Source organism: Sphingomonas sp. TREG-RG-20F-R18-01, from assembly GCF_022662475.1.
GTDB lineage: Bacteria > Pseudomonadota > Alphaproteobacteria > Sphingomonadales > Sphingomonadaceae > Sphingomonas.
This window is the reverse complement of sequence record NZ_JAKNQQ010000003.1, coordinates 114,283-171,953: the sequence shown is the minus strand read 5'-3', so window position 1 is coordinate 171,953 and position 57,671 is coordinate 114,283. Positions and strand designations below refer to the sequence as shown.

Annotated in this window: 41 protein-coding genes (2 of these 41 only partly in view); 19 read left to right on the top strand and 22 right to left on the bottom strand. The window is 64.7% G+C overall.

The genetic code is table 11. The features are described from left to right. Positions 1–1,331: the 5' portion of a pyruvate dehydrogenase complex dihydrolipoamide acetyltransferase gene (locus L8K25_RS10685; RefSeq protein WP_242138899.1), read on the bottom strand. 37 nt of this gene lie to the left of the window's left edge; 1,331 of the gene's 1,368 nt are visible here — the first part of the coding sequence; it begins with the start codon at positions 1,329–1,331; the stop codon falls past the left edge of the window. 128 nt (positions 1,332–1,459) lie between these two features. Here L8K25_RS10685 and L8K25_RS10680 point away from each other — a divergent pair, with 128 nt between their 5' ends. Both L8K25_RS10680 and L8K25_RS10675 read left to right on the top strand, forming a co-directional pair. Then, entirely contained in the window at positions 1,460–1,915 is a 456-nt protein-coding gene (locus L8K25_RS10680) for a universal stress protein (RefSeq protein WP_242138898.1), read from the top strand. A 759-nt stretch (positions 1,916–2,674) separates the two neighbouring features. Beyond that, the gene (locus tag L8K25_RS10675) at positions 2,675–3,310 is read left to right on the top strand and encodes a LuxR family transcriptional regulator (RefSeq protein ID WP_242138897.1); all 636 of its coding nucleotides are present in this window, start codon (positions 2,675–2,677) and stop codon (positions 3,308–3,310) included. Between the two features lie 9 nt (positions 3,311–3,319). Here the strand turns inward: L8K25_RS10675 and L8K25_RS10670 are convergent, their stop codons facing one another. The 4 genes from L8K25_RS10670 to L8K25_RS10655 form a co-directional block, all read right to left on the bottom strand. Beyond that, the gene (locus L8K25_RS10670) at positions 3,320–4,627 is read right to left on the bottom strand and encodes an HlyD family type I secretion periplasmic adaptor subunit (protein ID WP_242138896.1); all 1,308 of its coding nucleotides are present in this window, start codon (positions 4,625–4,627) and stop codon (positions 3,320–3,322) included. 11 nt (positions 4,628–4,638) lie between these two features. Next, on the bottom strand, positions 4,639–6,357 hold the full coding sequence (locus tag L8K25_RS10665; RefSeq protein ID WP_242138895.1) for a type I secretion system permease/ATPase: 1,719 nt from the start codon (positions 6,355–6,357) through the stop codon (positions 4,639–4,641). A gap of 2 nt (positions 6,358–6,359) precedes the next feature. Next, positions 6,360–7,793, bottom strand: coding sequence for a TolC family protein (locus L8K25_RS10660; RefSeq protein WP_242138894.1), 1,434 nt, complete (start codon positions 7,791–7,793; stop codon positions 6,360–6,362). A 96-nt stretch (positions 7,794–7,889) separates the two neighbouring features. Next, on the bottom strand, positions 7,890–15,989 hold the full coding sequence (locus tag L8K25_RS10655; RefSeq protein ID WP_242138893.1) for a peroxidase family protein: 8,100 nt from the start codon (positions 15,987–15,989) through the stop codon (positions 7,890–7,892). A 276-nt stretch (positions 15,990–16,265) separates the two neighbouring features. Between L8K25_RS10655 and L8K25_RS10650 the strand changes: the two genes are divergently transcribed. Beyond that, positions 16,266–17,009, top strand: a complete 744-nt coding sequence (locus L8K25_RS10650) for a hypothetical protein (RefSeq protein WP_242138892.1) — start codon at positions 16,266–16,268, stop codon at positions 17,007–17,009. An 89-nt stretch (positions 17,010–17,098) separates the two neighbouring features. Here L8K25_RS10650 and L8K25_RS10645 read toward each other — a convergent pair whose 3' ends face one another. Then, a complete protein-coding gene (locus tag L8K25_RS10645) occupies positions 17,099–17,878 on the bottom strand; it encodes an SDR family oxidoreductase (protein WP_242138891.1) in 780 nt (259 codons plus the stop codon). A gap of 265 nt (positions 17,879–18,143) precedes the next feature. Between L8K25_RS10645 and L8K25_RS10640 the strand changes: the two genes are divergently transcribed. The 10 genes from L8K25_RS10640 to arsH all read left to right on the top strand — a co-directional run bounded on the left by L8K25_RS10640 (position 18,144) and on the right by arsH (position 27,379). Further along, positions 18,144–19,847, top strand: a complete 1,704-nt coding sequence (locus L8K25_RS10640; protein ID WP_242138890.1) for a beta-xylosidase — start codon at positions 18,144–18,146, stop codon at positions 19,845–19,847. Between the two features lie 102 nt (positions 19,848–19,949). Beyond that, positions 19,950–21,110 carry an IS30 family transposase gene (locus L8K25_RS10635; protein WP_242138889.1) on the top strand — a complete coding sequence of 387 codons (1,161 nt, stop codon included), beginning with the start codon at positions 19,950–19,952 and terminating at the stop codon, positions 21,108–21,110. Positions 21,111–21,325: 215 nt separating this feature from the next. Beyond that, positions 21,326–21,601 (top strand): HU family DNA-binding protein, encoded by a 276-nt coding sequence (locus tag L8K25_RS10630; protein ID WP_242138888.1) that lies wholly within the window; start codon positions 21,326–21,328, stop codon positions 21,599–21,601. Between the two features lie 298 nt (positions 21,602–21,899). Next, positions 21,900–22,778, top strand: a complete 879-nt coding sequence (locus L8K25_RS10625; protein WP_242138887.1) for an aldose 1-epimerase family protein — start codon at positions 21,900–21,902, stop codon at positions 22,776–22,778. A 29-nt stretch (positions 22,779–22,807) separates the two neighbouring features. Beyond that, positions 22,808–23,575, top strand: a complete 768-nt coding sequence (locus L8K25_RS10620) for an SDR family oxidoreductase (RefSeq protein WP_242138886.1) — start codon at positions 22,808–22,810, stop codon at positions 23,573–23,575. A gap of 1 nt (position 23,576) precedes the next feature. Further along, positions 23,577–24,470 (top strand): glycosidase, encoded by an 894-nt coding sequence (locus L8K25_RS10615; protein ID WP_242138885.1) that lies wholly within the window; start codon positions 23,577–23,579, stop codon positions 24,468–24,470. Positions 24,471–24,567: 97 nt separating this feature from the next. Beyond that, complete coding sequence (locus L8K25_RS10610; RefSeq protein WP_242138884.1) at positions 24,568–24,897, top strand: metalloregulator ArsR/SmtB family transcription factor; 330 nt, start codon at positions 24,568–24,570, stop codon at positions 24,895–24,897. A 13-nt stretch (positions 24,898–24,910) separates the two neighbouring features. After that, on the top strand, positions 24,911–25,336 hold the full coding sequence (gene arsC / locus L8K25_RS10605) for an arsenate reductase (glutaredoxin) (protein ID WP_242138883.1): 426 nt from the start codon (positions 24,911–24,913) through the stop codon (positions 25,334–25,336). Further along, positions 25,336–26,622: an arsenic transporter gene (locus tag L8K25_RS10600; RefSeq protein ID WP_242138882.1), complete on the top strand. Its 1,287-nt coding sequence runs from the start codon at positions 25,336–25,338 to the stop codon at positions 26,620–26,622. The genes arsC and L8K25_RS10600 overlap by 1 nt, the downstream gene beginning before the upstream one ends. Before the next feature lie 10 nt (positions 26,623–26,632). Beyond that, positions 26,633–27,379, top strand: coding sequence for an arsenical resistance protein ArsH (gene arsH / locus L8K25_RS10595; protein ID WP_242138881.1), 747 nt, complete (start codon positions 26,633–26,635; stop codon positions 27,377–27,379). 64 nt (positions 27,380–27,443) lie between these two features. On the opposite strand, the gene L8K25_RS10590 is transcribed toward arsH, so the two are convergent. Then, positions 27,444–28,199, bottom strand: a complete 756-nt coding sequence (locus L8K25_RS10590; RefSeq protein WP_242138880.1) for a hypothetical protein — start codon at positions 28,197–28,199, stop codon at positions 27,444–27,446. A gap of 429 nt (positions 28,200–28,628) precedes the next feature. Continuing rightward, positions 28,629–29,909, bottom strand: a complete 1,281-nt coding sequence (locus L8K25_RS10585) for a divalent metal cation transporter (RefSeq protein WP_242138879.1) — start codon at positions 29,907–29,909, stop codon at positions 28,629–28,631. A gap of 455 nt (positions 29,910–30,364) precedes the next feature. Here L8K25_RS10585 and L8K25_RS10580 point away from each other — a divergent pair, with 455 nt between their 5' ends. Further along, entirely contained in the window at positions 30,365–31,672 is a 1,308-nt protein-coding gene (locus tag L8K25_RS10580; protein ID WP_242138878.1) for a hypothetical protein, read from the top strand. Between the two features lie 85 nt (positions 31,673–31,757). Here the strand turns inward: L8K25_RS10580 and L8K25_RS10575 are convergent, their stop codons facing one another. From L8K25_RS10575 to L8K25_RS10545, 7 genes are all read right to left on the bottom strand, one after another. Next, positions 31,758–32,597 carry an RMD1 family protein gene (locus L8K25_RS10575; protein WP_242138877.1) on the bottom strand — a complete coding sequence of 280 codons (840 nt, stop codon included), beginning with the start codon at positions 32,595–32,597 and terminating at the stop codon, positions 31,758–31,760. Positions 32,598–32,641: 44 nt separating this feature from the next. Further along, positions 32,642–32,788 (bottom strand): hypothetical protein, encoded by a 147-nt coding sequence (locus tag L8K25_RS10570; protein WP_242138876.1) that lies wholly within the window; start codon positions 32,786–32,788, stop codon positions 32,642–32,644. 158 nt (positions 32,789–32,946) lie between these two features. After that, complete coding sequence (locus L8K25_RS10565; protein ID WP_242138875.1) at positions 32,947–33,519, bottom strand: YkgJ family cysteine cluster protein; 573 nt, start codon at positions 33,517–33,519, stop codon at positions 32,947–32,949. A gap of 52 nt (positions 33,520–33,571) precedes the next feature. Continuing rightward, positions 33,572–33,892, bottom strand: a complete 321-nt coding sequence (locus L8K25_RS10560) for a hypothetical protein (RefSeq protein ID WP_242139261.1) — start codon at positions 33,890–33,892, stop codon at positions 33,572–33,574. Positions 33,893–34,335: 443 nt separating this feature from the next. Continuing rightward, positions 34,336–36,678 carry a xanthine dehydrogenase family protein molybdopterin-binding subunit gene (locus tag L8K25_RS10555; RefSeq protein WP_242138874.1) on the bottom strand — a complete coding sequence of 781 codons (2,343 nt, stop codon included), beginning with the start codon at positions 36,676–36,678 and terminating at the stop codon, positions 34,336–34,338. Further along, the gene (locus L8K25_RS10550) at positions 36,675–37,673 is read right to left on the bottom strand and encodes a xanthine dehydrogenase family protein subunit M (protein WP_242138873.1); all 999 of its coding nucleotides are present in this window, start codon (positions 37,671–37,673) and stop codon (positions 36,675–36,677) included. Before L8K25_RS10550 ends, L8K25_RS10555 begins: the two co-directional genes overlap by 4 nt. Further along, entirely contained in the window at positions 37,670–38,176 is a 507-nt protein-coding gene (locus tag L8K25_RS10545; protein WP_242139260.1) for a 2Fe-2S iron-sulfur cluster-binding protein, read from the bottom strand. Before L8K25_RS10545 ends, L8K25_RS10550 begins: the two co-directional genes overlap by 4 nt. Positions 38,177–38,614: 438 nt before the next feature. On the opposite strand from L8K25_RS10545, the gene L8K25_RS10540 reads away from it, so the two are divergent. Beyond that, positions 38,615–39,415 carry an SGNH/GDSL hydrolase family protein gene (locus L8K25_RS10540; protein ID WP_242138872.1) on the top strand — a complete coding sequence of 267 codons (801 nt, stop codon included), beginning with the start codon at positions 38,615–38,617 and terminating at the stop codon, positions 39,413–39,415. Continuing rightward, positions 39,412–41,040, top strand: a complete 1,629-nt coding sequence (locus tag L8K25_RS10535; protein WP_242138871.1) for an alpha-L-fucosidase — start codon at positions 39,412–39,414, stop codon at positions 41,038–41,040. Before L8K25_RS10540 ends, L8K25_RS10535 begins: the two co-directional genes overlap by 4 nt. A gap of 293 nt (positions 41,041–41,333) precedes the next feature. Here L8K25_RS10535 and L8K25_RS10530 read toward each other — a convergent pair whose 3' ends face one another. Beyond that, a complete protein-coding gene (locus L8K25_RS10530; RefSeq protein ID WP_242138870.1) occupies positions 41,334–44,150 on the bottom strand; it encodes a TonB-dependent receptor in 2,817 nt (938 codons plus the stop codon). Between the two features lie 521 nt (positions 44,151–44,671). Here L8K25_RS10530 and L8K25_RS10525 point away from each other — a divergent pair. Continuing rightward, complete coding sequence (locus tag L8K25_RS10525; RefSeq protein WP_242138869.1) at positions 44,672–46,612, top strand: energy transducer TonB; 1,941 nt, start codon at positions 44,672–44,674, stop codon at positions 46,610–46,612. Here the strand turns inward: L8K25_RS10525 and L8K25_RS10520 are convergent. Beyond that, a complete protein-coding gene (locus L8K25_RS10520; protein WP_242138868.1) occupies positions 46,584–47,084 on the bottom strand; it encodes a TlpA disulfide reductase family protein in 501 nt (166 codons plus the stop codon). The genes L8K25_RS10525 and L8K25_RS10520 overlap by 29 nt on opposite strands. Before the next feature lie 111 nt (positions 47,085–47,195). On the opposite strand from L8K25_RS10520, the gene L8K25_RS10515 reads away from it, so the two are divergent. Together L8K25_RS10515 and L8K25_RS10510 are read left to right on the top strand one after the other, a co-directional pair. Next, on the top strand, positions 47,196–47,516 hold the full coding sequence (locus tag L8K25_RS10515) for an HNH endonuclease (protein WP_242139259.1): 321 nt from the start codon (positions 47,196–47,198) through the stop codon (positions 47,514–47,516). A 143-nt stretch (positions 47,517–47,659) separates the two neighbouring features. Further along, on the top strand, positions 47,660–48,535 hold the full coding sequence (locus L8K25_RS10510) for an SDR family oxidoreductase (protein ID WP_242138867.1): 876 nt from the start codon (positions 47,660–47,662) through the stop codon (positions 48,533–48,535). A 419-nt stretch (positions 48,536–48,954) separates the two neighbouring features. Here the strand turns inward: L8K25_RS10510 and L8K25_RS10505 are convergent, their stop codons facing one another. The 5 genes from L8K25_RS10505 to L8K25_RS10485 form a co-directional block, all read right to left on the bottom strand. Next, positions 48,955–49,488: a GNAT family N-acetyltransferase gene (locus tag L8K25_RS10505; protein ID WP_242138866.1), complete on the bottom strand. Its 534-nt coding sequence runs from the start codon at positions 49,486–49,488 to the stop codon at positions 48,955–48,957. Further along, positions 49,485–50,057 carry a 4'-phosphopantetheinyl transferase superfamily protein gene (locus L8K25_RS10500; protein ID WP_242138865.1) on the bottom strand — a complete coding sequence of 191 codons (573 nt, stop codon included), beginning with the start codon at positions 50,055–50,057 and terminating at the stop codon, positions 49,485–49,487. Before L8K25_RS10500 ends, L8K25_RS10505 begins: the two co-directional genes overlap by 4 nt. After that, positions 50,054–54,061: a Pls/PosA family non-ribosomal peptide synthetase gene (locus tag L8K25_RS10495; protein WP_242138864.1), complete on the bottom strand. Its 4,008-nt coding sequence runs from the start codon at positions 54,059–54,061 to the stop codon at positions 50,054–50,056. The genes L8K25_RS10500 and L8K25_RS10495 overlap by 4 nt, the downstream gene beginning before the upstream one ends. A gap of 237 nt (positions 54,062–54,298) precedes the next feature. Further along, entirely contained in the window at positions 54,299–56,854 is a 2,556-nt protein-coding gene (locus tag L8K25_RS10490; RefSeq protein WP_242138863.1) for a TonB-dependent receptor, read from the bottom strand. Positions 56,855–57,184: 330 nt separating this feature from the next. Further along, positions 57,185–57,671, bottom strand: the final stretch of a protein-coding gene (locus L8K25_RS10485; protein ID WP_242138862.1) for a YncE family protein. The gene runs 518 nt beyond the window's last position; 487 of the gene's 1,005 nt are visible here — the last part of the coding sequence; its start codon lies beyond the right edge, outside the window; it ends in the stop codon at positions 57,185–57,187.

Sequence of the window (57,671 nt, the reverse complement as noted above, 5' to 3'; positions counted from 1 at the left end):
TTGAACGCCTGCATCAACTGTGCGCCATCCGCGCCGTCGATCGCGCGGTGATCGAAGCTGCCGGTCGCCGACATCACCGTCGCAACGCCGAGCGTATCGTCGATTATGTAGGGACGCTTCTCGCCCGCGCCGATCGCCATGATCATGCCCTGCGGCGGGTTAATGACCGCCTCGAACTGCTTGATCCCGTACATGCCCATGTTGCTGAGCGATGCCGTACCGCCCTGATATTCCTCGGGCTTCAGCTTGTTGTCGCGGGCGCGCGAAGCGAGATCCTTCATCTGGGTCGAGATCGCGGCGACGCCCTTGGTGTCGGCGTGCGAGACGATCGGCGTGATCAGCCCCGACGGGGTCGAGACCGCGACCGAAATATCCGCGCGCTCGAAACTGATCAGCTGGTCGGGCGTGAACATCACGTTGCACTTGGGCACCTGCATCAGGCTGGCGGCGAGCGCCTTGATCAGCAGGTCGTTGACCGACAGCTTGACGCCACGGCCCGCGAGCCCCTTGTTCATGTCCGCGCGCAGCTTGAGGAGTGCGTCGAGCCGGATATCCACCGTCAGGTAGATGTGCGGAACGGTCTGCTTGGACTCGGTCAGGCGGCGCGCGATCGTCTTGCGCACGTTGCTGAGCTTCTCCGCGGTGTGCGGGATGTCCGGGATCGCGGCGGGCTTGGGTGCCGCGGCCGGCGCAGCAGCGGTCGGTGCCGATGCGGCAGCGGCGGCACTCGCCTGTGCGGCTGGAGCGTGACCGGTCTTCGCGCCTTCGAGATCGGCGCGGACGATCCGGCCGTTCGGGCCAGAACCCTGCAACGCCGCGAGGTCGATGCTCTTCTCGGCAGCAATGCGGCGCGCGAGCGGGCTCGCCTTGACGCGCTCGCCATCCTGGCGCGCAGCGGGTGCGGGCGTCGGCGCGGGCGCAGCCGACTTCGGCGCAGCGCCGCCCTCGGGGTTGCCATGATCCTCGGCCTGCTCGGCCGTGCGCTCGACGGGCTTGGCTTCGCTGCCGGTCTTGTTGGGGTCGGCGGGCGACGGCTTGGGCTCGGATTCCTTCGCGGCGGGTTCGGGCGTCGTCGCGCCGGCGCTCTCGCCGTCCGCGAGCAGCGTGGCGATGACGGTACCGACCTTCACATTGTCCGTGCCCTCGGCGACCAGGATCTTGCCGATCGTGCCTTCGTCGACGGCTTCGAATTCCATCGTCGCCTTGTCGGTCTCGATTTCGGCCATCAGGTCACCCGATTTGACGACATCGCCCTCCTTGACCAACCACTTGGCCAGCGTACCCTCCTCCATCGTCGGGGAAAGTGCAGGCATTTTGATCTCGACCGGCATCGACACGTCCTTGTTTTGACCGAATCCTATGGCCGCCGTCCTTCGCGCCCGATCAAGGTGCGGTCAAGACCGACGCTTGCGTCATGCGGCAGTTAGCCCCACTTATCCGCAGGGGAGAGCCGGTACAAATGCGCATCTATCTGGTCGTCATCGATGAAACGCCCGAAAGCAGCATCGCGCTGAGATTCGCCGCGCGCCGTGCGGTCAAGACGGGCGGCGGGGTCGAGATCCTTGCCTTGGTCCCGCCGACCGAATTCACGCCCTTCGGTGGCGTGCAGGCGACGATCGAGGATGAAGCACGCGAACACGCCGAGGCGCTGGTAACGGGCGCAGCTGGAACGCTCATCCAGGAATCGGGGTTGCGACCGTCGATCACCGTTCGTCAGGGCGAAGGCCCCAAGGTCATCCGCGAGATGATCGCCGCCAATTCCGACATCGCGGCGCTGGTGCTGGCAACCGCCGCGGCCGGCGCGCCCGGGCCGCTGGTCACCCATTTTGCCGGGCTCGATGCAGGCGCACTGCCGATCCCGTTGATGATCATCCCGGGATCGCTGGACCGCGAAGCCATCGATCGGCTGAGCTAGCGGGCGCGATACGCGTCTCGGAGCCGCCCCGTGCCATCTTGCCTGGTAGCGAAGCGATCGAGCGTTTTCCGATCGTGATAGCATCTCGTCCAATCCCGTTGCAGCTTGGCCCGGCCATCCGGCCTGCCCTCTTCCGCCAACAGGCGCGCCGTCGGAGCGTTGCGGCGGGCGAAACGCTCCCGGCAAGGGCTTCTCGCTGCGGCAGGAACAGCCAGGGCGCTACTCTTCTCCCTCACTATCGCCCCACGCTCCGCAGTCGGTGCGGCGTAGACCGCGGCTCGCGCTGCGATCCCGAAGAAAGATGGCGCCACTACAACCTTTGTCTGGATACCATCATCGACTGGCCGCGCGTATTGATAGTCGGCGAGCCAAAGGCCGCATCGAGCCAAAGACCTGAACCGCACTGCGTAGCATCTGCCAATGTCACGTGGTGCGGTTTTTGCGACGCGTGCCACATCGCGCTTCGATGCGGGCGATCGTCGAGCCCTGACTGCTCGGTGCGATCGTCCGTCGCGATCATCCGTTACAGGAGCACGATCCATGTTCTACACGGTGCACCCCACGTCTGCCCCCAGATCATACCCCGTAGTAATGCTATATTGTTCATGCCAGCGCGACGCTGTTCCATGACGTGGGGCGAGACAAACGGGGAGGGCCAGCAGCACTCGCGACAGGCCCGCGTTAACCGTTCTTGGCGCTTCAGGGTGTTTTGGCGTCAGGCCATCCCGTCTGACGCCATGATCGAGTAGAAAGCGTATCATGGCAGAAGCGGGCGCTATCGCACGTCCTCGTTTTGGCTCCGAGCCGGAAGCGGACAAACACCGGAACGGTGGTCGCCAGGCAGGATCGATCCACGTCCATTTCGATGCGCACCGCGCCCTCATCGCGCGCAGGCATTCTGACACCGTGTTCTTTCCCGAGGTGTTCACGATCCACGATGGCATCGTCCAGTTCCGAAGCAGCACGACGCATGATCTGGTGGAACGCGCACTGAGAAGTGCCCTGGCCCAGGCACCGGCGAATGCCTGCCTTCGCGCGGTTTTTGCGCAACCGCGCTTTGCCGGCTTACCGCTCATTCTTCGATTGTTCGTACAACGCGTTGAAAACGGGCGTCTGGTCGCACGTCTGACCATCCTCGATCTCGACACGTCGTATCACCTGTCCGAAACGCTGTTGTGCACGACCTTTGCGCTTACCAAGGCCGAGGCGGCCCTCGCGGCCGCCTTGGCCGATGGGGAAACGCTGCAGGACGTTGCCGTGCGGACTGGGGTCCGCGTTTCGACCCTGCGGACTCAGTTATCCAACATATTGGACAAGACCGGAACGGGTCGACAGGCACAGCTCGTCCGCCTGCTCAGCAAGATGCTGGTGATCGAAGCGGACGACGCGTCCTGACGCTTCCCCTCATTTCTCGCGGAACGCATTGTCGGACAGCTTGCTGAACGGCGTCAGCAGATAGCTCAGGATCGTGCGCTTGTGCCCCAGCAAGTCGATCTGCGCGGTCATCCCGGCACCGATCGGCAAGGCGCTGCCGTCCGGCGCCTTGAGGGACGCGTCGTGGGTGCGAACGCGGATCGTGAAGTGGCTTTCGCCGCTCCGTTCATTGACCGTCGCGTCGGGCGAAATGCCTTCGACCTTCGCGTCGAGGCCGCCATAGACGTAATAGTCATAAGCGGTGAGCTTTACCGTCGCGCGTTGGCCCGGATGCATGAACGCGATATCCGCTGGCTTGACGTCCGCCTCGACGACCAGCGTATCGTCCTTCGGCACGATCTCGATCAACGGTTCACCCGGGCGTACGGTGCCTCCCACCGTCGCAACCAGGACGCGGTTGACCGTGCCCGATATCGGCGCGCGGAGCACGGTGCGGCGCACCCGGTCCTGCAACGCCGGCAGTGCCTCGCTCTGGTTGGCCAGTTCCGCGCTGCTCTGCGTCAACTGTTCGACCGCCTGCGCGCGCTGTTTGTTGCGGACGCTGCGCAGGCCCGATTGCGCCTCGGCAACTGCCGACCTTGCCCGGCGGATCGCGAGGACGGCTCCGTTCGCGCCACCGCGCGCCTGGGATTGTGCCGTTTTCGCTCGCAGGAGCTCGATCTGGGGTTCGATGCCCTTGTCGACCAACGGTGCAATCATCGTGACTTCGCGGTCCGCCAGCGCCGCTCCCTCCGCGCGCATCGCCGAGTCGACCTCGGCCTGACCCAATGCACGTTGGGCCTGGTCCAGCTTGGCCTGCTCGACCGAGCTCGCCGCGGCGAGCTCGGCCAATTGCGCCGAATAAAGCGATCGCTCGGTAGCGACGAGCTGGGGCGCGGCGGCGACCAGCGCCGGCGGAAAGACCGGCTCCGTGCCGCTGACTTCGCCCTTCAACCGAGCGACCCGTGCCACGAGCGCATTGTATGTTTCCGAGGTCTTCCCGAACTCAGACGCAAATTGCGTGCTGTCGAGTTCGAGCAGTGGTTGCCCGGCGGTCACCGTGACACCCGCCTTGACCAGGATCGTCTTGACCACCCCCCCTTCGAGATTGGAAACGATCTGCAACTGGCGCGACGGGATTACGCGGCCGGTTGCCGTCGCGGTTTCATCGACCTTGGCGATCGCGGCCCAAGCCAGCAACGCACTCGTGAAGGCAGCGATGGCCCAGAACAGATATTGCGACGCCTGGCTGGGCCTGGCGGTCGGGCTGGCGAGGGTCGCGACGGCGGCAGACGACATGGCGGCTTCCTTCAGTTGACGGCGACGGATTTGAGCACGTCGTCGCGCGGGCCGGCGGCGACGATCTTTCCGTGGTCCATGATGATGACACGGTCCGCCAACCGCAGCATGGATTGGCGGTGCGTGACGAGGACGACGGTCTTGCGCTGCAGCTCGGTTTCGAGCCGCGCAATCAGCGCGTTCTCGGACTGGATATCCATCGCGCTGGTCGGTTCGTCGAACAACAGGATCGGATGATCACTGGCCAGCGCCCGCGCCATCGCAATCGACTGCCGCTGACCGCCCGACAACCCTTCGCCGCGATCCGCAAGCTTGAGATCATAACCGTTGGGCATCTGGCCGATGAAATCATGCGTTCCCGACACGCGGGCCGCGCGGAGCACCGCGGCGTCGTCGACCGCGCTGTTCCCCAGAGCGATGTTCTCGCGGACCGAGCCGGTCAGGAGGAAGACGTCCTGCAGCACCGCACCGATATTGCGTCGGAGATCCTCCGGATGAAGCTGGCGGACGTCGGCATCGTCCACGAGCACGGCGCCCTCGCTTGGCTCGTAGAGCCCCAGGATCAGGCGCGCGATCGTCGATTTGCCCGACCCGACCCGGCCGACGATCGCCACGTGTTCGCCGGGCTCGATCAGGAAACTCACGTCGTCGAGCGCGCGGACCGTGCTGCCGGGATACCGGAAGATGACGTTGCGGAACTCGATCGTGCCGTCGAGTTTGGGTCGACGCAGGTAACGGGTATCGTCCCGCGCCTCGCCGCCGCTTTGCATCAACTGGTCGATATGGGCGTAGGCCGAGCGCGTGTGGCTGATGCGGGTCAGCAAGCTTGCGATCTGCCCCAGCGGGGCGACGCAGCGGCTGCCGAGGATCGATGCGGCGATGAGGCCGCCCATCGTCAACTGGTGATCGGCCACGAGATAGACGCCGAGGATGACGACCCCGATGTAGCAGACCTGTTGCGCGGACTGCGCGACGTTGATGGTGACCGCGGCGACCAGGCGCTGCTTCAGCGACGATGCCGCATGATCCTCGACCGCCTGCGCCCAGCGGCGCGCCATCAAAGGACCGGCCGACGACGATTTGATCGTCTCCAGCCCCGAAATGGTTTCGACCAGCACGCCCTGCTTCGACATGCCCTGCGTCAGCCCCTTGCCCGCCAGTTCGCCAAGCGACGGCTGCGAGAACAGCCCTACCCCGATCACCGCCGGAACGAGCGCGAGCGGGACGATGACGACCCACCCGCCGATCGCCCAGATGACGGTCAGGAACAACAGGATGAACGGGACATCCACGATCGCGACGAGCGTCGCGGAGGCGAAGAAATCCCGCAGCGATTCGAATTCGCGGAGCAACCCAGCAAAGGCGCCGTTCGATCCTTTGCGGCTTTCCATGCGCATCGACAGCATACGGTCGAAAATCGCGGTACCGACCGTGGCATCGATCCGCCGCCCCGCGATATCGACGAAGTAGCCCCGCAGCGAGCGCAGGACGAAATCGAACACCAGCACGATGCCCATCCCGACCGACAGTGCAATCAGGGAGTCGGTCGCGTTGTTCGGGACGATCCGATTGTACACCGTCATCGAGAACAGGCTGGTCGCCAGGCTGAACAGGTTGACGAGCGTGGCGGCCAGCGCGACCTGCAGATACAGGCCGCGGCTCGCGCGGATCGGGTCCATCAGCCAGGCCGCCAAGCGCGGCTTGTGCAGGACGATCGGGTGTTCGGTCATCGTCATCGGCTCCCTGAAGACTCGTTGGAGACAAATTGAAGCCCAGCAAGCGGCAGAATTTCGCCCGTCCGCGTCAGCAGCGTGTACCGCGCGACGTCGACATCGATCGTCGCTTGCAGGTAGCTGGTGGCGGCGACGAAATAGTCCTGTTCCGCGCGCAGCAACTCGATCAGCGTGCCGCGCGAGACGCGAAATTGCTCGGCATAGGCATCGCGGACACGGCGATTGGCGATATAGGCCGCCTCCAGCCGCGCCGATGTGCGACCGAGCGCCTCGAGGTCGGTGAAGGCGACCCCGGCGTCGCGATCGGCCTCGCCCTCGACCCGGTCCGCGATGAAGTCGGCGGAGCGTGCCTGCGCGCTGGCCTGATCGATCAGCCCGCGCTGATGGCCGCCTGCAAACAGGCTCTGCCGCAGGACGATGGTGCCCCGAACTTCATAATCGCTGCTGGTGAAAACGTCGTAACGCGCGCCGTTCACGCCCGCCGACAGGCGCGGCAGACGGTCGTCCCGCACCGCGCGATAGTCCCGCCGCGCCGCTTCCGCGCGATGCCGCGCGACCTGAACGCTGGGCGATTTGCTGGCGAGCGCCTCGGCGGCATCCCGGCTGCGGGCAAGGCTGCTGCTCGGAAGCGGTCGATCGAGACGGTTTGGCGGTTCGTCCTGAAAGACTTCCCGGTAGCGATTGCGCGATTGCGCGAGTTGCCGGTCGAAGCGCGTCCCCTGCGCCTGCGCGTCGGCAAGCATCGCCTCGGCGCGCGCAATATCGCTGATCGGCCCGACACCTTGCGCGGCCCGCAACCGAACGTCGGCCAGTATTTCGGTCTGCCGGGTCACCATTGCGGAACTGAGGTCGCACAGGGATTGATAGGCCAACACGTCGTACCAGGCGGCAATCGCCCGCAAGGCGGTTTCGGCGGCGACGCGTTCGACCTCGGCACTTGCCGCCTTGATCCGGTCGTTGGCAGCGGCGATCCGGTTGCCCGTCGCGCCGAAATCGAACAGGAGCTGGTCGCCCGTGACGGTCAGGTCGGTCCTGATCCGTGGCTGCAGGCTTTCGACGATCGCGGTACGACCGGCGAAATCGCGGGAGAGGACGCGATTGTAGAGCAGTTGCGTGTCGAGCTTGGGAAACAGACCCGAGCGAACCTGGGTTCGCACTGCCTTGGTCGCCTGCTGGTTGGTGATTGCCGACTCGACCGACGGATGGTGTTCGACCGCTGTTCCCAATGCCTGCAGGAACGGTCGCTCCGGCGCCGCCGTATGCGCGAAACGCAACAGCGGGTCCTTGGTGAAGTCGATGTCGAGCGGCGCTCCGCTGGGGGGTGGAAGGAGAATGGGATCAGGCGTCGTTGCGCCTGCCCCCGATACGATCACCAGCGAAGTAAGAAGGAATGCTGCAACCCCGATGTGCCAATAGTGGCATCCACGCTTCATTATTGCTTCCCCATTTGACGAACGCCGCGCCCCGTCGCGGCAAAGCCGACACCGCCGCGATCCCCGCCGCCCGAAGCGGGGACCGCGACGGTGGCGTCAGACGATGAAGTCGACCGCGAGCGGCCCGGTCAGATTGGTGGGCAGATGGCTGACCTCGAACACCCAGTCCTGGCCGGCCTGGTAGCCCGCGATGCCATTGCCATCGATGACCAGGAACGTGTGCCCCGCCAGTGTTCCCGCGGTCGGCGTGAAGAATTCCGCCGAATTGGGTTGCAACGCACCGTTGAAGATCGCCGCCAGATTGGCGTTGAAGGTAGCGGTGCTGAGCGTCCCGCTAGTGATGGTGGGCCGATACGTGTTCCACACATCCACGGCGCTGGGCAGGACGATCTTGTCCTTGGCGAAGTCGAAGTCTGCGAGGAAATCGTAGTTCGTACCGGTGTTCGTACCGGTCGACTCCGAGACCGCGTTGTAGACGAAGCGGTTGCTGCCGCCACCGCCGCGAAGCGTGTCGGCACCGGCGCCGCCGACGATCGTGTCGTTCCCCGCGGAGCCCGTGATGATGTCGTTCCCCGCGCCACCGTTGATCGAACCGATGCCGGTCAGGGTGATGCCCGTGAAATCATAGGTATCGGCGTTACCGGTGCCGTTGATCACGACGTTCGCGAATGCCCCCGCCGAAATCGTTTCCACACCATTGGTGGCCAAGTTGAAACTCGTCCCCAGACCAATGACGACATTGTTCTGCGAGGCGACGATGGTGTCGTTGCCGATCCCACCGAAGATCGCATCGACCCCGCTATTGGCACCGATCAGGAAGGTGTCGTTGCCGACGCCACCGTATAGCGTGTCGTCGCCGGAGCCGCCGTCGATCGTGTCGTTGCCGGCCGACCCGGTAATGGTGTCGCTGCCCCCGCCGCCGCTGATGACGTTAATTCCGGTGAGCGTCGTGCCACTGAAATCATAGACGTCCGTTCCGTTCGTGCCGGCGATCGTTACCCCTGTGAAGGCCCCGGCGGAAATCGCCTCGATACTGTTGGCTGCCAGCGAGAAACTGGTCCCCAGCCCGATCGTCGCCCCATTCGCCGTGGCAAGGATCGTATCCGCACCAGCGCCGCCGTAAAGCGCGTCGACGCCGCTGTTCAGGCCGATCAGGAACGTGTCGTTCCCTCCCCCGCCGTAGAGCGTGTCGTTACCAGCGCCACCGTCGATCACGTCGGCGCCGGCCGAGCCGGTGATGGTGTCGGCGCCCCCGCCGCCATTGATCGAGGTGATGCCGGTCAGCGTGACCGTCGAAAAGTCGAGCGTATCGGCGCCGTTGGTTCCGGCGATGGTAACCCCGGCGTGGCCGTCCGCCGTGATCGCCTCGACATTGGCGATCGACGACAGTGCGATCACGGTATTGTCGGCAATCGCCTTGATCGTGTCGCTGCCCGCCCCGCCGTTGACCGCGACCGCGGCCGTGGTGCCACTGAAGACGAAGACATCGTCGCCCCCGCCGCCGCCCAGCGTGTCCGCACCTCCGAGACCGAAGACCAGGTCGTTCCCGGCGGTTCCGATGGTGGTGTTGGCACCTGCCGTCCCGATATAGGCGGTCTCGGTCGAGGCTACCGTGTGCTGCCCGAATGGATCGGTATAGGTTACCTGGAGCCGGACAAACTGGTTCGCCTGCGCCGCCGTGGTGGTCAGGGAGGCTGTGGTCCGCCCCGCGATATTGGTCCATGCGGTGCCGTTGGCCGACGACTGCCATTGATAGCTGAGCGTCAGCGCGCCGATCACGTCCGGGTCAGCAAGCGTGCTGGTCGCGTTGAGCGTGACGGCCGCCCCGTTGATCGAATAGCTCGACAGGTTGAGGGTGCCCGTCACGGCTTCGTCGACGTTGACGACGCTAACCTTGATATCCTGCATCGTTGCGCCGGCGGCATCGCTCGCCTGCACCACGACGTCGTAGATATTGCCGCCGCCCGCGGCGAGCGGTGCCTCGAAATTGGGTGCTGTGCGGAACGAAAGGGCGCCCGTCGTCGCGTTGATGGTGAACAGCGCCGCGTCGGCGCCGGCGCCGGCGCCGGTAACGATCCAATAGCTGATCGGAAGCGTCGCTACCGCCGCCACCGTTCCAGCGAGCGTCGTGTTCTCGTTGAGCGAGAAGGTCGCCGGGGACTGGAACACCGGCGTCGACAGGTTGAAGACCGTGCCGGTCCCGGTGGTCTCGTTGAAATTGAACTCGAGCGCCTGGATCCCGACCAGCAGGTCGGTGCCATCGCCTGGCGTGATACCATCCGCCAGCAGGCCGGTTGGCCCGACCGGACGATGATCGTGAACCAGCAAGGCCGAAATGACATGGCCGCTCGCATCCGTGACGGTCACGCTCTTGATGTCGTAATCGGTGAAGGCCCCGGTATAGGCCGCGATATTCGCTGTCCCGTCAGTCCCGTTGTCGCCGAGCACATAGTCCTTGTAGGCGCGCGATTGCAGCAGCGTCGTCAGGTGCTTCTCGAAGCTGACCCCGGCGAACCCGTCCGCGACGACGGCGGCGTTCGCCGCGTCGAGCAGGCCGTTATGCTGCAGCGTCGCATCGTCATAGATGCGGTGGCTCGCCCCTTCGGCATTGGTCGAGAAGTCGTTGGCCGCCTGATAGGCGTCCGTCGGGTGCGAGGGGCTGGCGTAGGTGCCGATCAGGCTGTCGAGCCGGATCGATCCGCCGATGATCACATCGTTGCCACCGCGGCCCATGATCACGTCGTTGCCCGATCCGCCGACGAGCCAGTTGTCGCCATGGCTGACCGGTGTCGCGCTCGGATCGGCCGGGCTGTCGCCGTAGAGATGATCGGCGTTCTTGGTGCCGATGATCCCTTCCATCTCGAACCAGACATCGCCCGTCGTCGTTGCAGCGGTAATCCCCGGAGGCAACGGCGTCTTGTCCCTGGGCAGCTGGCTGACCGCTGCCTGGTTGGCGAGATCGCCGACGAGGCCGTTGGTGCCGGTCTGCTGGCTATAGTCCGCAAAATCGAACCCGTCGTCGGTGCTGGTGCCATTGGCGTTGGTCGCGGAGTCGCCCCCGATCAGCACGTCGCCGCCGCCGCCGTTGCCCGCGACATCGGCGATATCGCCGGGGCGCAGGATGTCGTCGCCGCTGCCGCCGAACAATTGGTCGACGCCTGGACCGCCGTCGAGGATATCATCGCCATTGTCGCCGTTGAGCGTGTCGACCCCGGTACCGCCGTTGATATAGTCGTTCCCGTCGCCACCGAAGACGGTCGGGTCGGTATCCTGACCACCATAGATATAGTCGTCGCCGACGCCGCCGAAGATCTTGTCGATGCCGATGCCGCCGAAGATATGATCGTTGCCCGCGCCACCGATCAGCTGATCGAGACCGTTGACACTCGAACCCGAGGATTCGCCGAAGACCCAGTCGTCGCCGGTGCCGCCATCGATCAGGTCGGGCGCGTCGCCGCCGACCAGATAGTCGTTGCCGTCACCACCGTAGATCGAGTTGTGCCCCGCATTGGCGTTGCCGCCGTAGATGATATCGTTGCCGCCATCACCGTAAGCGGTGTCGTCGCCAATCCCCATCTGGATAAAGTCGTCGAACTTGGTGCCGACGATCACTTCAGCAGAATTGGCGCCGCCATCGATGCTGCCGTCCTTGTTGACCGTCGTGGCATCGGGGCGCGCATCATAGATGTAATTCTCGCCGAAGCTGATCACCGGCGAACCCGGGGTGGTGTCGTCGCCAAATGCCAGCGTGACATTGTGCCGCCCGATGTTGCCGTTGAGCGCAGTGGTCGCCGCATCCTCGGAATAGATGCCGACGCCGTGCCCGCCGACGCTGTTCAACCCATTGTCGCTGGTCAGGCCGTTCGTGTCCGCCGCATGCGCATCGATGATCGCACCATATTTGTGCTGGTCCGCGCCGAGATAGACGAACGACGTCGGCGTGGCGCTGGCGACGCCGTTGGCGTCGGTGTTGGCGTCATAATAGAGCGGCTTGCTGCCATCGGCCAACGCCGCGTTGGTCCAGGCCATCGTCGTCCGGTCGAAGACCTTGACGTGGTTGGCGTCGAACAGGTCGGTGACCTGTTGCCCCCAGAGGTCGTAGATCGCCCCGGTCTTGACGACCGTGGAATTGAAGACGCCCGGCGTCGACCCGGACCACAGATGCGTTGCCGCGTCGAACACCTTGACCCAGCTGCCGTCGGATTTGGACCCGGCGTACAGATCGCCCGCCTTGGTCGGATCGCTCAGATCGCCGGTCGCGACTTTCGCGGCGCGACCCTGGTCGTAATATTCGTCCGCATAGGCAAAGATGTTGCCGTTGAGATGTTGCGTCCCGGTATTGCGCTCGACGATGTCCTTGAACTGTTCGTTCTGGATTTCATTGCCGAAGGACGTGTTGACCAACCGCTGGAGATAATAGAAGCGGTCGCCGTCCATCAAATTCTCGATCTGGTTGACGAAGATCGCGTCGAACGTTTCGCCGAGCAGGCCGCCGGCGACATGGACTTCGGCAAGGCCGCCGATCCAGAGGTCGATATGATTGACCCCGTCGGCAGGATCGCCGACGCCGATGTTGTTCATGAAATTGTGCGCGTAGAGCTGATCCCAGCCGTTGGTCGCGGCGATCGCCGCCTCGCTGTCGGACAGCGTCTGCCCCGCCTGCAAATTCGCGAGATCGACGATCGTCGAAGCCTTGGCCAGATCGCCATCGAAAGAATAGGCCGCGACGAAATCGGCGATCCGCTCAGGGTGGACCATATTCTGCTGGAACGCCGCCCAGCTCGTATAGACCTGCCCGATCCCCGCTGCCGCCTTGAATGCGTTAAGCGTGGGCAGACCGATATCACGACCGCGCGCGATGTTGATCGCGCCTAGATCGAGCGGTTGCGCGAGCAGCCCTTCGTTGAGGCTTGGCGTCACGATCTGGTCGACTTCGTTCATCAGCTGGCGCGCCGCACCCTGGACGACCGCGCCCGCACCCACGGTTGCGAACTTGCCGGGGTTGAGGAAGGCTTCCTCCAGCGCGTAGCTCATGATCTTGCCCGTGACGCCTCCCGCCGGATCCATCGTGTCGAGCGTCTCGCGCAGCGTCGAATGGCCGAAGCGATACGCCGCCTGCCCGAATTCGAGCGAGATCGCGGCGTTGCGCGCGGTGCTGACGCCGGCGAACTCCTGGATGTTGGGCGACACGGCGCGGGAGAATTGATCGACCGCGACATGCTGATACTCCATCTCGACGGTCACCTTGGCGCCGTTGAAGACGGTATCCTGGTTCCACGAGAGCAACCCGTTCGCATCGGTGTAATTGCCTGCCGCGGAGATGCCGTTGGTCACCACGCCGCCCTGGATCGTCGCGGACACCGTATTGTCGACCATGACATAGCCGGCAAAGTGATGCTGAGTGTCTGCCTGCGCCGTCGCGAGGGTGGTGCTGGCAGCGTAGAAGTTCCCGTCGGTATCGCGTGCCAGGACGCCGCCGGTCGCCTCGAAGTGGTTACCTGTCCCCTTCGCGTCTTTGACGCTCGAGACGAAGCTGTCGGTGATCGTCTGGTTGGTTACGGCAACCGCGGTTTCCCAATTGTGCACGGTCGTGTGATTGGGGTTGAGGCTGGTGCCGTTCAGATGACCCGACGCGGTCGCCTGCGCGTCGAGGCTGGCGATCGTCGCCTCGAGGTTCTGCACCTGGAAGCCATGCTCCTCGTGCCAGACTTGATGAATCGCGGTCAGGCCAAAATTCTCGTTCGCGCGCCCGTCGCCGGCGACATAATGGTCGCCGACCGAATCCAGCAGCACTTCACCGACCGCCGCATGCACCGCGTCGCTGATCGGCGCGCCGGGCGCGTTGAAGAGTGTCTTGGTGATGCTGAAATCGGTGAAGTTGACCCAGGGCGACAGGGCCGCAACGCCGGTATAGGTTCCCGCACCGGGCAAGCCCGCCGCGACGGTGAGCGTCACGACGCCATTGACGATCGCAAGGCTGCCGACTCCCGCAAGGCTCGCGTTGAGCGTGGCGATCGCATCGAGCGCAAGCGCCGACGTGAGGTGTGCGCCGTCCACGTGCGGGTTGATGTCGATCAGAAGCGGTTCGGCGCTGGAATGTGTGATCAACCCGGTCAGGTCGACTGGTCCAGCCTTGGTCGGGTCGACCCAGTGCAATTGTCCGCCGATCACCGTCGTTCCGTTGACGGTCTGGCCGTCGAGGTACGCGACCTCGGTCCCCGTGCTGTCATAATAGCCGACATGGCCTTGCGCATCGCGATGCCGGAGCGCGTCCGTCACGTCGTCCCACGTCAGCGCGGTGCGTCCGGTCGCCGTGATCGCCGCGCGAAGTTCGTTCAGCGTCGGCAGCATGGCGGTCGTCGCTGCGCCGAATGCGTTGGTGTACGATACGGTCTGGTGCCCATCCAGCAACTTGGCGCCCGCGACATACTGCCCCGGGTGGTTCGGATCGGCCACCCATTCGCGCAGGATCTGCGTGACGTCGCTCGCCGAGCCGTACGTCTGGCTCTGGTCGATATAGGGCGAGGAGTGGTTGATGTAGGTCGGGTTCTGCAACGCGAGAACCGCGCCGACCGTGGAGTTCTGCGTCGCCCCGCCGAGCGAAGCTATGTCATCCGCGGTTCCCCAGACGCCATCCGCGCCCGCGCGCGACAAGGCTAGACCATTGGCATCCTTCACCGCGACCCCGTTGGCATCGACCACCGAATGCGCCAGGTCGTGTCCATCGAGGACGTTCCCCGCGGTATCCTTCAGCCAGGTATTGTCGACGGTCGCGCGCGTGATGGTGATCGACGTCGTCGGCCGTCCGTCGTTGCCGATCACGCCGTAGAGCGGATCGTTGACCGCGAGCGGGATCGTGATGTTGACGCTATGTCCCTGCCCGTCGACCGCCGCCTTGCCGATGAAGTCGAGGCCATGATCGAAGAACTGTCCGAACAGCGCGAGAAACTGGTTGTTCGGCGCGTTGCCGCCGATCGAGGCGATATTGCCGTAGAAATATTCGTGATTGCCGAACCCGGTGATATTGTTCGCATCGGTATTCTGCTTGTCGTGCTGCCCGACGGTCGCGAGCGTCCCATACCCCGCGCCGCTGTACAGGTTGGCATCGCCGTTGGGCGTGACGCCTCCCGACCCATCGGGCTGCCCCGGCTGCAGCGGAACCGACGTATCGACGATCGCCGCGCCGACGACCAGTCCGCGGGTATCGATCGTCTTGCTCGCATCATATTGGAACGCCTGGAGCTGCGCCGAGGTCTGTCCCGAATAATAGACCACATGTCCCTTGGCATCGTGCATCAGGACGACGCCGTCGCCGCTGAGATAGTGCCCCTTGGCGTCATAGGTCACATGGCCGCCGGTGGTGACGGTCTCGCTGATCATTCGCGGGGTGTAGTCGACGACGCTCTTGCCCGGATTGTAGCTCGCCATGTCGAGCCCGGTGGTCGTGCCGACGGTCTGCGCCGCGGTGATCTTGGCGGCCAGGCCGGGGTGATACGTCGGATCGAGCTCGCCGCCCGAAAGATAGCTCGATGGCGCCAGTGGCGTCGTGACCGGTGCGCCCGCAGCATGGGTCCCGGACGCGTCCGAAATCATCGTCTGGACCGTCAGCGTCTGGCTCAACGTATTGGTCGACACGACGAGATGATGTCCGTCCGTCGTCGTCGTCGTCGTCGCCACGACACTGTGATCCAACGTATTGTACGTGACCGTCACCGTGCCGTTGCCGACCGGAACCGTGGTGGTGTGGCTCGTCAGCGGGCCATCACTGGCGACGGCGCTCTGGCTGGTGGAGGTCGAGACTGCGCCCAGCACCTGTTTCAGGTAATGATTAAAATCCGCCGCCGACTGCCGCGTGAACGGTTGATTGGCCGCGCCCCAGAATTGCTGGCCAGGCAATAGGTTATTGTAATTTCCTGTTACGTAGCGCAGCCCCGCGATGTCGACATACCCGCTGTACGATGCGCCATACAGCGCGAGATTGGCGCTGATTTCCGTCGGCGTCGGGACATGCTGCCCGCCATTGGTCGGATCTACGATCAGCGTACCGTTTGCGTCGTAAACCGCACTATCGCCGGTCCAGTTGATGACCACAACCAAGACGCCGTTCGCATTCTTGGTGAATAGCGGGCGAAAGTTGATCTGCGCCAACAGAAGTTCAATGTCGGAAAGATTGAAGGAGAATGTCCTCAGCGTCATCGAACTGATCCCTCTATAGAGCTAACACATGGTCGATCGTTGGCCGAACGGCGTCTCTTGCCGCTCGACCTATCCACTACACACTCTCTATTGACGGCCCCTCTGCCCCGAAGCACGTTCTTGTGAGTTTATGCCCGATTCGGGGGTAGTGCCGCATCCGTTAAACAGATGATGCCGGAAATGATTTTCCGCCGCGCCGAAGGAGCATGGATCCCAGCGTTGATCGCGCACACGCTTGGTTTCGCGCGCGGCTCGGTCGAGAAAGAGGTCATTGGTATGTTTACGCGCACTCGGTCCCGCACTGCCCCCGCCGAGATCGGCTGGGCACTCATGCCGACTGCGGCAAGCCTGATCTGGGACGCGCCATCTGCGTTCGACCGCAAGGTGGCCAAACCGCAGTCGGCCAAATCCGTGCAGTTATGCCCCGCCGCAATTGATTTCGACGCACGCAACATCGTCGTATCCTGTCCGGTCGACCTGCACCTGCGCTTCGATTTCGATCCCAAGGGCCAGCCGCATCTGGTCAATATCGATGGACCGCAAAGCACCGTGCGTTCGACGGCGCTCAACCAGATGCTCACCGTCGTGGCCCGCAATGAATGGCGACATCCGGATCGACCAATCATCCAGATCGTCACGCCCTATGTGTTTCTCTCTGACACGCCGGCCTGGTTGAACCAGTTTCCACCGTTCCTGGATTATGGGTCACTCGCCATGCCGGGCTTGATGATCGGCGGGCGGTTCCCGGTCCATATCTGGCCGCGCCAGCTGATGTGGGCGTTCGAGTGGCATGATGTGACTCAGCCGTTGAAGCTGCGACGCGGCCAGCCGTGGTTTTATCTCCGCTTCGATACCCCCGACCCGGATCGTATTCCACGCCTCGTCGAGGCGGTCCTCGTTCCCGACGTGAAGGCATATATCGACAGCCTCAGCGGCGTGGCCAATTACGTCAATCGCACGTTCGCGCTGTTCTCTCGCGCGCAGCACCGACGGCCCGAGCGGATGCTCGTGAAGGCGTGAGCGGTCCGCGTCCTCCGGCGTTCCGCGGATGGGGTCGTCGCTTTCTTCGTCAGCCAGGGTCCGGCCATGCGCCGCGTTCCCCCGGTGGCTCACATCAAGGTATCGATCACGCCCCCGTCGACGCGAAGAGCAGCCCCCGTCGTGGCCGACGCCAAGGGCGACGCGAGATAGACGACCATATTCGCCACTTCTTCGACCGTCGCCGCGCGCTGGATGATCGAGCTGGACCGGTGCTTCTGCACGAACGCCGCGGCGACGTCCGCGATCGGCTTGCCGGATCGGGCACGCTCCGTCTCCAGCATCGCCTCGACGCCCTCGGACAGTGTCGGGCCGGGCAGCACCGAGTTCACGGTCACGCCGGTGCCGGCCATCCGCTTCGCAAGCCCCCGCGCGAGAGCAACGTCGGCGGTCTTGCTGACCCCGTAATGGATCATCTCGACTGGAATGTTGAATGCCGATTCCGACGCCAGCAGGAGGAAGCGCCCCCAGCCTTTTTCTTCCATCCCCGGCAGATATGCTCGCGCCAGTCGTACGCCAGCCATCACGTTGATCTGCCAGTGCCGGTCCCAGGTGGCGTCGTCGGTCTCGAAGAAGTCGGCAGGCTGGAAGATGCCAAGATTGCTGACGACGATGTCCGCCTGCGGCACCGCAGCGAACAGGAGATCATGGCCCTCGACGCTGCCGAGATCGGCGGCTACGCCGCGCGCACTGCCGCCGATCCGCGCGACCGCGGCGTCGACCTTTTCCGGCGTTCGGCCGTTGAGCACCACCGCCGCACCCGCCTTTGCAAGCCTCTGCGCGATACCGAAGCCGATGCCTTCGGTCGAACCCGTGACGAGAGCGGTCTTGCCTTGGAGATCGATGTTCATGGGTACGTCCTTTGATCGCTGGAGCTGAAAGCGCGCGCCAGCGAGATGGTGTGGCTTGCTCCGATCTTGTAGCCCCGATCGCATGAGCGAAGCCGCGGCCGGCAACGCCCTTTCGGGCTGCCCAGGTGCGCCGCATCCCAGGAACGGGCGGCAGGCCGCCTGCCCTGGCGCGTTGCGCCTTTCCGTCCAAGCGCTTGCACATCAGTCCCGTCGTCCGCATCCTCCACGGGCATGGGCAGGTGGTGACACAATGAAACGGCTTGGAATGATGACAGCCGCGGCGATGGTCGTCTGCGCACCCGCCTGCGCCCGTTCCGATCCTGGCACCCCAAGTTTTCCGGTCACCATCGCGATCGATGCAGGCAGTCCGGGAAAGCCCGTCGACCCGGTCTGGCGTTTCTTTGGTGCGGACGAACCCAATTACGCAACGATGAAGGACGGCCGCAGCACGTTGGCGACATTGGGTTCCCTCGCCCATGATCGCGTATACTTCCGAACCCATAATCTGCTGACGTCGGGCGACGGCACGCCTGCCTTCAAATGGGGGTCCACCGGCATCTATTCCGAAACTCCGGACGGGCGGGCGATCTACAACTGGAGCGTTGTCGACCGGATCTTCGACACGTACCGCGCCCGTGGGGTCAAACCCTATGTCGAACTCGGCTTCATGCCGCAGGCCCTGTCGACCAAGCCCCTCCCCTATCAACACGACTGGCGACCGGGCAGCGGCACGTTGCGGACCGGTTGGGCCTATCCGCCGCGCGATTACGGTCGTTGGGAGGCGCTGATCCACGCGTGGGTGCTGCACTGCATCGCACGCTATGGCCGCCAAGACGTGGCAAGCTGGTATTTCGAGACCTGGAACGAAGCCAATTTGCCGCAATATTATTGGGGTGGCACACGCGAAGAGTTCTTTCGCCTGCACGACGCTGCCGTCCGTGGCGTGCGGCGGGCCTTGCCGGAGGCGCGGGTCGGCGGACCGGACAGCGCGGGCGCCGGTGACGATTTCCTCGCGGCGTTCATGGCGCACGAGCAAGCGGCCGGGATGCCCCTCGACTTCCTCTCCTTCCACGCCAAGGGCCAGCCCGAAGTCATCGCGGACGCGAACGGCCGTCATGTTCGCATGGGCTTGAACGCGCAGCTGAAGGCGGCCGATCACGAGTTCGCCGCGATCGCCGCGAACCCTGCCTTCCGGAACACGCCCATCATCATCGGTGAAGCGGACCCGGAAGGCTGTGCGGCCTGTCAGGGTCCGGCCAACGCCTACCGCAACGGCACCCTGTACTCGAGCTATACGGCCGCCGCGTTCCCGCGCCTGTTGGCGCTCGCGGGGCGGCGTGGCCTGCATCTCGAGGGTATCCTGTCCTGGGCATTCGAATTCGAGGATCAGGCGCCGTTCGCCGGTTTCCGGCAACTGACCTCGAATGGCATCGATTTGCCGATCATGAACCTCTTCAAGATGTTCGCCAAAATGACGGGGCGGTATCTCCCGGCCACGTCCGACCATCAGGTCGCGTTGGACACGGTACTGCGTGACGGCGTGCGCGACACCGCGGACGTCGGCAGCGTCGCCAGTCTCGACGGAGACGCCGTTTCAGTTCTGGTCTGGCACTATCACGACGACGATCAACCCGGACCAAAGGCCGAGATACACCTCCAACTGCGCCGCTTGCCGCGTGCGTTCGCGCGGGGCGTTGCGCTGACGCAGTATCGGATCGACGCGGACCACTCGAACAGCTTTGCCACCTGGCGCGCGATGGGATCGCCGCTGGCCCCCACGAACGAACAGCGGGCGGCGTTGCTGAAGGCCGCTGAACTTGCGACGATGGACCCGGATCCGGAACAACTTCGCGTCCATGGCGGTATCGCCAGCCTGGCGTTTGCCCTGCCGCGACAGGGTGTCTCGCTGCTGGTCATGAGCCCGGTGCCGCGCGCGGCAGCACATCGATCGGTCGCTGTCGACCACTAGCGAAACGGCGCGAACGCTGGGGCTTCGACAGCACCATGGTCGAAGGGTGGGTTCAACCGGTCAGCGCAACGCATCATTCTCGAGGTGAGAGGGGTGCAAGCGATGAAGCAGCGGAAGCGGATCTACTACTCGGCCGAGCAGCGTTCGGAGATTTGGGACCGATGGCGACGCGGCGAGTCGATGAGTTCGATCGGACGACGGTTTGATCGGGAGTCCTCATCAGTGTTTTCGGTGCTGTCGCCGTCAGGTGGCATCCGACCTCCCGAGCGCAGGCGAGCGGCACGGGCCCTGAGCCTGACCGAGCGCGAGGAGGTCTCCAGAGGCTTGGTCGCGGGGCGCTCGCTACGGGCGATTGCGGCGCAGCTTGGCCGGTCGCCATCGACGATCAGCCGGGAGGTAGGGCGTAACGGAGGGCGGGACCGCTACCGCGCGACGGTGTCTGATCAGGCGGCCTGGGAGCGTGCGCTGCGCCCCAAGCCCTGCAAGCTGGCTTGCTATCTGGCCTTGCGCCGAACAGTGTCGGCGAAGCTGCGCCGCAAATGGTCGCCCGAGCAGATTGCGGGCTGGCTGGGGCGCCGCTTCGCCGACCAAGAGCAGCACCGCGTGTCACACGAGACGATCTACAAAAGCCTTTATATCCAGGCACGTGGCGTGCTGAAGAAGGAGCTGCTCGAGCATCTGCGGGCCAAGCGTACGATCCGGCGCTCGCGCCATGCCAGCCTGAAGCGCGACGGGCTCGGCCAGATCAGGGACGCGGTCCCGATCAGCGAACGGCCGCCGTGCGTCGAGGACCGCGCCGTGCCCGGGCACTGGGAGGGCGACCTCATCTCGGGCGCGCGCGGCAGCCATGTCGTGACGCTGGTCGAGCGGCAGTCGCGCTACGTGATCCTGGCCAAGGTCGCGAACAAGCAGACCGCGACCGTCGTCTCAGCGCTGATCGGGCAGGCGCGCAAGCTCCCCGGAGACCTCTGCCGGTCGCTGACCTGGGACCGCGGCAAAGAACTTGCTGACCACCGACGCTTCACCCTCGCGACCGATGTCGAAGTCTACTTTTGCGATCCGCATAGCCCCTGGCAGCGCGGCACCAACGAAAACACCAACCGGCTCCTGCGCCAATACCTGCCCCACGGCATCGATCTCTCCACCTTCAGCCAAGCCCAGCTCAGCAACATCGCCCGGCAGCTTAACGAACGACCCCGAAAAACCTTGAACTACGAAACGCCCGCTGAGATGTTCGCCAAAGCCGTTGCGTTCACCGGTTGAACCCACCCGCGATTGCGGACGTTCGGAACCCGGCCGCCCATTTCCGCATCCGGACTTCAGTGAGCGGGGCGCATGCGGTCACGGGTTGACCGATCCCGTCTGTGCGCTTCCAGCACCACCCACCGCAAGATCGTGCCTGGCGGCGAAGAGCGACTGGTCACGACGCGCTCGGCCCGCTAGGGGGCCGGCTCCCTATCACAGACAGGACATGTCCCATGAACAATGCCGAGCTGAACGAGAAGATCGCGACCGCCAACGACATCTCCAAGGCAGACGCCAAGGCGATCGTCGACAGCGTCTTCGCAGCGATTGCCGAAGCGGCGCAGGCCGGGGAAGAAATCGCACTTGCCGGGTTCGGCAAGTTCAAGGTCAAGGACAGCCCCGCGCGCGAAGGCCGCAACCCGTCGAACGGCGAGACCATCCAGATCGCGGCATCCAAGAAGCTCGGCTTCGCGCCCGCCAAGGCGCTCAAGGATCGTCTGAACGGCTGATCGGTCGTCGAGCATCGGGATCCCGAGCGATCCCGATGCTCGATCGCCCTTGCCGACACCGCGCGCAATTTGATCCTACGACCGGGCACGCCGCCACCGCGGCTGAGATCCGCGGTCGGCATCCACGGACAGGCGTGAGCCCCATCGGTTCACGAGACCGGGACGCGATCCCTCCGGCGCGCGCGCGGCACCATGAACAATAATTCATTCGTGTTTTCGGAACGTTGCTGGCTTTGTCGGGGCCGCCCGTCATCCGGCCCGCTCGCGCGGTCGATGACATCTGACCCACGGGAGCAGCATGTCGGTGGAAGTGCCAACCATCTCGTCCGGGGGGATCTCTGCGGGCATCTCGCAGCTTGGTGCGGAACTCCAGTTTCTGCGCGACGGGCATGGCCGCGACTTGCTGTGGGATGGTGATCCCGCGGTCTGGCATGGGCGCGCGCCGATTCTGTTTCCGGTGATCGGCTTGCTCGAAGGCGGATGCTATCGGCTCGACGGCCAGCGCTATGCCATGCCAAAACACGGTTTCGCACGCCATTCGACGTTCGATATCATAGACCAGGCAGCGGACGCGGTGACCTTCCGGCTGTCGGCATCCGAGCAGACTCGCGCCGTCTATCCGTTCGCGTTCCAGCTGGACATCCAGTTTTGCGTGTCGGCAACGCAGCTGCGCGTCACGGCGGACATCGCCAATTTCGGCGACGTCCCGATGCCGGCAAGCTTTGGGTTCCATCCGGCGCTACGGTGGCCGCTCCCGTTCGATCAGCCGCGTGCGATGCACACGATCCGGTTTGCGCAGGACGAACCTGCGCCGATCCGCCGGATCAACGCAGACGGTTTTCTCCTGCCCGATCCGCAGCCGACGCCCGTTTCCGGCGATACGCTGGTACTGCGCGATGACCTGTTCGTCGCCGATGCGGTCATATTCGATCGCCTGAACAGCCGCAGCGCAAGCTATGGTCCCCCGGTCGGTCCCCGGCTGGCGATCGACTTCGCCGACTTCCCGACGCTGGGGGTGTGGACGAAGCCGGGCGCCGACTTCCTATGCATCGAACCATGGCAGGGCTTCGCCGATCCGGTGGGCTACGCCGGCGACCTTCGTGACAAACCCGGCATCCTCGAGATTGCGGCGGGATCGAGCAAGCGGCTCGCCATGTCCCTGACCCTCACGACCTGATGACATCCCCGCACAAAGGAGCAAAGACGATGTTCGATACCAGCGTGGCAATCGTGACGGGTGGGGAATCGGGCATCGGCGCCGCTTGCGCAAAAGCGCTTGGCGATGCCGGGGCGCGGGTCGTGATCACCTATTTCAAGGATGCGGCCGCGGCGCAGCGGGTATGCGAATCAATCGGCGGCGAGACGCGCGCGATCGCCGTTCAGGCCGACGTCGGCGACGAATCCGCGGTTGCACGACTGTTCGACATGGCGGAAAAGACGTTCGGCACCGTCAGCTTGCTGGTCAATTCCGCAGGCCTGAACATGAGCGGCGTGTTGCTGGCGGACATGGAACTGGCACAGTTCGACCGCGTGATCCGATCGGATCTCTACGGCCCCTTCTTGACGTGCCGCGCGATGGTGCGGCGGCTCGAAGCGAAAGCGATGAAGGGGCGGATCGTCAACATTTCCTCGATCCACGAACGCGCGCCGCGCCCGGGCGGGGTGGATTACGATTCCGCCAAGGGTGGGCTGTCGCAGCTGACGGCGACGCTTGCCCTCGAACTCGCGCCGAAGGGCATCGCGGTCAATGGCGTCGCGCCCGGGATGATCCTGACGCCGATGAACCAGAGCGCGCTCGACAACGCCGCCGAGCTTGCCGCCAAGGAAGCCGCGATTCCCTGGCGACGCGCCGGGCGGCCCGACGAGGTTGCGACACTGGTCGTGTTTCTCCTGTCGCCCGCCGCCGACTATATCACCGGCACCACGGTGACGATCGACGGCGCATTGTCGCTCACCGTCGCGCAGGGGGCCTGACATGGCGGTGGACTTCAACGTCGAGCAGATCGACCCGCTCGGGATGGTCGGCAACGAGGCGGTCTCGCGCCGCGACCTGATGAGCCCTTACGTCTGGGGTCTGGATGACGGCAGCTACGCCATGCTGGTCCGTGCCGTACCGCGTCCTGGCGAGACGGGCGACACCGGCACGATCTGGTATGCGACGAGCAGCGACGGGCTGCGCTTCACCGCCAGCGATACGCCCGTGCTTGCCCCTGGCCCGGGCTTGGACGACATCGGCGGCTGCGAGGACCCTACCCCGGTGTTCCGAACGGATGGCAGCGTGGTGATCTATTATACGGGCGTCGACGCTACGCACTCGCATGGCGAAATGCTGTACGCCACCGGTCCCTCGATCGACTGTCTGACGAAACAGGGGGTCGCGATGCAGAACACCCCGAGCCAGGGCAACATCAAGGAGGCGACGGTCGATCGCACCAAAGGCGGCGGCTGGCGCATGTTCTACGAGTTCGCGCGGGACGAAGCATCACTCGTCGGTCTGGCGATCAGCGATGGCATCGCGGGACCGTGGACCGATGAGCGCGATCCGTTCGCGCCGCGGACGGACAGTTGGGATAGCTGGCATCTTTCGACTGGTCCGCTGCTGACGACGGACAAGGACCGCCCGGTGATGTTCTATAATGGCGCCACCCATGACGCGCGCTGGCGGATCGGGTGGGTCGCGTTCGATGCCGAATATACCACGGTCGTCGGGCGCTGCATCGAACCGCTCATCACGCCGCCGCCCGCACTGGAACGGACGGCGACCGACATCGCATTCGCAGCCTCGGTGGTCGTCGTGGGCGAGCAGATCTGGCTCTATTACTCCCTGGCCGACACACATCTGTACCGCGCGATCCTCCGCCGGAGCTGAACCCCGACGAAATCGTACGATCAAGTTTGTAGGGCAATCGTCCCATCGGCTTTCCCCGATGGTTGACGGTCGGAATTCCATCGTATAATCCCGATGGATGCCGCCCGACGATGCCCTCGCCATTCTCGCCGCGTTGTCCCACCCGACGCGACTGGGCGCGTTTCGGCTGCTCGTTCGACAGGAACCCGACGGCCTTTCCACCGGCCAGCTGGTGGACCATGCGGGTCTCACGCAAAGCACTTTCTCGACGCATCTCGCGGTGTTGGCGAAGGCGGGGCTGATCACCTCCGAGAAACGCGGGCGCCAGGTCATTCAGCGCGCGAACATCGATGCGCTTCGCGACCTCATGCTGTTCCTGGCGAAGGATTGTTGCGAGGGCCGTCCGGAACTGTGCGAGCCGCTGCTTGCCGAACTTACCTGTTGCTGACCGGAAGAGCGCCATGACCGACATCGTCATCTACCACAATCCTGCCTGCGGCACGTCCCGCAACACCCTTGCGTTGATCCGCAACTCGGGTGTCGAGCCGCATGTGGTGGAATATCTGAAGACCCCGCCAGCGCGCGCGTTGCTCGTTCAGTTGATCGCACGCGCGGGGCTGCAACCCCGCGATCTGCTGCGGGAGAAAGGGACGCCCTACGCCGAGCTCGGGCTGGGCGACGGTACGCTTTCGGACGCGGTACTGGTGGACGCGATGATCGAGCACCCGATCCTGATCAATCGGCCGCTGGTCGTCACGCCGCTGGGCGTCAAACTCTGTCGTCCATCCGAAGCGGTCCTGGATATCCTGCCCGACGCGCAGCTTGGCGCGTTCGCCAAGGAAGACGGCGAACCAGTCGTCGATGCCACGGGTCAGCGCATCGCCTGATGCTTGCGGCCCTGCTGATCTTCGTCGTCACCATTGTTTTCGTGATCTGGCAGCCGAAAGGGCTGGGCATTGGCTGGAGCGCGATGGCGGGTGCCGGCGTGGCGTTGCTGGCAGGTGTCATCGGGTGGGGCGACGTGCCGGTGGTCTGGCACATCGTCTGGAACGCGACCGCCACGTTCGTCGCGATCATCATCATCAGCCTGTTGCTGGATGAAGCCGGACTGTTCGAATGGACGGCGCTTCACGTCGCGCGCTGGGCCGGCGGCAAGGGTCATCGACTGTTCGCGCTCGTGGTGCTGCTGGGCGCTGCCGTGTCTGCTTTGTTCGCCAATGACGGCGCGGCCCTGATCCTGACGCCGATCGTGCTCGCGATGCTGCGCGCCCTCGGCTACGGGCCGAAGGCCACGCTGGCATTCGTAATGGCGGCTGGCTTCATCGCTGACACCGCCAGCCTGCCGCTGGTGGTCTCCAACCTCGTCAATATCGTCTCCGCGGACATCTTCCGGCTTGGTTTTGGGGCCTATGCGCTGGTGATGCTGCCGGTCGATCTCGCGGCGGTCGGCTCGACGTTGCTTGTGCTCTGGCTATATTTCCGGCGCGACATTCCAGCCGGCTACGACGTGGGCAAGCTCCGTTTGCCCGGCGCTGCGATCCGCGATGCTGCCACGTTCCGCACGGGTTGGGCCATGCTGCTCCTGCTGCTCATCGGCTTTTTCGTCCTTGACCCGCTCGGCGTTCCGATCAGCGCGATCGCTGCATCGGGGGCGGCGGTGTTGCTGGCGGTCGCCGCGCGCGGTCATGTCATCGCCACCCGCAAGGTGCTCCTCGGTGCCCCGTGGCAGGTCGTGATCTTCTCGCTCGGCATGTATCTCGTCGTTTACGGTTTACGCAACCAGGGGCTCACCGACTATGTCGCTGTCCTGCTGAACCGAGCCGCAGCGGGCGGGGTATGGGGGGCGGCGTTTGGCACCGGGATCCTTACGGCGGTGCTTTCGTCTTTCATGAACAACATGCCAACGGTCCTGATCGGGGCGCTATCGATCGAGGCGAGCCACGCGACTGGCGCGGTCCGCGAAGCGATGATCTACGCCAATGTGATCGGCTGCGACCTCGGACCCAAGCTGACGCCGATCGGCTCGCTCGCGACGCTCTTGTGGTTGCACGTGCTCGGGCAGAAAGGCGTGCCGATTGGTTGGGGGTATTACTGCAAGGTTGGCGTCGTGCTGACGTTGCCGGTGCTGCTGGTCACGCTGGCAACCCTCGCCCTGCGGCTCACGCTCGTCTGAAAGGTTCGCCATGTCCCGGCTCCGAACATTTGCCGATTCTGACCATCTTCCGGCGCTGGACCGGTCGTTCGTCCTCGACCGACCCGGGCTCGGCTTGGGGGCGGACCAGCCAGCGCCGCGCATCCTGCTGCTCTATGGCTCGTTGCGCGCACGGTCGTTCTCGCGGTTATGCGTGGAGGAAGCCGCGCGCCTGCTGACGTTGTTCGGCGCCGAGACGCGCATCTTCGATCCATCCGACCTGCCTCTGCCCGATCAGGCGCCAGGCGACGACCATCCGGCGGTGCACGACCTGCGCGCGCTATCGCTATGGTCCGAAGGGCAGGTCTGGTGCAGTCCAGAGCGGCATGGCCAGATCACCGGGGTAATGAAGGCGCAGATCGACCATCTGCCGCTGTCGATGGGTGGCATGCGCCCCACCCAAGGCCGGACCCTTGCCGTCATGCAGGTCTCGGCCGGGTCTCAGTCGTTCAACAGCGTGAACACCTTGCGCCTGCTCGGCCGCTGGATGCGGATGGTCACGATCCCCAACCAGTCCTCGGTCGCGATGGCGTATAAGGAGTTCGGCGACGACGACCGCATGCGCGCCTCCGGCTATTATGACCGGATCGTGGACATAATGGAGGAACTCATCCGGTTCACCCTCTTGGTGCGACCGCATGCCGCACAACTGGTTGACCGCTATTCCGAGCGCAAGGCCGCTGGTCCGGCCGTAACGCCCGCGTCCGAACCGGCCGCACGGGCCACAGGCAACGGCTAGTATTTGAGGAATGCCGGGTTCGTCAGCGGTTCGCTGACCAGAGCCAGGGCGCCGATCGAAGAGATCATGCCGCCGGCTTCGCGAAACACCATAGCTCCTTCGCCAGCAACCGCGGCCGCGGACACGCGCCTGCGGGCAAGGGAAGCCGCGATCCCGGGCGCCAGAGCCCAAGGCGCTCCTGAAGATTGGGCATTTCGGAGTCGAGGACCGCCAGCGGGTTTCCATCATCGTAGCGGGTCGCGCTCCGGTAGCGGAGCGTCTGCCTATACCGCCCGCCGGCACCGAGCTGGTTGACCGTGATCCAGAAGCCGAACGGGGCGTTGCGCGTGGGCTCGGCGGAGAGGATCGCGCCGCGGAGTGGCCCTGACGCCACATAGCGGATCTCCTGATTGTTGTTTGCTCCCGTCTGCCTCGCGTATACGGCTACGAATCCGTCGCTGGCAGCGTCGAACACGAGCGCCGTGGTCGCAACGCGCTGATCCCCGTCTCCGCTGTGCAGGCTTGCCACTTGAAGGAACAGGAGCGGAACATCGGGGCGCGGATGGACGACGCGGGCGTCGTTGAGGAAATGCGGCTCCGTATAAAGGTCGGTCTTGTCGGTAACCGTCAGCAGCCGGTTCAGGCTGGGGCGGCATGTCTTACCTGCGTCCCGACTGATGCACAGCCGAACGACACCCGGCGCTTTCTCGGCCGGATCGCCGAGCGGGTCGGAAATCTCGGGACCTTGCGACGCCGTGAACCGCCAGTGCCCGCTCATGGCGAATGCCCGGGAGAGATCGATCGACGACAGCATGGCATCGGCGGCGGGATGCGCTGCCACGCCGCCGGTCGCATGACTTCCGCTCGATGCAAGGCATAGGGCCCCCGAGAGGACTATGATGACACCGCGTGCACGCATCCGACGTCTCCGGCAGATCCCGTCTGCACGCCATGCTCGTGCGAACAGGCCGTCGTGTCCAGCGGAATTCCGGAGGCTTGGACAGCGGCGATCTTCTACGCTCGACCCGGTATCTGAACGCCCGGACGGGTTCATGACCGGCGACGGATATCGCGCGTTCATCCCCTGATCATGGGTGAACCGTCGGTCATACGTGAGGGCAGCGCGCTGGCGACGGCCAGACTTGCGTTGAAGAGGACTGCCGGATGGACGCCCTCGCGCCTTCGGACGCGACGTGAAAGCGCGGTGTCCTGTTCCGTCGGCCTCTGGTTGCTGCCAGCCACAGGACGGCTCAGGCCAGAACGAAGAAGCCTACCGATGCCGCCCCATGACTGCGGTTGCAACCCCTCCGGCGGCGACCATGGCAGGACTGAGCGTAAGCCGTCCCATGACTCGCTTGTTCATCGCGATCATGATCATGACCGCCATCAGCGGCGCGGCGAGTACGCCATTGACGACCGCGCTCCAATAGAGCGCCTTGATCGGGTCGATGGCGGTGAAGTTGAGGGCCGCGCCAGCCAGCGTCGCGACCGCGATGACGGCATAGAACGCGCGCGCCTCGCGCGGCTTGCGCCGCAAGCCCGACGTCCAGCCGAACATTTCGCTGACGCCGTAAGCGGCAGACCCTGCAAGGACCGGGATCGCCAGCATACCCGTGCCGATGATCCCGAGCGCGAACAACCCGAAGGTGAACACGCCAGCGATCGGCCGCAATGCTTCGGCCGCCTGCGACGAGGTCTGGATATCGGTAATGCCGTGGGCATGCAGCGTGGCCGCCGTCGCGATGATGATAAACAGCGCGATCAGGTTGGAGAACCCCATCCCGACGATCGTATCCGCCCGTATCCGGGAAAGCTCGGCAATCGCGGTTTTCGGCGTGACGCACAGCGGCTTCACATGGCGGCGATGCTGCTCCTCCACCTCCTGCCCGCTCTGCCAGAAGAACAGATAGGGGGAGATGGTTGTCCCGAGGATCGCCACCAGCGCCATGGCGTGCGCGGCGTCGAACGTGAAGGACGGGAACAGCGTGGCGGTCATCGCCGATCGAAGGGAGACGTGCGAGGCAAACACCACGCCGACATAAGCGAACAGCGACAAGGTCGACCATTTGAGGACCGCCGCATAACGCGGATAGTCCATGAAAACCTCGAGCAGAACGCAGATGATCCCGAACAGCAGCGTGTAGATATGCTCCGGTCCCCCGATCAGCAGGCCGACCGCTGCCCCCATCGCCCCCAAATCGGCACCGAGGTTGATGACGTTGGCGACAACGAGCAGCAGGACGACCAGCCGCAGGAGCGATCGCGGATAATGCCGCCGAAGATTCTGCGCGATGCCGACGCCGGTCACGCATCCGATCCGTGCCGCTATCTCCTGCGTCACTACCATCAAGGGATAGCTGAACAGCAGGATCCACCCGAGGCTATAGCCGAACTGAGCGCCCACTTGGCTGTATGTTGCGATTCCGCTGGGGTCATCATCGGCCGCGCCCGTGACGAGGCCGGGGCCCATGACGGAGAGCGCGCGTTCGGCCCAGGGTCGACGATCCTCGACTGCGGCAGAGGGTGGAGTCGCTTCGTTAGAACCGGTCATTGCGGCCTCCTGCGCCCACATCGGCAGGGACGTCGCGCGAAGCAATGCCTACAGGGTCCGACGGTGGACCGCATATGAATTCACGGACATGTCATCACTCGACCGATCGTGTAGCGGTCGGACCGGAACCTGCGCTTGCTCCTTCATCCCCATCGTCCCGAGCGGCGCTGCGCTCTTATGACACGATCGCGCCATCAACACGCTCCGCTCGAGCTGGCGACCGTCATCGCGGCGAAGCGGGTAAGTCTGAGCGCTAATATTTCCTATTGCTTGTCCCCTTTATCTTGCGGGCGCAATATCTCCATCGAATCAAACCGGACACACCGAATTGCTGGGCAATCCACAGTATTGCTGACACTCGGCTGGTTCGCCATCATGCGACCAAACACCTTGGTCTTGCAATTACACTCTGCCTCGGAGCGAGCGCCATGTTCCACCGCAGCGGACCGTGTATAATGATCGCAACGATGCTTTCTTGTGCCTCACCGGCTGCGTCGCGTGCCAGAACGGCCGTGCCTGTCGAACGCTTTCTGGCCAGTATCGGCGTCAATACGAGCTTTCCGGATCGTGGCCAATCGCTCGAAAAAACCATCGACATGCTGAAATTTGGTGGATTCCGATGGGTCCGCGCAGGCATCGAGGGCCTGTCGGACGACGGACCGTCGACAATCCGCACCATGCTGAAAATCCATCGGGCCACCGGGGTCACGTTCAGTTGGGGATTGCTCAGCGGCGGCACGGACATCGCCAAACTCGTTGCTACCGGACGGGTGCTTGCCCAGTCCTCGGCTCTGCTCGCGTTCGAGGGCAATAACGAGCCCAACAATTGGCCTGTCACCGTGGACGGCGTCCCGGGCGGCGGCCGCGGTCTGTCGTGGCAGCCAGTCGCACGCCTGCAGCAGCGGCTCTACGCCGCCGTCAAGGCCGATCCGCAGCTGGCACGCTATCCGGTGTGGTCGATATCCGAGGCTGGCGCCGAAACGGACGACGTCGGCCTGCAGTTCCTGACCATTCCGCCCCGCGCGGGGTTGGCGCTTCCAGCGGGCACGCGCTTCGCCGACGCGGCGACGCTGCACAATTACCCGAGGCGGACCACGCAAAGCCCCCTCCCCGACAATCTCGCCTGGAACGCGGCAGATCCCTCGGTCGCTTCACAAACTGACGGACTTTACGGGAATTACGGCAGCACATGGCGCAATCACTTCAGGGGCTATAGCCAGGCTGACCTCGATCGCCTGCCCCGCGTCACGACCGAAACCGGCATCACCCTGAGCGGGATCGTGGACGAGGAAACGCAGGGAGCCATGCTGCTGGATATCTATCTCGCGCAATTTGCTCGCGGGGTTTCGAACACGTCGGTCTATATCCTGCGCGATCGGACGGACGAAAGCGGCAACCAGACCTTCGGCTTCTTTCGCCCGGACTATACGCCACGCAAAGCCGCGGTCTATTTGCACAATTTTACATCCATCCTCAACAGATCAGGTCCCGGCCGGAGAAATGCCGCGCTGGACTATGAGATCATCGCCCAGCCCGATACCGTCCATGATCTTGCATTGGCGGGGCGCGGCGGCCGTTCGTTGCTCATCGTCTGGGACGAGCTTGGTCACGGAGAGGATCACCCGGTCATCGACCTCAAAGGAAAGCACGCCATTGCCGTGTACGATCCGACCGTGGGCGCGAGGGCGATCCTGCGGATGGCCGACTGCTCCCATCTGCAACTCAGCCTTACTGATCATCCCGTCATCATAGAGCTCAACTGAACTGGGGCTGATCGTTGCAGTCGGGCGTCGTCGCCAACGGCGCACGTGCCAAGGCTCCATCTGCCGCCGATCGCCTGATCGCCTTTCAGTGCCGCCATAACTCGTAGATGTTGAGGACGACCTCGAAGGCAATCAAGCCGATCACGGCAAGCTCGAGCCTCAGCGAACGCTTGTCCTGCACCAGGTCGAGCAGCCATTCCGCCGCGTCACCGATGACCTCGAGCTTGCGTTCCATCGCACGCGCGCGGTCACCCAGTTCGAACTCGGCTTCGAGGCGCCCATAGAGGCGGTCGAGCTCGGGATGGTCCCATAGCAGGTCCGGCTTCTCCACGATCTGCGCGCGACCGACGACGCGGTGCTGCGCTGCGAGGACATCGCCGATGCTCCGCATGACCCGCCGGATCGGCATCACCGCGCGACCATGGACGCGCAGCTCGTGGATCAGCGGCTCGACGCGATCGAAAGCTTCGGCAATCCGCCCCTCGTCCCGCGCCAGCACCACGCTTCTGGCGACGACGGTGGCGGTCAGCAACAGACGTTCGCGCGACGCTTCCTTCAACCGGATATGCCCGTCCGCGCTGACCGTCTCTTCGCGGTCCGGGTGGATCTCGATCCAGGCGGTTTCGGTTTCCGGCGTGGCCAAGGGTTCGATCACGTGGTCGGAGAGCTGCGCGATGAAGCGGCGTTCCACTTCGGCGGACGCCCCGATCAGGACGAGAACGCCATAGCGGAACACGAATGCCGCTCCGACGCCGGACAGGTGGAGAGTCTCGGGTTCGACGAAATCGCGCAGATGGCGGGTGTCGACACGCGTCCCCAGCAGAAGCGCGCGGACGTCCCCGCGCGTGGGTTCGCCCGGCAGCGCGGCACCGAGCACCTCCCGCACGCCGACGCTGATCGTGCGCAGGGATCCGCCTTCAACCATGTCGTGTCAGCACCATGTGCGTGCCCTTACCAGCTTTGCGGCCGTTACGCCGCGATCAAATGGTGCGCCGCGCCGAATGCGTGCGCTGCAGACGCAACGCGATCGAGCGCCTGCAGCGTATCCCCAACCAGCCCTGCCGCACGATCGCCGTTCGCGGATGCCGCGACGATCCGGCGCTGGCGGTCATGCACGCACCCAGACGGATGACATGCCAGCGTACCAACTCGCCGAGGGGTGCGCTGGCCCGACCACACGCATGGCACTCCTGCGGCGGCGTTATATCCGAAGTCCTCAGACAACATCCTCCCCGTGCGTTCGGATGTCACGGGTCAGCCGACCGACATAAGGCTCAACGGCCGTGAGTTGGCATGAAGACGCCGTAGCGCTCGCGCCAAGCGCTCACTTCGTCCTCCAGGTGTGGGGGCGCGGGATCTCCTGAGAGGACGAGGCGTGCGACATCATCGTCGGGGTGCAGCAGCATTTTCGACGATCCGTCGCTGAACCAGACCGGGATTAGTTGGTCGCACAAGCTGTCGAGCACGACGGCGGCCATGCCGTTCTCGATCGCCTCGCTGCCGGCAAGGACACGGATGTTGATCGAGACGCCTTCAAAGCAGTTCTGCGGCGCACGCACGAAATTGAGCGAGACGAGCAGCCCGGACCGATCGGGGCGGGCGTCCTCCGGCATGGTCGCAACCCGTCGCCACGCGCAGAACCATGTTCGACAGATGTGCGGGCGTTCAGCGTGGATGCGGCACCCGCCTTCGAAGAGGTTTTCACAGGGCTGTCCCGCGGGTTTCTTCAAGTCGGGCGTATCGATCGTGAGCACGGTGCAGCACGCGGTGCAATCGCCGCAAGACCGATCGGCCAGGACCGGCCCGAGCAAGGTGGTTTCGACGTCGGTCTCAGGCGCCGAGCGCATCGGGGGCCTTCAAAGTCTTCCGAGAATGAAGAGCTTGCACGGCATGCACGCCTTACGCGCCCTCGGCATCTACGGTAAAAACGATCGGCCTGCCGCGCGACAGCGGGTCCCATCCGGCCAGTAAGGCCGCGCGCACGCCTCGCGAGACGGTCGCGGTATCGACTTGAAGACGACCCCGTTGCAGCCCTTTCAACAGCCGCTTGGGCGGCGGGAATTCCAGCAGGGCCTCGCGCTGCGCGTCGCGCTGGATCAGGGAAATCGCCATCCCTTTCCAACCGTCGTTATCCGACCATTTCGGCTCGCGCTGGAGTTCCCAATCGTACTGGAGCCCATCCACCTCGACGGTGCCTGTATTGCTTCTGGAGTTTGACATGGTGCCGTCCGTAGCATGTCGATCGGGCCATGCCACGCGTTTGACGCACGATACGCATCATCAGGGGATACCCCGCTGCATGGTCTGCCGCGCGATCGCTGATGGTCGCGCTCTGGACAGTCCGCCCTCGGGCATGACGCGTTCCGGGTGCAGCATGGTATCTCTGTCTTCGTTCCGTCCCTTCCGGGGATGGGTTGCGCGTTGAGGGTATCTTACCGAGCGTCAGCTCTGCTGGACTGCCCCACCCCAACCCCTCCCCTGAAGGGGAGGAGCTTTTGGGGGCTTCTGCTTCCCTGGCCATTTTTCTTCAGGCGACGGTTTTGTCGATCCGCCGACCAAATAGTAGGCGCTCTCGGGCAAGTGTCCCTAGTCACCCCCATTCGCGTCACATAGACGCCTGCGCAACCGTCGCCCGGCCGTGTCTGGGGCGATGGGTTCGACCGTTACAACAGCTTGTCCAGCGTGATCGGCAGGTCACGGACACGCTTGCCGGTCGCGTTGAAGACCGCGTTCGCCACCGCGGCGGCTACCCCGGTAATGCCGATCTCGCCGATGCCATGCGCACCCATCGGGGTATGCGGATCGGCGATATCGGTCCAGATCACGTCGATCTCAGGCACGTCCAGATGAACCGGCACGTGATATTCGGCAAGGCTCGGGTTCATGATCCGGCCATTGCGTTCGTCGAACTGGGTTTCCTCCATGAGGGCCATGCCGAGCCCCATGATGATGCCGCCGCGAAACTGGCTGCGTGCTGTCTTGGGGTTGAGGATCCGGCCGCAGTCGAACGACCCGAGAATGCGACTGACGCGAGTTTCGCCGGTTACCGCATTGACGCGCACCTCGCAGAAGATCGCGCTATGCGAATGCATCGACCAGTGCATCAGCTCCAGTGGCGGTGAGGCCTCCTTGCTGACAACCAGTTCGTCCCGCTGCGCGCGCTCGAGGATCGAGGCGTAGCTCTCGCGTCGTGAGCGGTCGTCGCGTTTGGCAAGGCCGCCGTCTTCGCTCCCCACCTCGTCCGGGGACAAGCCGGCGAGCGGCGAATCATTCCCGGCGAGCTTGAGCAGTTCGGCGACGAGCGCATTGTGCGCGGCGATTACCGCGGCCCCGATCGCCGCGGTCTGTTGCGAGCCGCCGGCCATGATCGCGCCGGGAATGGTCGAATCGCCGTAACCGACCTCGACCTGGTCGAAGGAGAGGCCCAGCCGTTCCGCCCCGACGATCGCCGTCGTGGTAGCCGTCCCCATCCCCATTTCCGCAGCGGCGACCTCGATCCTCGCACGCACGGAAGCGCCGTCGCGTATCAAGGTAATCCGCGCCGCGGCGCCGGGCATCCGGTAATAGGGGTAGGTACCGGTCGCACAGCCCATGCCGATCAGCCATTCCCCCTCGCGGCGGGTCCCGGGCACGGCACTGCGCTGATCCCAGCCGAACCGTTCCGCCCCCGTTTTCCAGGCCTCGACGATATGGCGCGACGAAAAGGGCAATCCGGAGGTGGGATCCTGCTCGGGCTCATTGCGAATGCGCAGCGCGATCGGATCCATGCCGAGTTCGACGGCGAGTTCGTCCACCGCCGATTCCAGCGCGAAGGTGCCGACGGACTCACCCGGTGCCCGCATGAAGGTGTTGGCCAACATGTTCATCTTGGCCACCTGCACCTGCAGCTTGATGTTCGGGCAGGCATAAGCAGCGCGCGTCCCCAAAATGAAGGGTTCGGGCATGTTGTTATGCGGCGTCATGATGGACAAGCCGCTGTGGATCAACGCCTCGAACCCGCCGTCGGCCTGCGCCCCCAGCGCGACGCGTTGCTCCGTCAGCGTGCGCCCGCCGACCACGCGGTAGACGCCTTCGCGCGACAGCGTCATGCGGACCGGCCGTCCCGCGAGCTTGGCCGCGGCGGCACCCAGAATCTGGTGATCCCACAAGCCCTTGCATCCAAAGCCGCCGCCGACATACGGCGAGGTCAGGCGCACCTGTTCCATCGTGAGATCGAATACGTCGCCGATCGTCTTGGCCTGCGCGGTCACCATCTGGCTCGCGTCATGCAGGACCAGCCCGTCCCCGATCCAGGCGATCGTCGCGGCATGGGGCTCGATCGGATTGTGGCTGTGGCGCGGCGTGCGGTAGACGTGATCGACGGTGTGCGGTGCCGACGCGAGCGCGGCATCGGCATCGCCGATCTCGTTGAGCAACGGCTGGCCCATGAAGAGCCCCTGCTCGATTCCGTTCGCCTTTGCGTCGACGAGCGACGTCGTCGACGGTTCACGGGCATAGGTGACGTGGATGAGCGACCTGGCGTGGTCGGCCTGTTCCTGGGTCTCCGCCAGCACGACCGCGACGGGCTGGCCATTCCAGTGAATGCGGTCGTCCTGCATGATCGGCAGGTCGGCTGGCCCGACGGCGGTCGGCGACGCGCCGAACACCGCCGGTGGGTTCATTCGCGGCGCGTTGAGGTGCGTCATGACCAGCACCACCCCGGGCGCGGCGGCAGCAGCATCGGTGTCGATCGCGGTGATCCGCCCGCGCGGGATCGTCGCATAGGCCAGCGCGGCATAGACCATGTCGTCAAACGAGAACTCGGCTGCGAAGCGCGCCCCGCCGCCGACCTTGAGCGGACCATCGATGCGCGAGACGGGAGTGCCGATCTTGCCGTGCTGATGCGCGATCAGCGGATCGGGCACGCCACCCGGGATCCAGCTGTCGGGCGCGAGCGGGACCAGCTTGGCCATTGCGCCTTGGACGAGGCCCTGTGCGGTGCCCTTGACGGTTTCGACGATGCTCATGCTGCTGCTCCGGCGGGGGCGCCCGTCAATTCCATGAGGACGGCGGCTAGGGTGCGGGTCGCGAGTTCGGGCTTGAAGCCATTGTCGCGCAGGGGCTTTGCGTCCGCAAATTCGGCGATCGCGGCGTCACGGAACGCCGCTTCGGTGGCGGGACCGCCGCGCAGTGCCGTCTCGGCCTTGAGGGCGCGCCACGGCTTGTGCGCCACGCCCCCGAAGGCAAGCCGAACGTCGGTGATGTGATCGCCCTCGATTTCCAGAGCGGCGGCGACGGAAATCAACGCGAATGCGTAACTCGCGCGGTCGCGGACCTTGCGATACGTCGATCGTGCCGCGAACGGCATCGCCGGGAGTTCGATCGCGGTGATCAGTTCGCCATGGTCGAGCACGGTGTCGAACTCCGGCGTGTCGCCGGGCAAGCGGTGGAGCTCCGTGAAGGGCAAGGTCCGGCGGCCTCCATTCCCCTGCAGATGCACCGTCGCGTCTAGGGCTGCGAGCGCCACGCACATATCGGAGGGATGCGTTGCCACACAGGCGTCCGACGCACCCAGAATGGCATGGATGCGGTTGAACCCCCCGCGCGCGTCGCATCCCGATCCCGGGCTGCGCTTGTTGCAGAGCGACCCATCGGTGTCATAAAAATAGGCGCACCGCGTCCGCTGCAGCAAATTGCCGCCGACCGTCGCCATGTTGCGGATCTGTGCCGACGCACCCGCCAGGATCGCACGCGACAGCATCGGATAGCGGGTGCGCACCGTGCGGTGCTCGGCAAGTGCGGTGTTGCGGACCGCCGCGCCGATCAGCAGTCCGCCGCCGTCGGTTTCAACGATCGTGTCGGCAAATCCGGTGACGTCGACGACCGTGGTGGGAGTCGCCACCGTCTCGCGCATCAGATCGACGAGGTTGGTTCCGCCCCCGAGATAAGCGGCGTCCTGAACCGCACCGAGCCGGAGGGCTTCTGCGGAGTCGCCCGCGCGGGCATAGCTGAACGGCGTCATGCCACCATCTCCGTGGCGAAGGCGTCCTGGATCGCCTCGATGATCCCGTTATGCGCGCCACACCGGCACAAGTTCCCGCTCATCCGCTCCTGCACCTCCGCGCGCGTCAGCGTCACGTCCGCGGCGAGATCGACGGTGACGTGGCTCGGTACGCCGCGCTTCGCTTCGGCGGCCATTCCGATCGCCGAACAGATCTGTCCCGGCGTGCAATAGCCGCACTGAAACCCATCATGCTCGATGAATGCGGTTTGGAGCGGGTGGAGCCCGGTCGTGTCGGACAGGCCTTCGATCGTGGTGATCTCGCGGCCATCGTATTGAACCGCGAGCGCGAGGCAGGAGAGGATCCGCGTACCATCGACCAGCACGGTACAGGCGCCGCACGCGCCCTGGTTGCACCCCTTTTTGGTACCGGACAGATCGAGATGTTCGCGCAGGAAGTCCAGCAGCGAGACCCGGGGGTCGCCCGGCCCGGCGACGGCCGTCCCGTTCACAAAGATCGACATCATGACCTCCTGCTATTGTCGTTTGAGCTTCGTGACGCGACGACCACGCCACCGCACGGGTACCGCGATGGGCACCCATGGACTTTGAATACGCACCATTTCGAGCGACTCGGCACTGCATTGCCTTTTAGCATGCCGGGCGGTTTGCGCCTCCTCTGCGGAAGCCGCGTTCTCGGGCTGTTGGTCAAGCAGGGCCACTCCACCGCCCACCAAGCGCGGCGCGCGCCGGGTTCCCTCCGGCCAACGACGCATCGGGTTTGGCCCGGTACGGGTGATCCGTGCCCACGCGCCCCGACGGAACGCCTTTTCGCGCTGCGGCGCCGACGGGAGTAGTTCATATGCGCAGATACGCTGTATGCGTGCACCTTACGGCCCGGAGTCGCCCTGCGCAGGCGCGCTCGCGATTGACAGGGTGGCAAGGCGTTGAGAGGATTTGCAATGACCCGTTCCGTGTGGATGCTGCCACTGTTCATTGCTCTGGCAAGCACGGCCTCTGCGCAAACCAGCGTACCGGGCGACGTTCATGCATCCGATCCGGTGGGGATTGTCGCTGATCCTTGCCCCCAGCATCCCGATCCCACCTCCGGTGCCGGCTGGGAGGCCTGGAAGCTTCACATGATGACTCGCGATTTCGCGCAGCTCTGCCGCTACGCCGCTGCCAACCGGACGCTTGCCAGGAGCGGGGCACCGGTCCGGGTCGTCTTCATGGGCGACTCGATTACCGACAACTGGATCCATTCGGACGCGGCGCTCTTCAGCAAGGGCGTGGTCGACCGCGGCATCAGCGGACAGACCACGCCGCAAATGCTCGCGCGCTTCCGCGCCGACGTGATCGCGCTGAAGCCTAAGGCAGTACATATCATGGCGGGCACCAACGACGTCGCGGGCAATACGGGAGCCGCGACGATCGAGACGGTCGAAGGCAATATCGCGAGCATGGCGGAGCTTGCCCGCGCCCATGGCATCAAGGTGATCCTTGCCTCGGTTCCGCCCGCCGCCGCTTTCCCGTGGAGCCCCTCGAAACAGCCGGTGCCACAGATTGCCGCGCTGAACGCCTGGCTGCGCGCATATGCCAAGGCCGAGGGGTTCGGCTATGTTGATTACTTCGCCGCCCTGGCGACGCCCGAAGGCGCGATGAAGCCGGGGCTTGCCAGCGACGGCGTCCACCCGACCGCGCAAGGATATGCCGTGATGCGCCCGCTCGCGCTCGCCGCCATCGCGCGAACGCTCGGCGAGTGAGGCTCAACCGACGCTCGATCCTCGCCGGCATGGCCGCGCTGCCAATGGCACGCGGCGCGCTGGCGCAGAGCCCGATGGGGCTTGCGCGCGGTCCGGTCGAACCCAACTGGCCGTCCCTCGTATCCAACTATCGCTATCCCGACTGGTTTCGCGACGCCAAGCTCGGCATCTGGTCGCATTGGGGCCCGCAATCGGTGCCCGAGCAAGGCGACTGGTACGGTCGGTTCCTGTATATGCAGGGCCATCCAATGTACGCGCATCATCTCGAGACCTATGGCCACCCTTCGGTCACCGGGATGAAGGATATCCAGAACCGCTGGACCGCTGACCGCTGGGACCCCGACGCGCTGATCGCGCGCTACAAGAAGGTCGGCGCGCGCTATTTCATGGCGCTGGCGAACCATCACGACAATCTCGATTGCTACGACAGCCGTTATCACGCGTGGAATTCGCTGCGTGTCGGCCCGAGGCGCGACGTGGTCGGGACGTGGGCGAAAGCCGCGCGCCAGGCCGGCCTCAAATTTGGCGTATCCAACCATTCGGCGCATAGCTGGCATTGGTACCAGACCGCCTATGGCTATGACCCGACCGGCCCCAAGCGCGGCGAGCGCTACGACGCGTTTCGGCTGCGCAAGGCCGATGGCGCGGGCCAGTGGTGGGACGGGCTCGATCCGCAGGAACTCTATACCGGTGGTCATGCGGTGATGCCGAACGGGATCGATACGATCCCCGGCATGGAAGCGTGGCACGACACCCATGACGGCCAGTGGATCGAGACCGGCCCCACGGACGACCCCGCTTACGTCACCAAATGGCTGTTGCGGCAAATCGACTTGGTCGAGAAGTACAAGCCCGACCTCGTCTATTTCGATGATTACGGCCTGCCCTTCGGGTCGATTGGGCTCGAGGCGGCGGCGGATTACTACAACCGTTCGATCGCTTGGTCAGGCAAGATCGATGTCGCCTTGTTCGCCAAGCAGCTGAAGCCGCACGAACGCTTCGGGGTGGTGCAGGATGTCGAGCGTGGCTTTTCCGACCATTTGTGGGACGAACCGTGGCAGACCGATACCTGCCTCGGCGACTGGTTCTACAACGTCGCCCGCTTGAACGACAAGAGCTACAAGACCGCCGAGCAAGTGGTACAGCGGCTTGCCGATGTCGTGTCGAAGAACGGCAATCTGCTGCTTTCGGTCCCGCAGCCAGGCCATGGCGCGATCGACAGCGAGGAAGAAAGGATCCTGGACCAGCTCGGCGGCTGGACCGCGATCAACGACGAGGCGATCTTCGGTTCGCGGCCATGGCGCGTCTATGGCGAAGGCCCGACCCAGCTGGCCGCGGGCATGCAGAATGAGGCCGGCGCGAGCAGCTTCACGCCGCGCGACGTCCGCTTCACCACGAACAAGGGCGCGCTTTACGTGCTGTTCCTGGGATGGCCGGTGGGGACCGCGTCCGTCGCGTCGCTCGCCCATGGACGAATGTCGGGTGTGATCGAGCGGGCGACCTTGCTCGGCGGCGGGCCGGTAGCGCACCGCCAGGACACGACCGGACTGCATTTCGCCATGCCACACCAGCCCGTTGGCGGGTTCGTACCGGTGATCCGGCTCGACGGGCGCGGGTTGGTATAGCCTTGGCTGCCTGGATTTTACCTCGAAGCGACAACACCGGACGACGCCGGACCGACCGCGAGAATGATCTGACTCATCCGGGTGCGGGCGCTGCCCTGCCCCCGTTCCGGCTCAGGCAACCGCTGCATCGATCACTCCCGACCGACGCCGTTGCCGTCGTCGTCGGGCCTTGGCTCTCGCATGAAAAAAAACTCGTCCGGGCGACATCGCCGAAGCGATGCCATCCGGACGAGCAGGGGAGGAAGCGGGGATCCGCCCGTTGCCGCGCGGATCAGACCGACCGTCGGTCAACCTTAGAAGGTGATGCGCGCAACGCCCGTGATCTGGCGATCGCTCATGATCGAATCGCGCGGGCGGGTGAGGATGCCGTAATAGGTCGAGCGCACCGTGTTGGTGAGGTTCGTCCCATTGAGCGTCAGCGAGAAGTGCGGCGTGATGTTCGCGGTGATCGACGCATCGAGCTGGCCCGACGCCTTCTGGAAGATCGGCAGATTGCCGGTCCCGTTGGCGGAGGTCGTCACGAGGAACTTGTTGCGCCAGTTGTACGCGGCTCGGGCCGAAATAATCCCGCGCTCGTAGATACCCACCAAATTGAAGTTGTACTTCGATAGCCCTTCGAGCGGCAATTGCGTCACCGGGCCCTGGCTCGCCGGGCTCGGCGCCTGGGAGTCGACATAGGTAAAGTTCGCCTGCGCGCCGAGGCCGCTAAGCGGGCCGGGCAGGAAGTCGAAGAATTGCTGATAGGCGACTTCCACGCCCTTGACCTTGGCCTTGGCGGCATTGTCGTAGGTCGTCACGTCGAACGTGGCAGATTTGCCGTCCGCGAAGGTCACGGACGATTGATTGATGACCGTCTGGATGTAGTTCGAGATATCCTTGTAGAAGCCCGCCACCGTCAACGAGCCCGTTCGCGTGAAATACCATTCGGCCGAAACGTCGAAATTGGTCGACTTCATCGGCTTGAGATAGGGATTGCCGGTCGAGGTGGTGTGTTGCTGGTTGGCCTGCGCATCGCCCGGCTCGGTGAACGTAACGGTCGGGTTGACCTGATCGAACTGCGGACGCGAGATGTTCTTTGACGCAGCGAAGCGCAGTTGCAGCTTTTCGGTCAGGTGAGCCCGCAGATTCAAGCTCGGGAGGACGGACGTATAGCTGTTCGTTTCACCAAGCTGGGTAAAGGTCGGCGGACCCGACACCGGGCCATTCGTCCCCGGGATGAGATCGACGCGCTGATAATAGCCGGAGACGGCGGACTGCGTCCGGACAACGCGCACACCAATATTGCCGTCGACCGGCACCGGCAGAGTGCTCGCCTTGAAGAACGCCGCGGCGTAGCCGGCATAGCTCTTCTGCGATTCGGTGTTGATGCCGCTCGGCAGATACGCCGGCGTCGTGGTGACACCAAGTGCGGCGCGCGTTGCGTCATAGTTCAGCACGGTCGGGAGTGAGAAGGCCTGGATGTTGCCGAACAGATTGGCCTGCCCACGGTAAAAGTCGCTCAGATCGACATAGGTCAGGTCGCTCGCCGGTCCGGACTGGCTGGTATAGCGATAGCCGGTGTCGTTGGTCGTATTCTTGCGATCGGCATAGCGGATACCCGCCTTGATCGAGCTGAGGATACCGCCGTCGAAGCGATATTCGCCATCGAGCCGGCCGACCGTGTCCGTGCCTTTGGAATTGTTAAGGTCGTCGAGATAATAGGCGTTGCTGTAGGTCCCCGGGTTCGACAAGCCGGCCGCCGAGGCGATCTGGAACGACGGGGTGGTGCCCGAGATATTCTGCGTCAGCGTCGTCGCGGTGCCGCTCAGACCGACGATCGAGTTGAGATTGTCCGTCTTTGAATCGACATATTGGAAATCGCCGGTGATCGTCAGATTGGCCGACGGTTTCCACTTGCCGTTGAGCGAATAGTCGCTGGTCACGGAATGGCGCGAGCCGATCGACGTGTTGTCGCCAATCGGGACGTTCGTGAAGGTGCCACTCTGGAAATCGCCGTTCGAGGCGTACGTGAAGGGCGCTCCGGCCTGCGGCGTGATCGCCGCTCCGCTGGTGTAGGCGAAATAGCTATAGCCATAGTCGCGCACCTTGTAATCGTTCCGGAAATATTCCCCGGTAAAGTCGAGCGTGCTGCTCGGGCGCCATTGCACCGACACGTCGAGGCCGAAGCGGCGGCGGTCTCCGATGACTTCGCCGATGCCGGTGCCGTGCGGTAGCGTCGTGGTCTTGCCGGTGCGGCCGAGCTGCGCGGCGGTCGCGACGTCGCTCGCGCTATTGGGCGTACCGTCGGCCTTGAGGCTCTGATCCAGCGTGTAGAACGGCTCGGTCGAGATCGTGTCCTGGCGGAAGGCGGTCTTCTGGTACGACGCGCTGGCCAGCACGCCGATTTCGCCAATGCCGGTATTCCAGCGGTCGCTGATCAGCAGCGACGCGGCCGGCTCGCTCTTGCGGACGAGGTCGAAATAGGTGTTCGCCGCCGAGCCCGAAATCTTGAAGCCCTTGAAATCGAACGGCTTGCGGGTGCGGAAATTGATCGTGCCGCTGAGTTGATCCTCGATCAGATCCGACGACGGATTCTTGTAGACGTCGACCCCGGCGAGCAACTCGGAGGGCACGTCCTCGAGGCTGAGGGCATTGGTCTGGCCGTTCGCCGTGAAGATGTCGCGGCCGTTGAGCTCGGTGCGAACCTGGGTCAGCCCGCGGATCGCGACCGAACTGCCCTCCCCGAAGTTGCGTTGGATCTGGACGCCCGAGACGCGCTGCAGCGCTTCGGCGACGTTGCGGTCGGGCAGCTTGCCGATGTCCTCGGCGACGATCGAATCAACGACCTGATCCGCATTGCGCTTGATGTTCTGCGCCGACTGCAGGCTCGCGCGCACGCCGGTGACAACGATATCCTGGGCCACCGGTACGGGTTCAGCCCCAGTTGGTTGTGGCGCGGTCGCGGGTGCGGTCGACGGGGTGGATTGGTCGGCGGCGGGGGCCTGGGTGCCTGACGGAGCCGTAGTCTGCGCGACGGCGGGGGTGGCGATGGCGACGAACGGCAGGATCGACGCGCTCAGCAACAGCGCCTTATCAAGCCCCAAGCGGCGGACCGCATCAGCAGCAAACATGCATATTCCTTCCAAAGCGCGGCACTCCGCTGGCGCGGGGCTCGTAAGTCATCCTGGGAAGGGAGTGGCCATCGGCGTTGCCTCGCCTCTCCCTGCAAGCCTCCCTCGCATCAACCGAGGTTTCGAGGAGGTCTTTCGATGGCGGTCGGCTAGGCGCGCCATATCGCGCGGTCAACCTTAATTTGTATAGGTGATTATGGTTTTCATATGTGAACAGATTGTTATATTTCGTTAGCGCTATCAGAAATCGCAGAATCGCTGGCTTTTGGACCGGCGCCGTCATCGCGAGCGGTTAGCAGGGCGGCGGCATTCCGTTCGACCTGTGTGACTTAAAGGCAACGGTTCTTTGCGCTGCCGACCAGCACAGACCGGGCAACACGGCTGCGGCAATCTGCTGCACCGCAGTCCTTCCGTCCACGATGCGGGATGCGCAGTTCTGCCGTCCACAACTGCGCGCCGCTTTCGCACGGCGGTTCAAGCTGGTAGCCTCCGCAAGACGGTTGATGGCGGGGGCGTTTTCGATGCGACGGAACATGAAATACTGGCTCGCTCTTGCTGCGAGCACGATGACCCTGGCGAGCAGCAGTGCTGCCACGCAAACCCCGCAAATGCTGTTCAACACCGCACAAGCCGCGTTCGATACGGGCGACTTTGCCGCGGCGATCGTAAACTATCGGGCCGCTCTGGCTGTCTTGCCGTCGACCGCCCATTCGGCAGCGGTGATCCATGCGCGGCTTGCCTATGCACTGCGCGAGACTCGCGCGTTCGATGCTGCAATCGCCGAAGCGACCCTCGCGGTCCGCGCGTTCGGGACGCAAAAGGTCACGCGCGACGACGACCTCGCCTACGCGTTCTTGCTGCTTGGCAGCTTGCACCGCGGCGGCGAGACCAATGCGCAGGCGATCCCCGAGCTGCAAAGCGCGATCGCCGCGGAAACAGACCCGTCGTCCGCAAACGCGCTGTCCGCGCGCTACACGCTCGCGCTCGCGGCCCTCACCGAGCAGCCCGATCTCGCCGCCAGGACGCTCGATGCGATTCGCGCCGACGTGCCCCGCTTTGCCAAATTACCAAAGACCGACCAGGCCAACGTCCTGAGCACGCGGGCGCTTGCGGAGCTCAACCGCGGGCAACCCAAGCTGGCCGTCCCGTTCATCGAACAAGCGCTCGACCTGACCGGGCGGACCTCGACGCGGGTCTCGATCAGTGAAGTCCGTATCCGCGGCAATGCCGCGCTGATTTATGCGCGCCTCGGCAACGAGGAGAAGGTCCGGCAGTATCTCGCTTATTCGGGCGCCGGGCATTTGCCGGACCAGAGCTGGCTGACGGTCTCGGACAAGGACCTTCCGGTGTGCGGCGACGATGTGACGCCGCAGGATGTCGCGGTGGTCGAATTCGCCATCGCTGACGACGGGCGCGTGACCGGCACGACCCCCGTGTTCGCGAGCAGGCCCGGCCCGCTCGGCAACGTCTTCGCAGCCAGCGTGAATGCCTGGCGCTGGCAACCCGCCGCGCTGGCGAAGCTCGACGCATTCTGGCGGCAGTCGGTGCGGCTCGAGCTACGCTGCGTCAAGCGGCCGCCATTGCTGTCGCTCGAAGACGCGTTCCGCGATCGCACGCGGGACTGGCTGACCCAGAACGGAGTCGATCCCGATGCAGTCGATTCCACGTTCGACCCCGATCGGCACGGCGGCGGTGCGATCCCGAAAGGACTGTTCGCGGTGCGCAGCGCCAGGGACAACCACAGCCGGGCCGAAGCGCTCGCCGCGCTCGATACGTTGCTGGTCACCCGGAACGCCCCCGCCGACGTCCGCGCGTTCGCGCTCTACGTCGGGTCTCAGTCGGTAAACGCGGCGTCGCGACGGGGCTGGCAGAACGACAAGGCACGGCTGCTTGGCACCGCGCTCGCCCGGCTCGACGACCAGCCCGGCGCGGAACGTGCGCGCGCTTGGCTGCGCACCGAGCAGGCGCTGGCGTTCGAGGCGGGGGGCACGTTCGCGCCGGTGCAGGCGCTGTTGCAGGCGGCGATCGCGACGCCGCCAGCGCTGCTCCCGCAGGACGACCCGATCCGCAGCCTCGCGCAACTTCACCTCGCGTTGCTCGACAGGCGCAAGGGCGCCCCGGCGCGCGCCGACGCGCGGTTGACCGACGCGGGAATTACCCCCGAACAATGCTCGCTGCTCGATGTCCGCCCCGTGCCGCAGAATACCAGCATTTCCAGCGACGCCTTCCCGAGCGAGGCGCTACGCTGGGGGTTCGAAGGGAATGCGCGCACGGCCTTCGACATCGCACCCAACGGGAGCGTCACCGACGTCCGCACCGTGATTGCCTATCCGCCGTTCGTGTTCGGCCCCTCGACCGAAAAGGCAGTCGCGCGGTTCCGCTATCTCCCACCGACGCTGGGCAGCGAGGTGCTCGGCTGCGTCGGCCAGTCGATCAACGTGGTGTATCGCCCGCCGAAGTGACGCCGAGCAGCGCGTCGACCAGCCGCGCGATCTCGCCCGGGCGAAACGCGCCCGCCTGAACCGCCACGACGCGCCCGCGGGGGTCGATAAGCCAGGTCGTCGGCACGGCACCGCCACGCGGACGATAGGGCGCGCTGATCGCGGTCGCGATCGGCACGCGCATCGCCGCCGCCTGCCGGTCGAGCAAGCGCGGCTCGGTCCGCGTTCCCGCATCGATGGCGAACACCGCCACACGCGCGCTGCCATGGTGCGCGAGCACGGCGTCCAGCTCGGCAAGCTCCCGCTTGCACGGCCCGCACCAGCTCGCCCAGAAATTGAGGATTACGACGCGCCCCGCCAGGCTGTGTGAATCGACCGTGGCGCCGTGGTAAAGCTGGACGGTGAAGGCAGGCGCCTGCTCCCCCGTACGCGGCGAGGCGACCGGAGCGATCGCCGCCAGAACGCCGATACAAGTACCGAACAGACGCTGCACCTCCTGCTCCCAAGATGGATCGGCGTGGACCGATCCCGGAATATACCGTCCGAGGCTTGGCGGTAAGCCTCCTCGCACCATATTGCGCCAATGGGCGGACGTGTGAAGCGAATGGCGGGGCTTAAGCAGGCTGCGGAGCGCATGCCGGTCGGCGACGTGACCGGACGATGCGGCCTTTGCGACCGGACACTCGGTCGAAAGATCGAGTGGCACCACCGCATCCCCAAAAGCCGCGGTGGTACCGAGGTCCTGCCGGTTCATCCCATCTGTCACCGTATCATTCACGCCAGTGTCTCCAACCAGGATCTCGCCACGACCTTCGCGGACCTCGACGCCTTGCGCGCGCGCCCGGATATCAGCCGATTCCTGCGATGGATCGCGGACAAGCCTGCGGATTTTCACGCACCGACCCGCCGCGCCGATCCGCAATAGCCGCATAGGGTCCGGCCGCCGCACCAGGACCTGCCTGAGCGGCATTCGGGCCGTTTGCGCGCATGCATTCCGTGGCCCGGCGCTCCTGGCACTTAACGACCTTTCGACCGTTCCGCTGCGACCAGAACAGCAGGATACGCTCCATGACCAACGATCCCCGCACCAACCAGCCAACGAGCTTTCCCGGCGAACCGCAGCAGCCCGCCCCCGGGCTTGTCGTCGATATGAAGACCAAGCCCGACCACGGCGAGCAAAGCTACGTCGGCAAGGGGCTGCTGGCAGGCAAGGTCGCGCTCATCACCGGCGGCGATTCGGGCATCGGCAAGGCAGTCGCGATCGCCTATGCGCGAGAGGGCGCCGACGTCGCGATCTCCTACCTCCCCGTCGAGCAGGCGGATGCCGAGGACACGCGTGCCTGGGTCGAGCAGGCTGGTCAGCGCTGTGTGCTGTTGCCGGGTGACATTCGCGACCGGGATCACTGCGTCGCGCTGGTGGAGCGGACGGTTGCGGAACTCGGTGGCCTCGACATATTGGTCAACAATGCCGCGGCGCAGACGATGAATGACGATCTTGCCAGCATCGACGATGATGAGATGCAGGCTGCATTCTCCGCCAATGTGTTTGCCATGATCCGTCTGGCCAAGGCCGCGGCGCCGCACATGCAGCCGGGGTCTGCAATCGTGAATACGACCAGCGAGCAGGCCAAGGTCGCGACCAAGAGCATGATCGTCTATGCGGCGACCAAAGGGGCGATCTCCAGCCTCACGGTCGGGCTGTCCAATCTGCTGGTCGCGAAGGGCATCCGCGTCAACGCCGTCGCGCCCGGACCGATCTGGACGCCGATCCAGCCGATCGCCAAGTCGCCGGAGGAACTGGAAACGCTGGGCCAGGACACGCCTTTGGGCCGCGCAGGCCAGCCCGCCGAACTCGCCCCCGCCTATGTTTTGCTCGCGTCGGCGGAAGGAAGCTACATGACCGGCGCGGTAATCGCCGTGACCGGCGGGGTACCGATCAACTGACCGGCGGACAGGCGGTCGCGACACAGGCAACGACCGCCTGTTGGCGAGCGGCACCGCATCGCGCCAACCGCACGCGCACGGGGTGCGTGCGGTTGGCGCAAGCCGACGTCTTGGGCGCTGGCGACATCCGCTATCGCATCGAGGACGCGTCTGCCGTCCGCGCGTCGTCCCGGACGCGCGCCACATGCAGTACAAAGGCTGATTGCGGTTTCAGCCGCGGGGGCTGCAGACCGGTTGCCATCAGCGCCTGGCCCGACACTCAAGGACGACCCCCAGCGAAGCCAGGCCCAGGACCATCTGCGGCTCGCAGGCACGCGCCGCCCTGCGGAGACCATCTTTGCCGGGTCTTTCGCGCGGCCGCCCGAGCCGCGGTCGACGACGACGAAAGAACGAAACGGCAGGTACGCATGGGCTACCGTTCAAGCGGTCCCGAGCTTTGCGATTGCCCGCTGCAAAGCGTCGTCCCGCCGGGCCGTCAGGTTCTGCAGCGTGGCTTGCGCGAGGTCGAAGCGCAGTTCGTGCATCGTCATCCCGGAGCGATACCCTTCCGGCCAAACAGCCGTCGGCTCGAAGCCACAACGTTCGAAAAACGGCGCGACCAGGGGTGATGTATCGACGGTCACGTACCGCGTGGCTGGATCGGCGTGACGGGTGACATGGATCAACCGCTCGAACACCAGCAAGCGACCGAGGCCGCTGCGGTGATACCGCCGCGCGGCCATCCCCCAATAGAGCAGCGCCTTGTTGTAATGGTCCCAGACCTCATAGCCGCCAAACGCCGCCGCCTCGCCATCCACCGTGACGATCAGCGCGGGACCGTCGGGCTCGTCGAGCGTCTCCTGCAACCAGTCGCGGTCGCCTGCCCCAAAATACTCGGGCAGGTTTGTGTCGAAAATGGCCAGCACCGCGGAACGGTCCGTTTCCGCATAGTCCCGGACCTCGATCCTGCTCATATTGCTTCATCCCACATCGCGACCGTTTCGATGGCATCCCCGGTATCGCGGGTCCAACAGCGCGACCGTCCTTCACACACGGCGCTTGCGTTAACGCGATCGAGGATGCTGGTCTCGATCAGTTCCGGAGCGATACGGCGCGGCTCGCCGATCAGCTTGGCATGCGCCTCCTTGATCGTCCACCGACGCAACCACGCGCGGGGCTGGTCGCTGCGGTCAAGCTTCCGCAGCGCGGTCGCTTCGCCCGCGCTGAGCATGTCCCATAGCGGGGCCATGCCGTCGACCACCTCCCGGTCGACCGCAATCGGTCGCATGGCGACCGCGATCAGCGACCGGCCGCCGCGTTGCGACAGCCCGATATACCAGCCGGGTGGATTGGCCACGCGCGGCGCCCCCGCGCGACTGCGGGCAAGCTGGACGACGCCGGCGCTCAATTCGGCCCGTCGCGCAACGAGCGCACAGGCGAGCGTATGGCGCGCGGTCGGCCCCGCATCGGGCACCCGCCACACCACCGGTGCGGCGCCCTCGGGTAGCGCCGCAAGCGGACCGTCATGCCACAGCGGGGTCATGCCTCGTTCGCGATCCGGGCCGGACTGCCCTCCCAATTGGTACCGTCGGGCAAGGTCTCGCCCTTCATCACCACCGACAAATCGCCAAGCTGCGCGTCCGCTCCGATCTCGGCGTCGTATAGAACGATCGCCAGCGATCCGATCGTTGCGCGATCACCGATGCGGATCGCCCCGACCTTCATCACCCGGTCCTCGAACAGATGGGTCTGCAGCCCTGCAAAGTCGTTGAGCGCAACATCGTCTCCGATCGTCACGAGATCGTGTTCGGTCAAATCGGTCGTGTCGATGTAACAGCGCTTGCCGACCTTTGCGCCCATCAGCCGCAGGTAGACGCCGATCCACGGTGTGCCGCGCAACGGCTCGAGCAGGTTGGCGACCGCAAGATTCTCGTAGGTGGCGGTGACGAGTTCGGTGCGCCAGACGAACGGGCTCCACAGCGGCGCGGTGGTCACCTTGTAGCGCCCCACCACCGTCCATTTCAGCGCGAGCACGAACGCGCCGCAGGCCAGGCAGAAACCGACATACAGGAAGGGGAACGCCAGTCCGATGACCAACCCGCCGCGTTCGAGATCGTCGAGATCGCCGACGACGGACAACAACAGGCTGAAGAAGACGAGGAACGCGGTCAGCGACAGGGTCGTCCGGACCGCCTCGATCGATAGCCGCGTCGCAATCAGCCCGCGCGACGGATTGAAGCGGGCGCCCTCATCGAACATCGTCGCGACCTGCCGCACTGGAAGCTTGATGGCCGGCGATCCGAACCAAGTGCTGCCGGTCTCCAGCGCATCGGCCGGGTCCTCGGGCGGCTTGGACAGCACGCCGATCAGCACCTCGTCACCAATCTGCGCACCGCTCGGCAACAGGGCCGAATTGCCGATGAAGCTGCGCCGGCCGATCCGCGTCTGCGCCAGTTCGATCGTGCCATGACCGATCCTTGCTGCCCCGAAGATGACGGAGTCGGCGATGAAACTTTCCGGCCCGATCTCGACTAGATCGGGAACGATCGCACTCGCCGTCGAGATTTCCGCGCGCCGTCCGACGGTGACGCCGAGCGCACGATACCATGGGATGACATAGAGGGTCGCGAAGATGGGGTGGAGCAGCCGCAGCGCCAGGTCGTTGATCTGTTTGACGAGCCAGTAGCGAACGTAGAAGCCGCTATCGAGTGCATACGTCCCAGCCGATACCTTGCCGAGGATCAACCGCTTCGCCGCCACCGTCAGGACGCACATCATCACGACATAGGTGATCGCGAGCAGCGGCGAGACGAGGACATAGGCATAGCCGGTGGTTGCCCAGTCGAGCTCCATGAGCGCGATCAGCCCAGGTGCGATCGGCAGGATCGCGATGATCGGCAGGAGCAGCGCGCCGATCAGCAGGCCGAGCGTCGCCGCGGGCGCCTCGCGGCGACCTCGCGTCGGACGCGCAGGCACGGCCCCCGCAACGGCCGCTGGCGACCCCGTCCAGCGCTGGCGTGGCGGTACGGTCATTTCGGCCGGCAAGGCCGACATATCGTCGAGCACGGCATCCTCGCCGAGGACGGCGTTGCGACCGACCACCGCCTGCGAACCGACAAACGCTCCTGCCCCGAGCGTTACCGTGCCGAGGCGCAGCATTCCCCGCTCGACCGAGCTGGTGGCGATCACTGCTTGATCGCTGATGATCGCGTCGTCCCCTGCTTCAAACAGGTCTGCGGTATCGATGATGCCAGTGCCGATATAGGCGCGCTTGCCGACCTTCGCGCCCAGCATGCGGTAATAGCCGCGAATCATCGGCGTTCCGGCCAGATAGGGCGTCGCCGTGACACCGATGATCCGCCGAACCAGCCACCAGCGGAAATAATAGCCGCCCCACAGCGGATAATCCCCGGCCTTGAAGCGGCCAATGATGACCCATTTGGCGACGACGGACAGCAGCATCGTGGCGATCGGCACGATCGTGAAAAAGGCGGCGCTCAGAACCAGCGCACTGATCCGGTCCATCCGCCCGGCGAGATGGGTATAGGCGATATAGGGCGAGAACCATTGCAGGCCAGCGAGCGCATAGATCGGTAGCAAGGCGATGGTCTGCGCGGCGACGCAAAGGTGCCGCTTCCACGCCGCGATCCGCACGAACGTCCCGGCATGCTGCACCGTCACCGGTGCTGCGCCACCGATCCGCAGCGCCAGCGCGCGGATCGTGGGAGCAGCGTACACGTCCTCCAGCGACAGCCCCTGCAACCCCGGGACCTTCCGCGCGGCAGACACGAGCCGTGCGGCCTTGAGCGAATGCCCCCCAAGGTCTTCGAACAGGTCATCGAGCACCGAGACCGGCTGCGGTGCGAACGCCTCGGCCCAAACATGGTGCAACTGTTCCTCGAGCGGTGTCGCCGGGGCGGCAATCGCACGATCGGCATCGACGATGAGCTCGGGCTTGATCAGCGCCTTGCGATCGACCTTCCCGGATGCGGGCAACGTCGGCAAGGCGGCTAGCAGCTGATAGGCCGCGGGCCGCATGTAATTGGGCAGCCGTTCGGCAACGCGGGTCTTGAGATCGGCGACATCCACCGTCTCCCCCGTCCGCGCGACGACGAACGCGGCAAGGAATTCCGCGCCATCGGGATCGGCGAAGAGCTGTACGACGGCCTGCGCGACGCCGGGTGCTTCGCCGATCACCGCTTCGATCTCGGCGAGTTCGACGCGGAATCCGCGGATCTTCACCTGCGTGTCGATCCGGCCGACGAAATCGATGTCGCCCGCCGCGTCGAGGCGCACCAGATCGCCCGAGCGATACACCCGCTCCGGACCGCCCGACACCGTATCGAACGGCGTGTGGGTGAACTTCTCGGCGGTCAGATCGGGCCGATTGACGTAGCCTAAGCCGACGCCCGGTCCACCAATGATCAGCTCCCCCTCCTGCCCCGCCGGCACCGGATGGAGCGTTTCGTCGACGATCCACGCGGTATAGCCGGGCAATGGCTTGCCGATCGTGATGCGCTGGCCGGGCTGGACCTCGGTCCAGGTCGCGGTGACGGAGGTTTCGGTCGGGCCGTAGGTGTTGAGCAACCGCAGCCCCGGCCGCGCCAGCCGACGCGGCAGATCGGGCGGGCACGCCTCGCCGCCCATGTTGATCAGCCGGAGCGTCGGAACGGGATGCTCGACCAAGGCAATGAGCGACGGCACGACGTGCCAGATCGTCGCCCCCGCATCGGCGAGCGCCACCGCGACGTCGGGACCGCTGGTTGCCAGCGACTCTGTCGCAACGAGCAGCTTGGCGCCCACGAAGAACGCGCTCCACATCGTCTCGACCGACATGTCGAAGGCAAGGCTGAAGCCCCCGAACACGACGTCACTTGGATCGAGCGCCAGGATCGCGCTTTCCGATCGGACGAGATGGCAGGCATTCGCATGGGTGATCATCACCCCCTTGGGCCGCCCGGTCGTACCGGAGGTGTAGATGATGTAGGCCAGATCGCCCGGCGTCGCGCCGGTCTCGGCCCGCGCGAGCGGTGCCACCGGTTCGGCGGCGAGGTCGCCCAGTTCCGCATCGATCGCGAACGTCGCCCCGGCCATGCTCGCTGCGCGCGCCGCGACGGTCAGCGTCAGCTTCGCACCACTATCCTCGACGATGAAATCGATGCGGTCCTGCGGATACCCCCAGTCGACCGGGACATAGGCGGCCCCGGCGCGCAGCACGCCCAGGATCGCCATATACTGATCGAGACCGCGCGGCAGGCATAGCACCACGCGATCGCCACAGCCGACGCCAAGCGCCCGCAGCCGGTGCGCCAACGCCAGACTACGGCGCGCCAGCGTGTCATAAGTCCACGTCGTGCTGCGCCCATATTCCTCGCTGGCGCCGATGAGCTCCAGCGCCGGCGCCGTTCCGCGATGCACGCCTTGCGCGTCAAACAGTTCGTGCAGCAGCTCGTCCCGGGCATAGGGCTCTTCGGGCCGTAATGCGGGCGCCGGGGCGATCGACGCTTCTATCACGGCTGCGACGATCGGCGCGTCCAGGGTCGTCACCCCATCCGCCTGCATCCGAATGGCTCGATCTTTCAAAATCTTCTGTCCCGACATCCACGTATGCCGGTCTTGTGGACGGAGGCAACGGTAAATCCAAGTCGCGATGCTCAGCCGACACCGATCCGGGCGGAAAGGTGCGCGGACCGGTGCCCCACCGTTCCCGTAGGGATCGAGAGGGCGCTGCCGGTTCGTCCGCACCGCGCTACGGTGCGTTCGAACACGGCAGCGGCGTGACGATCAGAACTTGAACCGGAAGCCAGCCTCGTAGCTCTGATCGTAAAATTCGCGCTGGGTCGTGCGGTTTGACAACCCCTCATAGTAACGCAGCGGCGAATTGTTCAGGTTCTTCGCGTTGAAATATACCGCCATGTTGCGCGTCACCTGATAGGAAGACGTCAGGTCCAGCTGCGTCCGCTGATCCTCGAACGTATCGAACCCGCTGCCGCCGCCGACACCGAAGATCGCGGCATCGACATGGCTGAGCGACAGGCGCAGCTGAAGCCCGTGCGCCTCATAATAAGCAGCAAGGTTGTAGGTCAGCGGAGAAGTGCCCGGGAGCCGGCTACCCTCCCCCGGGCGGATCGCGAACTGCGACCAGACATAGGTGACGTTGCCCAGGACACCGAAGCCATCAAACGGCGCGGGCAGAAAGCTGAATTTCTGGTTGTACTGCGCCTCGACACCACGCGCGTGCGACGTTTTGACGTTGGTGTAGCTCATTACGTCATACCCCGCATAGGAGGTGCCGCCAGCGTCGACATATGTCGTATTCTGCTGGAGATTGTTGACGATATAGTTGTTGAATTCCTTGTCGAACCCACCGACCGACAGGATCCCGGAATCCGCCATGTAATATTCGAGTTGCGCGTCGAACGCGTTGACGGTGGTGGGTTTCAGACCGGGGTTGCCCACCGACACCGCGAGATTGCCGGTATCGATGACCGCGCCCGACAGAAGCTGAAGGAAGCCAGGGCGACCGATGCCGGTTGAATAGGTCGCGCGCGCGATCACCTGTGGCATCAGCTCGTAGCGCAGCTGTACCGTAGGGAACACGTTGGTATAGCGGGACTTCCGCGACGCGGGCGTGAAGACGTTGCCGTCCGCGATCGTGGTTCCGCGATACGTACCGTCGGTGTTTTCCACGCGCACCCCCGCCAGAATGCCGAGCTTCCCGAACGTGCCGGAATATTGCGCATACCCAGCGTAGACATTCTCGGTATCGTTGAAGAAACCTTGCGCGTTGCGTTGCGCATTCGCGGCACTGGTGAATTGCGCCAGCGGCGCCAATACCGCGCGCATTCCCGAAATACTCGGCGCATATCCGACGTTGTAGGTACCGTTATAATAGTCGGTGTACGGACCGCCCCCGAGTACCGCGCTCAATGGCGTCGTAGGCACGCCGGCATAGCTCACGTTGTTGGGCTGATCGATCTTGTCGCGAAAACGCAGCTTCCCACCGACCTGAAACCGACCGTCTCCGCCGAGCAACGTGGTTGGCACGGTGACGTTCAGCACGGCTGCGTATTCGCGATCGTGCGCCCGCTCGGTGGCATTGTTGGCGCCGGTGAGCGTGAACTGCGTCGGATCACTGGGGTTGAAGCCGGTCGGCGTCAGCGTCGGGTACAATCCCGTGATATTGTCATAGGCAACCGTGAAGGTCGGTCGTCCGGGGCGGGTGAAGGTCGAATTGCGATCATAGTCCCGGTGATAGGTCGAGGCGGTATAGGAAAACTGATAATCAACGATCAGCTTGTCGAAATCGTTACGACCACCGGCGGCGGCGATGAAGTTCAGATGGGTTTCCTGCTCGTCGCGCAGCGTCACGCGCGCGTCGACACCGGTGGCGGTGATGACGTTGCCACTCGTCGCGATCGTATCACCCAACCCCCGATATTGCAGGATCGAGCGGTGCACCGACTCGGTATAGCCAGCGTCGTTGGCGCGAATGTAATAATGGGTCTGCGCGTCCGGGTTCCAGTCCAGCTCGCCCCCGAAACCGAAGCGGCGGCGATTGTACGAATAGCGCCGCAGGTCGAGCGCATCGAGCACCCTGTCGCCCGGCGCGCCCGGTTGGACGGCATCGAGCAACCCCGGCTCGACATCGTCGAAGCCCCGCTTGTCGGTGTGGAACGAGCCGGTCAGCACGATGGCAAACTGCTTGTCAGGGCCGAAGGCCGTGCCGGCGGCGGCCTCGCCGATGAACACGTCGCCGTTCTTGTGCGCGCTTTGATAGCCACCGCCAATCGTCCCTTCGACGAACGGTTTGTGCAGGCCAACCGCGGTGCGTGGCGTCAGTTCGACCGAGCCGCCGAGGCCTTCCGCTTCCTGATCAGGCAGGCCGCTCTTGCGGACGACGAGCCGATCGACGGCACCGATCGGCACGGTGTCGAGTTCGACGGCACGGCCGCCGCCGCCGAAATACGTCCCGCCGGGTTGGGTATTGAGCAGGGTCACGCCGCCAAACGTCGTGCCGTTCAGATTGCCGTCGATGCCACGGATGTTGACGAAGCGTCCTTCGCCGGTGTCGATCGCGAGACTGACGCCGGGAACGCGGCCCAACGCTTCGGCGGCATTGAAATCGGGATATTTGACAATGTCTTCGGCGGCCTGAACGTTGATCAGATTGGGCGCCGCCTTCTCCTCTGCGCGCGCATTCTTGGACGCGCGGGTTGCCGTGACCACGATATCGTTATCCGGTCGCGGAGCCGACTCCGCGACGGTCTGCGCTTGCGCGCCGAGCGGGAGAAACGCGAACACCGCCGTCGGAAACAGCGACAACGTCCTGGTTTTCATAATGTTATCCCCAATCCTTGCGTTGAGCGGTCCAATGACCGCGCTTTTTCGACGCTCCCGGTTCTCTTCGGGTGGGGATTTATTGTTACAGGATTGGGACTTCGGGCCGTTCTTTCCTAAGGTTGGCAAGAAACAATCTTGAGCGCTTCGGTCCTTTGCCTGTCCATACTAGAAATTGCCGCCGCGCGTGCCCGATCACCAAACACGACGGCGCCCAGAACGAACGGCGTGGGGTTCTAACACCATTGGCGTGCTCTTCCTGCCCGGGGCTCGTGCGATGGACCGGCGGGGCGACAGCAACCACCGTGCCACCGCCGCCCCGCACGCGTGTCAGGCGCGCTTGACCACCAATACGTGAAAGGACCCGGGCACCATCGCAGGCCGGCCGCCGCCCGCGGCAGGAGCGTCAAACTTGGCCGTGGGCAGGTAGATCGCCCCCGTTTTCGGATCGAGCGCGCCGGTCCGCGCCCCGACCTCGGTCTTGACGGCACCGGCATGCGTCACGACGCTGCCACTGATCGAGAGAATATCGAGCACGCCGTCCTTGCCGCACGGGATGAACGCGAGCCCGCGTGCCTCGTCCATGATCACCGCATCCGGCCCGACGCCGATATCGACCAGCGCCGTCAACCGCCGCGAACGCGCGTCGACGATCGCGGCTTTGCCATTGGCGCACGCGGCGATCAGCCGGCCATGCGCAACGTCGTACCCGAGACCGGTCGGCGCCTTGCAGCCCGGGAGGGGAATCGCCTTCCCCATGACTCCGCGCGTGGCATCGACCGTCTCGATCTCGTCAGAGTCTTCGTTGTTGATGAAG

What these genes read in the sequence shown, in the direction of transcription:
- L8K25_RS10680 (WP_242138898.1), top strand. Translation starts at nt 1,460, where the DNA reads ATGCGCATCTATCTGGTCGTCATCGATGAAACGCCCGAAAGCAGCATC.
- L8K25_RS10675 (WP_242138897.1), top strand. Translation starts at nt 2,675, where the DNA reads ATGGCAGAAGCGGGCGCTATCGCACGTCCTCGTTTTGGCTCCGAGCCG.
- L8K25_RS10670 (WP_242138896.1), bottom strand. Translation starts at nt 4,627, where the DNA reads ATGTCGTCTGCCGCCGTCGCGACCCTCGCCAGCCCGACCGCCAGGCCC.
- L8K25_RS10665 (WP_242138895.1), bottom strand. Translation starts at nt 6,357, where the DNA reads ATGACCGAACACCCGATCGTCCTGCACAAGCCGCGCTTGGCGGCCTGG.
- L8K25_RS10660 (WP_242138894.1), bottom strand. Translation starts at nt 7,793, where the DNA reads ATGAAGCGTGGATGCCACTATTGGCACATCGGGGTTGCAGCATTCCTT.
- L8K25_RS10655 (WP_242138893.1), bottom strand. Translation starts at nt 15,989, where the DNA reads ATGACGCTGAGGACATTCTCCTTCAATCTTTCCGACATTGAACTTCTG.
- L8K25_RS10650 (WP_242138892.1), top strand. Translation starts at nt 16,266, where the DNA reads ATGTTTACGCGCACTCGGTCCCGCACTGCCCCCGCCGAGATCGGCTGG.
- L8K25_RS10645 (WP_242138891.1), bottom strand. Translation starts at nt 17,878, where the DNA reads ATGAACATCGATCTCCAAGGCAAGACCGCTCTCGTCACGGGTTCGACC.
- L8K25_RS10640 (WP_242138890.1), top strand. Translation starts at nt 18,144, where the DNA reads ATGATGACAGCCGCGGCGATGGTCGTCTGCGCACCCGCCTGCGCCCGT.
- L8K25_RS10635 (WP_242138889.1), top strand. Translation starts at nt 19,950, where the DNA reads ATGAAGCAGCGGAAGCGGATCTACTACTCGGCCGAGCAGCGTTCGGAG.
- L8K25_RS10630 (WP_242138888.1), top strand. Translation starts at nt 21,326, where the DNA reads ATGAACAATGCCGAGCTGAACGAGAAGATCGCGACCGCCAACGACATC.
- L8K25_RS10625 (WP_242138887.1), top strand. Translation starts at nt 21,900, where the DNA reads ATGTCGGTGGAAGTGCCAACCATCTCGTCCGGGGGGATCTCTGCGGGC.
- L8K25_RS10620 (WP_242138886.1), top strand. Translation starts at nt 22,808, where the DNA reads ATGTTCGATACCAGCGTGGCAATCGTGACGGGTGGGGAATCGGGCATC.
- L8K25_RS10615 (WP_242138885.1), top strand. Translation starts at nt 23,577, where the DNA reads ATGGCGGTGGACTTCAACGTCGAGCAGATCGACCCGCTCGGGATGGTC.
- L8K25_RS10610 (WP_242138884.1), top strand. Translation starts at nt 24,568, where the DNA reads ATGCCGCCCGACGATGCCCTCGCCATTCTCGCCGCGTTGTCCCACCCG.
- arsC (WP_242138883.1), top strand. Translation starts at nt 24,911, where the DNA reads ATGACCGACATCGTCATCTACCACAATCCTGCCTGCGGCACGTCCCGC.
- L8K25_RS10600 (WP_242138882.1), top strand. Translation starts at nt 25,336, where the DNA reads ATGCTTGCGGCCCTGCTGATCTTCGTCGTCACCATTGTTTTCGTGATC.
- arsH (WP_242138881.1), top strand. Translation starts at nt 26,633, where the DNA reads ATGTCCCGGCTCCGAACATTTGCCGATTCTGACCATCTTCCGGCGCTG.
- L8K25_RS10585 (WP_242138879.1), bottom strand. Translation starts at nt 29,909, where the DNA reads ATGACCGGTTCTAACGAAGCGACTCCACCCTCTGCCGCAGTCGAGGAT.
- L8K25_RS10580 (WP_242138878.1), top strand. Translation starts at nt 30,365, where the DNA reads ATGATCGCAACGATGCTTTCTTGTGCCTCACCGGCTGCGTCGCGTGCC.
- L8K25_RS10575 (WP_242138877.1), bottom strand. Translation starts at nt 32,597, where the DNA reads ATGGTTGAAGGCGGATCCCTGCGCACGATCAGCGTCGGCGTGCGGGAG.
- L8K25_RS10565 (WP_242138875.1), bottom strand. Translation starts at nt 33,519, where the DNA reads ATGCGCTCGGCGCCTGAGACCGACGTCGAAACCACCTTGCTCGGGCCG.
- L8K25_RS10560 (WP_242139261.1), bottom strand. Translation starts at nt 33,892, where the DNA reads ATGTCAAACTCCAGAAGCAATACAGGCACCGTCGAGGTGGATGGGCTC.
- L8K25_RS10555 (WP_242138874.1), bottom strand. Translation starts at nt 36,678, where the DNA reads ATGAGCATCGTCGAAACCGTCAAGGGCACCGCACAGGGCCTCGTCCAA.
- L8K25_RS10550 (WP_242138873.1), bottom strand. Translation starts at nt 37,673, where the DNA reads ATGACGCCGTTCAGCTATGCCCGCGCGGGCGACTCCGCAGAAGCCCTC.
- L8K25_RS10545 (WP_242139260.1), bottom strand. Translation starts at nt 38,176, where the DNA reads ATGTCGATCTTTGTGAACGGGACGGCCGTCGCCGGGCCGGGCGACCCC.
- L8K25_RS10540 (WP_242138872.1), top strand. Translation starts at nt 38,615, where the DNA reads ATGACCCGTTCCGTGTGGATGCTGCCACTGTTCATTGCTCTGGCAAGC.
- L8K25_RS10530 (WP_242138870.1), bottom strand. Translation starts at nt 44,150, where the DNA reads ATGTTTGCTGCTGATGCGGTCCGCCGCTTGGGGCTTGATAAGGCGCTG.
- L8K25_RS10525 (WP_242138869.1), top strand. Translation starts at nt 44,672, where the DNA reads ATGCGACGGAACATGAAATACTGGCTCGCTCTTGCTGCGAGCACGATG.
- L8K25_RS10515 (WP_242139259.1), top strand. Translation starts at nt 47,196, where the DNA reads ATGGCGGGGCTTAAGCAGGCTGCGGAGCGCATGCCGGTCGGCGACGTG.
- L8K25_RS10510 (WP_242138867.1), top strand. Translation starts at nt 47,660, where the DNA reads ATGACCAACGATCCCCGCACCAACCAGCCAACGAGCTTTCCCGGCGAA.
- L8K25_RS10505 (WP_242138866.1), bottom strand. Translation starts at nt 49,488, where the DNA reads ATGAGCAGGATCGAGGTCCGGGACTATGCGGAAACGGACCGTTCCGCG.
- L8K25_RS10500 (WP_242138865.1), bottom strand. Translation starts at nt 50,057, where the DNA reads ATGACCCCGCTGTGGCATGACGGTCCGCTTGCGGCGCTACCCGAGGGC.
- L8K25_RS10490 (WP_242138863.1), bottom strand. Translation starts at nt 56,854, where the DNA reads ATGAAAACCAGGACGTTGTCGCTGTTTCCGACGGCGGTGTTCGCGTTT.